Origin of the sequence: uncultured Pseudokineococcus sp. (assembly GCF_947495735.1) — a bacterium.
Taxonomy (GTDB): Bacteria; Actinomycetota; Actinomycetes; order Actinomycetales; family Quadrisphaeraceae; genus Pseudokineococcus.
On the sequence record NZ_CANMAA010000021.1, the window covers coordinates 1 to 47855 of the forward strand.

The following is a 47855-nucleotide window of genomic DNA, read 5'->3' on the forward strand; positions in this document are numbered from 1 at the left end:
TCCTGAACGCCGCGAAGACGGCATAGTTCAACCCGCAGAGCAGCACGCGCACCTACACCACGCCACGGGACTCAATCAGGAGGGCGCCGCCGGAGCCGGAACTGCGCTGCCCCTCCTGGTGCGACCGAGGGGCAGCGCAGTTGTTGGCCGGCCGACTCAGGCGTAGCGGTAGGCGAGGGTGATCTTGGGGTCCGCCTGGAAGGCCCAGCCGTAGGCCTGCTGCCCGCCGACGGCGACCGGCGCGTCGCCGCCGGCCACCAGGTTGGGCGTGGGCTGGTTGGGCATCGGCTCGACGAGCACCTGCTCGACGGTGCCTGCGAAGTCGAGGGGCAGCACGACGGTCGCCCCGAGGCGGACGTTGCTGACGGGAGCGAGGCTGAGCTGGGGGGCGTACATGGTAAAGCGGTAGTGCCGGGGGTCGCCGTCGACGGGCAGCAGAAGCTGGCTGGCGTGGATCCGGATGGTCTGCTGCCCGGCCGGGACCCGAATGTCGGAGACCTTGTACCGCTGCGCGTGCTGTTCGAGCTGGCGCTTCTCGTTCGTGGTCGTGTCGAGGACCTCGCCGGCCTTGTCGAGGACGGGGCGGATGATCTCGGCGTCCTTCTTGATGATGCGCTTGAAGGGGCGGACGTCCTTGAAGTGGGCCTTACTGGCGGAGATGACGCGGGCGAAGGCGGAGGTCCCGGCCTCGAGGTCGCCCTGCAGGACGAGTCGGTAGTCCTGGTCGGCAGGGCTCTGCACGACCGCGGTGATGGTCATGTTGGCGACGTCGTAGGAGCTGGCGCCGAAGCCCTGCGTCGGGGCGATGGACTCGATGTCGATGTTGATGCTCTGGGACAGGACCGGCAGGTCCGTGGTGATGGGGGTCGTGGCGCTCACGCTGGCCTCGCTTCCTCGCCGGCCCCTCTCACGGGTGCCCGCGGGTCGTGGGACGACCATCTGGCAGATGATCTAATCCCGGAACGGTGGGTCGAGATCGAACCACCTGGAGCAGTGGACCACGCCGGTGGGTCGAGACGCAACCACTGGCTCGAAACTGCGACACTCGGTGCATCGGGACACAGCGAGCCCCGACACCGACACGCAGGAGCCCCGCCATGACCAGTTCAAAGATCAACGTTGCAGCACTCGTCGCGTCTTTGGACGCGCACAGGGAAGGGCACAGCCTGTCGTGGCGTCAGATGGCCAAGGACATCGGCGTGAGCCCGTCACTCCTGTCCCGGCTGAGGAACGGGTACCGCCCTGACGCTGACGGGTTCGCGACACTGGTGACATGGCTGGGGCAGCCGGCCGAGTCCTTCATCATCCAGGAGGGGGGCGCTACGGTTCAGGAGCCTGAGCTGGTCGCTCAACTGGCTCCGCTTCTCCGGGCGCGCTCGGACTTGACCGACGACGACGTCGCATACCTCGAGGACGTCATCCAGGCGACAATCCGAAGGGTTAAGTCGCAGAAGCAGCCATGATCAAGAAGCACCTTAAGGACCTAGCCATCGAGTTACGGGCCGAGCTCGGCACCGGTCCCTTCGACATCTTTAACCCGTACGCCCTGGCGAAGCTCTACGGCGTTCCTGTGGTCCACCTTAACGACCTCAACTGCTCTGCAGCGGCAAAGGAGTACTTCGCGGGAGCCGGCGTTAGTGCGCTGTCCGGTGCTCTCATTCCCCTACAAGACGGGTCAGCAATTATCCTCGAGAACGCCGCCCACGCTCCCGAGCGACGTCGCGCCACAATCAGCCACGAGCTGGCCCACCTGATCCTCGAGCACCGCTTCGACACCCGCCTAGTCGATCAGCGGGGCTGCCGCGTCGCCGACGGCGAACAGGAGCAGGAGGCAGCCGAGCTTGGTGCTGAGCTGCTGCTGCCAGCGGTCGCAGCCCTCGCCCGCGCCCGACGACAGGCCAGCGACGAAGACGTGGCCGCTGCTTTTGGGGTGAGCGTCGAGCTTGCCGCCTGGCGCTTGAATGGAACGGGCGCCCGAAAAAGGGCTGACCGAGAGCGCCGCCGCCGCTTAGAACACTGATGGAGCTTGAAAGGAGTCTAAGGGGGCTGCATCACCGGCGCTGAGGCGGCGTTCCATGCTTTCCCACAGGGGGTGGGTGTGGAAGCCGCCAGTGGTGTGGTGCAGGGCGCGGTCGGTCAGCCTCTCGAGGCGCAGTAGGCGTTCGACGGAAAAGGTTGTGAGGCCGGCGATGGCGGCGGCGTGGGTGGTGACAAGGTCGGGCAGGTGCTCGGTGTTGTCCACCTCGGGGATGCCGTAGATGCGGTTCAGGTAGTCCCAGATCAACTGGGCCGACGGGAGGCTGGTGCCGGCGTCGACGAAGGCGATGGCGGTCTGACGGGCGATCGTGGAGTGGTAGTCCCAGATGTCTTCGTGGTGGTGGTACTCCGGCGGGCCAGGGTCGGCGGGGCCGGGGCACCGGCGTCGCGGGCGGGGGATGTCGCTTCAAGGTGGTTGCCACCACAACGGGTGGTGGGTGCGCTGGTCGAGGGTGGCCCGGGCCAAGCGCATCGCGGCGACCGCGAAGATGTGGTCGCTGTCGGTGCCGATGCGGCGGCGGACGGCCCGGTGGGTGGGGTGGTCTTCCTCGTTGACGCGCAGCGGTGGCGGCGCCAGGCGTAGGTCGCCGCCGGTGTAGACCTCCCAGAAGACCCGGACCAGGTGCATGGTCGGCCCGGGGTAGGGGGCCGGGTAGGGCACCTCGCCGATGGCGGCCTCGACGAGGGTGGTGAGCAGGTCGACGTCGGTGGCGATCCACCGGCGGGCGGAGTAGTTGATCGGCGGTGGGGCGTCGGCGAGGTGGTCGGCGAGGTCCTCGAGCTGGCCGAGGAAGTCCGGCCACGCCCCGGCGCGTCGTAGCCGGGCGACCATCGCCGGTGGGTAGCCGGCGAACCATCGCGGCAGGCCGAGGTCGACGGCGATCAGCTGCCACGGGCGGGGGTTGCCGAGGCGGGCCAGCAGCATCGCCGCGCACGCCCGGCCCTTGTAGTCGGTGGGCGCCACGTGCGGTGCCAGCGTCCCTCGCCACAGCTGCTGGGGGATCCACGCCAGTGGCACCTGCCCAGCAAGCGCCAGGTCGGGGTGGAGCGGGCGGCGGTCCCCGGCGGGGTAGCGGGGCCGCCCGCGGCCGGTGCGGAAGGTCAGCTGTGCTGTCGGGGTCAGGTGCTCGGCGACCGACAGCAACCGGAGGGTCCCCAGCAGCGGGTGGCGGGCACGCCCGCGGGTGGCCCCGGCGATGGGGGTGTGTCCGCCGGCCGGGTTCAGCACCCCGTAGGAGTCGGCCACTGCCACAGCACGGACTCGGTCCGGTGCGGCCAGGACCTGCGCGGCGACGGCCAGCCCCTCGAGGACCACGTGGGGGTCTGCGGTGACCTCGAAGACCGCGGACTTGCCCTGGGCGAGCTCGTCCAGCAGGTCCAGCAGCGCGGTGAGGTGGTCGGCGTGGGTGCTCACCAGCCCGGCCACCTCGACCGGGCCGTCGCGATCCTCCGCGGCCGCCAGGGCGAGATCGCGCACCAGGCGTGCGGTGGCCATCTGCTCCGCGGTCGCCGGGCGCGCCGTCGCGGTGCGCAGGTCACCGGGGCACCAGACCCGCCGGGTCCGCCGCGGCTGCTCGCCCGGCGCAACCTCGGTGCACGACCACGACGGGCGCGAGCGGCCGGCCCACGCCGAGGTCGACCACGGCGCCACCCCGCAGTCAGGGCAGTGCTGCTCCAGCAGCACCAGGTGCTCGGGGCAGACCAGGTGCAGCGGGGACCGCCACCGCTCGGGCCAGACGCCACCGTTGTCGGCCAGGCAGGCCGGGCAGTACCGGGTGCCCTTGGTGGCCACGGTGCGCGGCGCGTCACCGCGGTAGTGCTGCCGGTACCCGGCCAAGCCCTGCTCGAGGGCGTGCGCGAGGACGTCACCGGCGGCGCCCAACGGCAGCCCGTCCAGACCGAGACGCTCGAGCACCGTCGCGCGGTGGCGGTCGACGTGGACCCCGGCGCGGGCAGCGCCGGTCAGGACCGTCCGTGCGCCCATCGCCGCCAGCAGCTGCTGCGGGCTGAGGTCGTAGCGGTACCCGACCCGGGCCAGCCAGCTCGTCGCCTGCTCACCGGGCACAGCCGGCACCGCGATCGGCCACCGCCCGATGCCGGGGGTGCCGTCCCGCCACGGCCGGGCGGGCGCGGCGACCCGCAGCCGCGGACCACGCGCGGCCCGACGCCTCGCCTGCACGTCCGCGGGGATCTGCCACGGCATCAGCCCACCCGGCGTCTCCTCCTGCTCGTGCCTCACGCCGGCTGCCGTCGCCCTCGTCGGCGTCTCAACGTCCTCACCGGCCGGCGGCTGGTTGGAGTCGTTGACCGGCGGCGGCGTAGCTGTTCTGGGCGGCGTTGTCGGTCACGACGTGGGACAGGACGGCCTCGTCGATCCTTTCGGCGCCGGTGGTGATCGCGAGGTAGCAGGCCCGGTCGAGCAGGTTGGTCAGGGAGGCGATGTGGCCCTGGGTGCGGGCGAAGAGCAGGTCGGCGTGGTCGGTGAGCATCCCCGGGCGGGCCTCGGCCAGCTTCAGGTGGCCTTCCAGGGCGGCGAGCAGGTCCACCCATGCCCGTGCTCCCGCCGCCGTGGTGGTGCTGAAGGGGACGACGGGGCAGCGGGTCGCCCGCCGTGAGGTCTGGGCGTAGACGACGTCGGAGCCGTGCAGGCCTTCGTCGAAGAACTTCTTCGCGGCCAGCCCGACCCCGGTGTAGACGAACGTCACGGGCATCTCGTTGGCCAGCCACTTCAGGTGGTTGGAGACCTCGGTGCCGGCGCGGTGGGCGAAGTCGACGAAGTGCAGGTCGTCGATCACCACCAGCCGGGTCTGGCAGGAGACCACGCAGTCCACCGCCAGCGACGCCAACCGCGTCGACGTCGTCCGTTGCGCGGCGGGGTGGCCGTAGAACTCCAGCAGCTTGCTGTTGAGGGTCTTCAGCGTCATGTTCGCCGTCAGCGCGACGAACGCCACCGGCAGCCGTTGGTGGCCCTCGGGGGTCGTCGGGCCGTGCCGGCGGTACTGGGCCCGGTGGAAGTCCTTCGCGAAGCGCGTCGCGATCGTCGTCTTGCCCAGGCCGGGGGCGGCGTCGATGACCACCGACCCCCGCAGCCGGTCCCCGTCCCGGCGCCCCGAGGCCAGCACCTGGCCCATCAGCGAGAACGCCGAGGCCATCTGCGCGGTCCGGATCGTCGGCAGGTTCGCGTTCCACACCATCCGCGCCTCGTCGTAGTCCTCCCGCGCGCCGGCGCCCAGGCCCTCCATCTGGGTCCGGGTGAGGGTGGCGAAGTCCTCCCGCGGGCCGGCGGCGACGAAGGCGTCCCACCCGGCCTTGCGGGCCAGCTGGTAGGGCTGCACGTCGTGGCGGGCCAGCCACGTCGCCCAGGGGTTGGCCGCCCCCTCTTCATCGGCGTGGGGACCGGTGGTGCTGGTGTCGTCGTCGAGGGTGGTCACTCGTCGAACACCTCCAGGCCGTCGGCGTCGGGGTGCTCGGCGTAGTACTGGGCGAAGACGTCGACGTCGTCGACGACCTCCAGCCGCCGGGCCCGCTCGGAGCGGCGGGCCATCAGGTCCACCACCCCCGGCAGGCTCGCCACCTCCCGAGCCGCCTCCCGGGCCGCGGCCGCGGACGCAGCCGCTGTGGTCGCCGCGTCGCTCGTGCCCGCCGCCGGCGGAGCCGTGGGCGTGGTGTCGGCGGCGGCGCGCTGGGCGCTGAGCCGGCGGGCCAGGGCCCGGTCCCGGCGGGCGGTGACCTCGCCGGCCGACCACTGCCCCAGCAGGTCGTGCACAGCCTGCTGGGGGTCGACGTGCCGGTGGGTGCGGACGCTGACCTGGCGGGCGTAGTCGGCCGCGGCCTGGGAGAACGGGGCGTCCAGGCCGTGGGCGTGCTCCCACACCAGGCGGTGCCACTCGCCGGTGTCGGGGTCGCGGAAGTGCACGTGCCGGACGTCGGACACGTCGACGTGGAAGGGCCACTTGCCCGCGTGCACCCCACCGAAGGGGGAACGGTGCCCGCGGTGCAGGTTCAGGCCCGGCCCGTTGTACCGCTGCCCGTGGATCTCCACGCCGTAGTGCTGGATGGTGCGCCACACCACCGCCAGGAAGTCGTACGCCAGCCCAGGCCGGGCGGGCAGCCGCAGCGTCCCGGCCCGGGCCAGGCCCACCGCGAACATCTCCGCCGGGGAGAACGACGCCTGCGGCAGCTGCGGGACGCACAGGCCCGCGTGGGCGGTGTGGTGGTACACCGAGCCGACCCACTGGCGGATCACCGCCTCGAGCTCGGTGACGTAGAAGAACGCCTGCCCCTCGACGTCCTTGCCCCGGTTGGCGACGTCGGGGCCCTTGTAGGCGGGCAGGTGCTGCAGCAGCCCCTGGCGCAGGGTCCGGAAGAACCGCTCCACCGTCGGCTTGTCGGTGGGCTTGCGGGGGATCGCCGGCTGAACCGTGATCCCCAGCCGGGCGCAGACCCCCAGCACGTGGGAGGACATGTACGCCTTGCCGTGGTCGATGACGATCGCCTCGGGCATGCACGCCGGCAGCCCGCCCACCCGCGCCTGGGACACCCCGTCCGGTGTCTCGGTGCCGACCAGCACGTTCGCCGGCACTCCGTGGAAGGGCCACACACCCTCCCGGGGAGCACCGCGACCACCGTCGGAGTCGTCCTCTCCCTCGTCGTCGGTGGGCGGGTCCAGCGGCAGCCCGGCCAGCGCCGCCGGCGGCTCCCCGGCGCGGACCGGCTCCTGCGGGGTGACGCACTGGAACAGCACGTTGGCGACGTCCTGGGAGGTCGTCGAGATCGGCGACAGCCGCAGCCCCAGCACGCACCGGGTGTAGAGGTCGAGGGCGACGGTCAGCTCCACCGGCACCCACCGCAGCGTCACCGGCTCCATCGCGAAGACGTCCAACGGTGTCGAGTCCAGCACCACGTACTCACCCGGCCGCGTCGCCACCAGCCGCCCGTAAACCCCCTGCGGGCGCGCGGCGACCGACCGGCGACCCTTCGCGCTGCCGAACGCGTGCCGACCTTTCGACAGCTGGCGGAGCCGGACGTAGGCCGCGGCGCGGGACGGCAGCGGGACGACGTCGGCGCCGTGGGTCGCCGCCAGGTCGCGGGCTACTCGGGCGATGACCACGCTCATCGTGGGGGTCGAGGCGTCGACCAGGTCAGCCAGCACCCGTAGGCATGCCGCGTCCCAGCGCTTGTCGATGCGGCTGCCGTACCGGTTGAGCAGCCTGCTGTCGGCCAGCCCGGCGACACCGGCATCCCGGTAGCCGGCGACCCAGCGGTGCAAGGTCCGCACGGACACGCCGAGCTCGGTCGCCTTCGCCGCGAAGCGGCCTCCCGCGGGCTCGTCCTCGCCACCGGTGGTCGTCAGCAGCTGCCGCACGTGCCGGGCGCGCTCTTCCAGGGCTGCCATCTGCGCGGGCTTGAGGCTGCCGAGTAGGAGCGACACGAGCTCCTCGTCGTCCGCGGGCTCGGTGTCGTCGCTGACCACGCTTGCTTGCGCAGAGACCGCGGCCGTCGCCACGGCGCGCAGCTGCTTCCCGCGCGAGAGCGTCACCGTGGCCGCGGTCACCTCCTGCACCGTCCAGACCGCGCCCTCGAACCACAGCTGGGTCCCCGGGGCCAGGTCGACGGTGCCGCCGCTCATGACGCGTCCTGCGCCCAGGCGATGACCGTCGCGTCTGACAACGGCACCTCGAGGTCGGCGACCCAGGCGCCCGACCACAGCAGCCACCGGGTCACCGGCGCCGCCAAGCTCGCGGGCACCTGTGGCGTGGTGGCGGCGATCACCTCGCCGAGCGTCATCCCGGTCGCCGCGACCCGCTGCACCACGTCCAGTGCGTCCGGGTCCACCAGCTCCAGCCGCCGGGTGCCACCGAGCCAGCGAAGGTTGTCCATCAGCACCGCCGACGCGCCCGACCAGACCTCGTAGCGCCAGCCCTTCGCCGCGCACAGCCGGCCGGTCCAGGCGAAGACCTCCGCGACTCTCGGAACCTCGACGAAGGCGGCGGGCTTGACGTCCACGAGGGCGAAGGAGCCGTCGGCGTGCTGCAGCAGCAGGTCCGGGGCGTGCCGGCGCCGGACCGGCCCGTCGTCCCCGGACAGCCACACCGGCTGGCTGGCGATCCACGCCACCGTCGGGTCGTGGTCGGCCAGCCACAGCCGGTCCAGCTCGAGGCGGCTCTCGTAGCCCACGTGGTCGCCGGTCGTGGCCGACCAGAAGGACCCTGGGTAGTGCCGCTGGCCTGCGTGCGAGGAGATCCGCCGCACCGGCAGGCCCCGCACCGCCTCGGCTCCGTCGAGGGCGCCCCAGGTCGTGACGACGTCCTCACCGACGGCGCTGACGTACCGCACCTCGGTCCCCGACGAGCCGGCGATGGCCACGACTACGAGCGTCCTCGCGGGTGACACGGAATCTGGATAGTGACACGCAGGTGACACGAAAGCTGGACGCTGACATGTAGTCCTGGATCCCACAACGGGGGCCCGCCCACGGCCCGCCAGGAAGCGGGAACACCTCACCCGCTCCTCCAGTTGAGTGAGGCAGGCTCAACTACAGCGGCCCCGGTTTGACACCCGCCGGCGCCCGACGCAGAGTTGAGCGCACTCGGCTCAAGACCTGAGCGAACACGGCACCACGCAGGAGGAGCACCCCCATGGCACGAGCTGTCGGCATCGACCTCGGCACCACCAACTCCGTCGTCTCGGTCCTCGAGGGCGGTGAGCCCACCGTCATCGCGAACGCCGAGGGCGGCCGCACCACCCCGTCGGTCGTCGCGTTCGCCAAGTCCGGCGAGCCCCTGGTCGGCGAGATCGCCAAGCGCCAGGCCGTCACGAACGTCGACCGCACGATCGCCTCGGTCAAGCGCCACATGGGCACCGACTGGTCGCAGGAGATCGACGGCAAGAAGTACACGGCGCAGGAGATCTCCGCCCGCGTGCTGCAGAAGCTCAAGCGCGACGCCGAGTCCTACCTGGGCGAGAGCGTCAGCGACGCCGTCATCACCGTCCCGGCGTACTTCAACGACGCCGAGCGCCAGGCCACCAAGGAGGCCGGCGAGATCGCGGGCCTGAAGGTGGCGCGCATCATCAACGAGCCCACCGCCGCCGCGCTGGCCTACGGCCTCGACCGCGGCAAGGAGGACGAGCTGATCCTCGTCTTCGACCTCGGTGGCGGCACGTTCGACGTCTCCCTCCTCGAGGTGGGCAAGGACGCCGAGGACGGCTTCTCCACCATCCAGGTCCGCGCGACCAGCGGTGACAACCGCCTGGGCGGCGACGACTGGGACGCGCGCGTCGTCCAGCACCTCGTCACCACGGTGAAGAACAGCTCCGGCGTGGACCTGTCCAAGGACAAGATCGCCATGCAGCGCCTGCGCGAGGCCTCCGAGCAGGCCAAGAAGGAGCTCTCGAGCGCGACGAGCACCAGCATCTCGCTGCAGTACCTGTCGATGACGGAGAACGGCCCCGTCCACCTCGACGAGAAGCTCACCCGCGCGCAGTTCGAGCAGCTCACCAAGGACCTGCTCGACCGCACCAAGGAGCCCTTCAACCGGGTCATCGCGGACGCCGACGTCAAGGTCGCCGACATCGACCACATCGTCCTCGTGGGCGGCTCCACCCGGATGCCGGCCGTCGCGGACGTCGTCCGCAGCCTCACCGGCGGCAAGGAGCCCAACAAGGGCGTGAACCCGGACGAGGTCGTCGCCGTCGGCGCCGCCCTGCAGGCCGGCGTCCTCGGTGGCGAGCGCAAGGACGTCCTCCTCATCGACGTCACGCCGCTGTCCCTGGGCATCGAGACCAAGGGCGGGATCATGACCAAGCTCATCGAGCGCAACACGGCCATCCCGACCAAGCGCTCCGAGGTCTTCACGACGGCCGACGACAACCAGCCGAGCGTGCAGATCCAGGTCTTCCAGGGCGAGCGCGAGCTGGCGCAGCACAACAAGCCGCTGGGCAACTTCGAGCTGACCGGCATCGCGCCGGCGCCGCGGGGCATCCCGCAGATCGAGGTCACCTTCGACATCGACGCGAACGGCATCGTGCACGTGTCCGCCAAGGACCGCGGCACGGGCAAGGAGCAGTCGATGCAGATCACCGGCGGCAGCGCGCTGTCCAAGGACGAGATCGACCGCATGGTCCGCGACGCCGAGGCGCACGCGGAGGAGGACAAGCAGCGCCGTGAGGAGGCCGAGGTCCGCAACGGGGCCGAGCAGCTCCTCTACTCCACCGAGAAGTTCCTCGCCGACAACGACGACAAGCTCCCCGAGGACGGCAAGTCCGAGGTCAAGGGCAAGGTCGAGGCGCTGCGCACCGCGCTCGCCGGCGACGACGTCCAGGCCGTCAAGTCCGCCCAGGAGGAGCTCTCCACGGCGAGCCAGACCCTCGGCGCCGCGATGTACGCCCAGCAGCAGGAGCAGGGCGCGCCGGCCGACGACGCCACGTCCGAGGGCGCTGCTGACGGCGGCGCCCAGGGCTCGGCCGACGACGACGTCGTCGACGCCGAGATCGTGGACGACGAGGATGACCGCACGGACGGCACCCGGTGACGGCCGGCGCGAGCGGACCGGAGCAGGGCGGCCAGCGGGACCCCCGCGAGGGCGACCCCGTGGTGCGCGACCGACGTCGCATCGACCCGGAGACCGGCCAGGTGCGCGAGCAGCCGGCCGGGTCGTCGCCGGCGGGCGGGACTGCGGACGCCGACCAGGCGCCCCACGAGCCGGACGCCACGGCGGGCGACCCCGACGCGAGCGCCTCGGACTTGACGGCCGAGGACGTGCTCGCCGGTGCCGCCGGCGGGGACGCGGCCGTGCAGCAGCTGGCCGACCAGCGGCTGGAGGACCTCCAGCGCCTGCAGGCGGAGTACGTCAACTACCGCAAGCGCGTCGACCGCGACCGCGACGTCTCCGCCGCCTCGGCGAAGTCCTCGGTCTTCGAGGCGCTGCTGCCGGTGCTCGACGACGTCGTGCTGGCCCGCACCCACGGCGGGCTCAGCGACGGCCCGGCGGCCTCCATCGCCGACAAGCTCGAGTCGACGCTGGAGCGCCTGGGACTCGAGCGCTACGGCGAGGCGGGGGAGGTCTTCGACCCGGCCGTGCACGAGGCGCTCATGCACGGCGCCGGCGAGGGCTACGAGGTCACCACGGTGACCCAGGTGCTCCAGCCCGGGTACCGGGCCGGCGGGCGCGTCCTGCGGGCGGCGCGCGTCGCCGTCGCGGGCCCCCAGTAGGGGCCTCCAGCACCAGCGATCTGCGGGGCAGTCCCGCACCGGCGCCCCGCCCGGCCACCCGGCCGGGCGGGGCGCCGCGCATCGTCCGGCGCGCCGAGAGCGCGGCGGACGAGCCAGCACCACGACCAGCACCGGCCCGGCGGCCCGCCCGCCCCGGTCGCCACCCCGGCAGGGAAGGAGCCGCGTTGTCCGGCCAGGACTGGATCGAGAAGGACTTCTACGCCGAGCTCGGCGTGCCCAAGGACGCCAGCGCGGCGGACGTCAAGAAGGCCTACCGCAAGCTCGCCCGCACGCTGCACCCGGACGCCAACCCCGGTGACGCGGCGGCGGAGCGGCGCTTCAAGGAGATCGGCGAGGCCTACTCGGTGCTCTCGGACCCCGAGAAGCGCGAGCAGTACGACGCCGTGCGCGCCATGGCGGGCGGGGCGCGCTTCAGCGCCGGCGGCAGGGGCGCGGGCCCGGGCGCCGGGAGCGGGGGCTTCGAGGACCTCTTCGGCGGGATGTTCGGCCAGGGGGGCGGCCAGCGCGCTCGCTACGGCGCGGGCCCGCAGGGCGGCGGCGGCGCCGCGCCGCCCGGGTTCGAGGACCTGCTCGACGGCATCTTCAACCAGGGCGGTCCGGGGGCGAGCTACGGCGGGGGGCCGTCGCGCCCGCGCCAGGGCTCGGACCTCCAGGCGTCGACGACGCTGGACTTCACCACGGCGGCCGAGGGCTCGACGACGACGCTGCGCGCCGGCGACGGCACGACCGTCACGGCCCGCATCCCGGCCGGTGTGCGCGACGGCCAGAAGATCCGCCTGCGCGGCAAGGGAGCGTCCGGGGGGAGGGGGGTGCCGCCGGGCGACCTCGTCATCACCGTCACGGTCCGCCCCCACCCGGTCTTCACCCGCGACGGGGAGGACCTGCGCGTCACCCTGCCGGTGACCTTCGCCGAGGCCGCCCTCGGCGCGGACGTCGAGGCGCCCACCCTCGACGGCGGCACCGTCCGCCTGCGCGTGCCGCCGGGCACGCCGTCGGGCCGGGTGCTGCGCGCCCGCGGCCGCGGGGTCACGACGGCCAAGCGCACCGGCGACCTGCTGGTCACGCTCAGCGTCGTCGTCCCGCAGCGGCTCGGCGACGAGGCCCGCGCCGCGGTCGAGGCGTTCGCCGCGGCCACCGCCGACACCGACGCCCGGGCCGACCTGCTGCAGAAGGTGCGCGGCGCGAGCGGGCGCGGCCCCCAGAGCGGGGCCGGAGCGCCGCGATGAGCCGGGCGTCCGGCCCCTCGACCCCTCGCGGGGGGTCGGAGGTCGACGTCGACGCCGCGGTGCTTCCCATCTCGGTCGCCGCGGAGCTCGCGGGGATGCACCCGCAGACGCTGCGGCAGTACGACCGCCTCGGCGTCGTGGAGGCGCGCCGCTCCACCGGGCGGGGGAGGCGCTACAGCCTGCGCGACGTCGCCACGCTGCGGGAGGTCCAGCGCCTGTCCCAGGAGGACGGCGTCAACCTCGCCGGCATCAAGCGGATCCTGGAGCTGGAGCGCAGGGTCCTGCGCCTGTCCGAGGAGGTCGAGCGGCTGCGGAGCCTCGTCGGCGCCCAGCGCCGCGTCTTCACCGCCGACCGCGCCGGCGACGTCGTCGCCGGGACGATGGGGCGCCGGGTCAGCCGCGCCACCACCGGCGCGCTCGTCCTGTGGGACCCGCGCCGGCGGTGAGCGGGCGGGCCGCTCAGCCCTTGACGGCCCCCGAGGCGAGCCCGGCGACGTAGTAGCGCTGCAGCGCCATGTACAGGACGACGCAGGGGATCATCGCGATCACGGCGCCGGCGGAGAGGAGGCCGTAGTCGACCTGGCCGTACGCGCCCTGCTGGAGGTTCAGCAGGGCGACGGGCAGCGTGTACAGCTCGGCCCGGGTGAGGAACGTCAGCGCCCCGAGGAACTCCGTCCACGAGACGAGGAAGGCGTAGAGGGCCGTGGTGGCGATGCCGGGAGCCACGAGGGGCCGCAGCACCGAGAAGAAGGTGCGCGAGGTGCCGGCGCCGTCGACGAACGCCGCGTCCTCCAGCTCCGCCGGGACGCTGGCGAAGGCGTTGCGCATGACGAAGACGCCGAACGGCAGGTTGACCGTCGTGTAGAAGAGCACGAGCCCCAGCAGGCTGTCCGTCAGGCGCATCGCGTTGAGCTGCAGGAACAGCGGCGTGAGGATCGCCTGGAACGGCACCATCAGCGTCAGCAGGATGGCGCCGAAGGCGACGCCCGAGAGGCGGAAGCGGAAGCGGCCGAAGCCGTACCCCGCGGCGGTCGCCAGGACCGCCGTCAGCACGGCCGTGCTGACCGCGACGAGCAGGCTGTTGCCAACGGCCCGCATCAGCCCCAGGCCCTGGAGGCCGGCGAAGTTGGCCGCCGTGAGGTCGAAGAAGGTGCCCCACGTGGGGGCGGCGGTGATCACGGCGTTGGGCTGGAACGCCCGCAGCAGCGCCCACAGGAGCGGGGCCAGGAAGACGGCGACGGCGAGCACGGCGGCCAGGCCGTAGAGCAGCACCTTGGTGCGGCTCTCGGACCGGCCGTCGGGGTTCGACCGCCCCGAGCGCGCTCCCGCCGGCCTGCCCTCCCCGGTCCTGCCCTCCCCGGTGCGCGGTGCGGTGGTCGTGGCCATGGTCGTCCCTCCGGTCGTGGTGCTGGTGCTCGTCTGCGGGGGCTCGTCGCCGGTCCCGGACGGGCCGGCGACGGGCGGAGGACGGGTCAGTCGCGCTCGCGCAGGAGCCAGAACTGCGCGGCGGTGACGAGGCCGACGACGAGCACGAGCGCGAGGGACAGCGCCGTCGCCGCTCCCACCTGCAGCTGCACGAAGGCCCGGTTGTAGATGTTGAGGACGACCGGCGTCGTGGAGGTGCCGGGGCCGCCCTGCGTGAGGATGAAGAACTGCGTGAAGGCGAGGAAGGAGCCGATCACCGACAGCACGAGGCTCATGGCGATCGGCCGGCGGATCATGGGGATGACGATGCGGCGCTCGCGCTGCCACCACGTGGCGCCGTCCATCTCCGCCGACTCGTGGACCTCGCGCGGCACGGACTGCATGCCGGAGACCAGCAGGATCATCGTCAGGCCGGAGACCCCCCAGACCACGAGCACGGTGATGAGGCCCGTCGCGAGGCCGGCGTCGACGAGCCACGCCGTCTGGCCGTCGGTGATGCCGAGGGCCCCCAGCAGGAGGTTGACGGCGCCGCTGCCGGGCTGGGCTTCCAGGACGAGCATGAAGCTCAGCGTCGACAGGCCGATGACGTAGGGCAGGAAGAAGAGCGTCCGCAGCGCGGTGGACCCCCGCCGGTTGGTCCGCACGACCACCGCCATGAGGTAGCCGACGACGAGGATCGGTCCGGTGACGATCGCCGTGTAGAGCAGCGTGTAGCCCACGGCCTGCAGGAAGGCCGTGTCCTGCGCGATGGCCGTGAAGTTCTGCAGGCCGATGAGCTCGTAGTCGCCGATGAGCGGCCAGTTGGTGAAGGAGATCCCGACGGCCAGCACGAGCGGCAGCAGCACGAAGACCGAGACCATGGCCACAGCCGGCAGGACGAGGAGGACGCCGGTGCGCTCGCGGTGGGTCAGGCTGCCGTGGGACGCCGAGCGCCGCGGTGCACGGCCGCCGGCAGCGGCTCCCGCGGCGGCGGAGGCGCCGGCGCCCGCGGCCTGGGCGGGGGCGCTCATCGCTGGGCCTGCTCGAGGATGCGGTCGAACTCGGCCTGCGCCTGCTCCAGGGCCGGGTCCACCCCGCGGCCGAAGACGGCCTCCCGGAACATCGCCAGGTAGGGGCTGTCGGCCTGGTTGAACAGCAGGTTGTACGACAGCGTCCGCGGCGCGTACCCCTCGCTGATCTGCTCCAGCGGGAGCACCGCCAGGGGGTAGCTCTCCCGGTAGCGCTCGGTCGCCGCATCGGCGCGGATCGGGAGGAAGCCGTGGTCGGGCATCCGCTCCTGCTGCTCCACGGCCAGCGCGAAGCGGACGAGCTCCCACGCCGCCGACGGGTTGCGCGCCCCCCGCGGGATGCAGAGGTTGTCGCCGCCGGCGAAGAAGGCGCCGCCGCCGCCCGGGCCGGGGAGCAGGCGCACGTCCGTGCGCTCCCGGTGGGCCTCGTCGCCCTCTAGCGCCCCGGAGATGAAGTTGCACGGGAGCAGCCCCACCGACCCGGCGCGGAAGTCGGCCCCCCACGCCGCGCCGCTGTCGGAGAAGTTGGCGGGCGGCATCGAGCCGGCCTCCCACATCGACCGGTAGGCCTCCAGCGTGCCGCGCAGCGCGTCGTTGCCCACCAGGTCCCCGGTCTGCGAGCCGACCTCGCCCTCGAGGATCCGCCCGCCCGCGGCCCACGTGTGGGGCTGCACGGTGAAGCCGAGGATGCCGGGGTTGTTGCCGGCGGTCGACCACCCGTGGACGTCCGGACCGAGGTCGCTCACGGCGGCGGCGGCCTCGGCCGCGGCCTCGAGGCTCTCCAGCGACGCGAGGTCGACGCCCGCCCGGTCCAGCAGCTCCGTGTTGCCCCAGAGCAGGGAGACGTCGGCCAGGAACGGGACGCCGTAGACGCGGTCGTCGACGGTGGCCAGGCCCAGGTGCGCCGGGCTCAGCTGGTCGCGGCCCTCGAGCTGCTCGACGAGCGGCGTCAGGTCGGTGAAGACGTCCCGGTAGATGAAGAGCATGGCGTTGATGTCGTCGATGTCGACGACGTCGGGCACCTCGCGGCCGCGGATCGCGGTCGCCAGCTTGGTGACGTACTGCCCGTCGAGCACGGGCGTCAGCTCGACGCGGATGCGGTCCTGGCTGGCGTGGAAGGCGTCCACCACACCGCTCATGCCCTCGACCGTCGCCCCGCGCGTCCACACGCGGACGACGCCGCTCGCGTCCTCGCCGAAGCCCGCGGCGGTGACGTCCGCCTCGGGCAGCTGGCCCGCGCACCCCGCCAGAGCCCCCGCCGTGCCGACACCTGCGAGCGCGAGCAGCTCGCGCCTCGTCAGCCGCATGTCCCCTCCTCGTCCGTGCGGCGCCGTCGCCGCGGTGGTCCGGGACCGGCCCCCTCGGGGCCGGTCGACGTGCGTCGGGCCGGGTGGTCCGGCCGCGCCGCGCTCAGGCGGTCGGGACCCACACCCGCACGGGGCCGGGCCCGCGGTTCGCCCACGTCGCGTAGGGCACGGCGACGAGCTCCAGCTCGTCGTCCCGCCCCGGCGCCGGGGCGTCGGCGGGCAGCCAGGTGCTCGCCCCGCTCTCCGGCCCGCGCACCCGGCCGCGGGCGCGCACCCGCACGGCGCCGTCGAGGGCCTCGTCCGTCCCGGCGTCCTCGAGCGCACCCGTCGGGTCGAGGACGACGTCGTCGAGGGCCACGCCCTCGGGCAGGTCGTGCTCCTCCACCGCGTAGACCAGCGGGCCGCGCTCGAGCGCCAGGCACCCGCGGGCGTCGTCCACCCGGGCGTGCGGCCGCGTGAGCCGCGGCGCCACGGGGAGCACGAGCTCCACGACGTCGCCGGGCGTGAAGGTGCCGCGCGCGACGGCGTACGCGCCGGCCGGGACCGACTCCTCCGTCGCCTCGTCCGAGGCGCCGCGGCGCAGGACGGCGCCCTCCGCCCAGCCCGGCACCCGCAGCGAGAGGGCCACGGGGCTCTCGGGCGCCTGCTCGACGCGCACGACGACGCTGCCGTGCCACGGGTAGGCGGTCTCGACGACGAGCGAGAGCCGCCCGCCGGGCACGTCCGCCTCCACGCGACCGGGCGCGTACTGGTGCAGCTGGAGGCCCTCGTCGTCGGTGGTGGCGAGGTAGGCGTCCAGGCTCGACAGGGTGCGCATGACGTTGGGCGGGCAGCAGGCGCACCCGAACCAGGTCTGGCGACCGGCGGCGACGCTGCGCTCGTGGTCGGGGTGCGCGCCGCCGCGCACCTGCAGGGCGTTGACGTAGAAGTACTGGTCCCCGGAGAGGGAGACGCCGGCGGCGAAGCCGTTGTAGAGCATGCGCTCCAGCGCGTCGGCGTAGAGCGCGTCACCGGTGGCGAGCAGCATCCGCCAGGCCCACTGGACGCCGCCGATGGCGGCGCACGTCTCGGCGTAGGCGCGGTCCGACGGCAGCTCGTACGGGTCGCCGAACGCCTCGCCGTCCCACCGGGAGCCGAGGCCCCCGGTGAGGTAGGTCTTCGTGGCCAGCATGTGCGCGAACTGGGTGCGCAGCGCCTCGAGGAGCTCGGCGTCGCCCGTCTCGGCGGCGACGTCCGCCGCGCCGGCCGCGAGGTAGACGGCGCGCACGGCGTGCCCCTCGACGGTCGTGGCCTCCCGCACGCGGACGCGGTCGGAGAAGTAGGTCGGGCCGTGGCCGTGGGCGGCGACCAGCCCCTGGCCGCGCGCCTCCACGAACCAGCCCGCGAGGTCGAGGTAGCGGCGGTCGCCGGTCTCGCGGAACAGCTCCGCGAGACCCATCTCGACGACCGGGTGCCCGTCGACGTCGCGGATCTGCCCCGGTCCGTCGCCGAAGGTCTCCACCAGGTGGTCGGCCAGGCGCACCGCGACGTCGAGGAGGCCGCGCTCGCCGGTCGCGCGGGAGACGGCGACGGCCGCCTGCATCAGGTGGCCCGCGCAGTAGTGCTCGTGGCTCCACGGGAGGTGGGAGTAGCGCTCGCGGGAGCCGGCGTCGCCGTCCGGGCCCGGCTCGACCGCGCTGCCGCGCTCCTGCACCACCGAGTCCAGGTAGCCGTCCTCGGCCTGGGCCGCGGCCACGACGGCGGTGACCTCGCGGATGTCCTGCAGCAGCTGCGCCGACGGCTCGCGCCCGTGCTCCCACGCGGCCGCCTCGAGCCACTTGTAGACGTCGGAGTCCATGAAGACCGGCCCCCGGACGACGCCCTCGCGGGTGCCGGCGGCGATGCGGAGGTTGTCGAGGTTGCCCCACTCCTCGAGGTGCTGGCGCCCCTCGGGGATCGCCCGCTCGCGGTTGGCCCGCTGCCGCGCCGCCCACCAGCCGCCCTCGAGCCGCGCCGCGCCGGGGGCCACGGGCGCGAGGCGCGTGCTGCCGGGCGTCGGCGCCGCCGGTCCGGCCGTGGTCGCACCGGCGGGGGCGGTGGTGCCGGGGGTCTGGGCTGCGGTGGTGCTCACGGGGCTCCGCTCGTGGTCGGGGCGTCCTGCGGAACGGCAGGAACACGTTTTCTGAAACGTACCGGTGCGCGACGGCGCAGGACAAGGCCTCGGCGCCAGCGGTTTGACTAGGCTGCGCCGGGTGCGGCGACGCGTCCGCGGCACGTCGGGCGCGCTGCGTGCCGTCGCGGGAGGCCGTCGAGGAGGTCCGGGTGGAGCCAGCCGGTCCTGCCGCGTCGGCCGGGCGCACGCGCCCCGTCCGCATCGTCGACGTCGCGGCGCTGGCCGGCGTCGCGCCGGGGACGGCGTCGAAGGCCCTCAGCGGGAGCGGGCAGCTGCGCGCGGAGACGCGCGAGCGGGTCCGCCGCGCCGCCGACCAGCTGGGCTTCGTCCCGGACGGCGTGGGCAGGGCGCTGTCGTCGGGGCGCAGCTTCACCGTCGGCCTGCTGACCACGGACAGCATCGGCCGCTTCACCCTGCCGGTCGTGCTCGGCGTCGAGGACGCCCTGGGGGCCGGGGACGTGGCCGTCCTGCTCTGCGACACGCGCGACGACCCGCTGCGGGAGCGACACCACCTGCGGTCGCTCGCCTCGCGCCGCGTGGACGGCATCGTGGTGACGGGGCGGCGCACCGACCCGCGGACGCCGGTCTCCGCCGACGTGCCCGTCGTCTACGCCTTCCAGCCCTCGCGCCGCGAGGAGGACACCTCCGTCGTCGTCGACGAGCGCGGCGGCGCGGTGGCCGCGCTGGCGCACCTGCTGGCCCTGGGCCGCACGCGCGTCGCCCACATCACCGGGTCGTCCCGGCACGCCGCGGCGCGCTCGCGCGCCGAGGCCGTCGTGGACGCGGCCGCCTCGGCCGGGAGACCGCTGGTCGTCGACCCCCTGCACGGGGCGTGGAGCGAGGAGTGGGGTCGGCGCGCCGTCGACCTGCTCGTGCGCCAGGTCCCCGACGTCGACGCCGTGAGCTGCGGCAGCGACCAGATCGCCCGCGGGGTCGTCGACCGGCTGCGCGAGCTGGGCCGCACCGTGCCCGACGACGTCGCCGTCACGGGCTTCGACGACTGGGACGTCATGGCGCTGGCCAGCCGCCCTCCCCTGACCACCGTGGGGCTGCAGATGCACGAGGTGGGGCGGACCGCGGCGCGCCTGCTGCTGGAGGCGGTCGACGGCCGGCCGCAGCCGGGGACCGTCGTGCTGCCCACCCACCTCGTCGTCCGGGGCTCCACCGTCGCGTGAGCGCCCCCCGGCGTCAGGCCGGCGGGTCGACCGTCACGGTGCAGCCCACCTCGCGCACCCCGCCGGGCGCCACGGAGACGGTGCACGGCTTGTCGGCCACCTCGCCCTGCCAGCCCTCGGGCGAGGGCAGCCCGGCCCACGGCTCCAGGCAGACGAAGTCGGCGCCCGTCGGCTTGGACCAGACCCCCAGGTGCGGGAAGCCCTCGAGGTCCAGGCGCAGCACCGGCGTCCCAGGGGCGGAGAAGCGCAGCGACCGGCTGGCCAGCTGCTCGAGGACGACGGCGTCGTCGGCGAACAGCTCCTCCGCCAGGGGCAGCACGCGGTCCTGGACCGGGCTGGGCTGGGGCTCGGGGGTCAGCAGGGTCGCGCGCACGCGCCGCACGGGGGCGTCCTCGTCCTCGGCGAAGACGACGCGGTGGTCGGTCTTGGCCGCGCCGTCGACGAGCGGCCAGCGGAAGGCGGGGTGCCAGCCGAGGGAGAAGGGCATCGGCCGCTCACCGGTCGTGCTCACCGTCCACCGGACGGACAGCGAGGCACCGCTCACCTCGTAGGCGACGACCAGCGAGAACGGGAAGGGCCAGCGACGGCGCGTCTCCTCGGAGTCCTGCAGGCGCAGGACGGCGCGCGACGGCGAGGCCTCGAGCAGCTCGAAGTCGAGGTCGCGGGCGAAGCCGTGCTGGCCCATCGGGTAGCGCTGCCCGTCGACGACGACCTCGTCGTCGACGACCCGGCCCACGACCGGGAAGAGCACCGGGGCGTGGCGGCGCCACTCCTCGCCCGCCTGCCACAGCAGCTCGTGCTCCTCGGCCCGGTCGCCACCGGCTCCCTCGCCGTCGCCCCCCGCCGGGCGCCAGCGCAGCGAGGTCGGCTCGGCGCCGTGCCGGGCGACGACGACGGTCAGACGGTCGCTCTCGATGCTCACCTGGTCCATGGCGACATCCTGGCCGCGCCGGCCCCGCCGCGCCCGGTCCGGACGCGGTGGGGCGCCCGGGCGTGGACCTCTGCGGTGCCCGGTCGGACCCGCTGCCGGGCCACCACCCGCCGTCCACCTGCACGTCGCCGCGCGGTCGCCCGCACTTCGTAGCCTTCATGCCGCGACACGCCGGTCCGGGGCGGCACCGAGACGACGAAGTGCGGGTCAGGGCGCGGAGGGTGCAGGGCGCAGAGAGCGTGAGCAGGACGCGCTGCGGCAGGGGGCCGACGAGGTGCGCTGAGGAGTGCGGGACGGAGACGGACGTGACACACGCGGCTGCTGGGGGTCCGGGGCTGCAGCGCCGGCTCGGCACGGGCGACGCGGTCGTCGTCGGGATGTCGTCGATGCTCGGCGCCGGGATCTTCGCGGCGTTCGCGCCCGCGGCCGCCGCCGCGGGCGCCGGTCTGCTCGTGGCCCTCGCCGTGGCCGCGGTCGTCGCCGCGTGCAACGCGACGTCGTCCGCCCAGCTGGCGGTGCAGCACCCGTCCTCGGGCGGCACGTACCTGTTCGGGCGCCGCCAGCTCGGGGAGTGGTGGGGCTACGTCGCCGGCTGGGGGTTCGTCGTCGGGAAGACGGCGAGCTGCGCCGCGATGGCGCTGACGGCGGCCGCCTACGCCGTGCCGGGGCCGTGGCAGCGGCCGGTCGCGGCGCTGGCGGTGGTCGCGCTGGCCGCCCTCGCCTACCGCGGCATGACCCGCACCGCCCGCGCCGCCCGGGTGCTGCTCGTCGTCGTCCTGCTCGCGCTGGCGCTCGTCGTCGCGTCGGCGGTCGCGGGGCCCTCGGCGGGCACCGCCCCCGCGGACCTGCTGGCCCTCGGCGACGGCGGGGGGCGCGGCGTGCTGCAGGCGGCCGGGCTGCTGTTCTTCGCCTTCGCCGGGTACGCGCGCGTGACGACGTTGGCGGAGGAGGTGCGCGCGCCGGAGCGCACGATCCCGCGGGCGGTCCTGCTGTCCCTGGCCGCCGTCCTCGCCGTCTACGCCGTCGTGGGCGTCGCGGCGCTGTCCGTCCTCGGGGCCGGCCCGCTGGCGACGGCGACCGCTCCCCTCGAGGAGGTCGTGGCCGCCGGCCCGTGGCCCGCGGGCGGCGCCGTCGTGCGCGTGGGCGCCGTGGCCGCGTGCTGCGGGGCGCTCCTGGCGCTGCTGGCCGGCGTCAGCCGCACGGCGCTGGCGATGGCGCGCCAGGGCGACCTGCCCCGCTGGTTCGCCGCGGTGCACCCGCGCCACGAGGTGCCGCACCGCGCGGAGGTGGCCGTCGCGGCCGTCGTCGCCGTCGCCGTGCTGGTGGGCGACCTGCGCGAGGTCATCGGCTTCTCCTCGTTCGGGGTCCTCGCCTACTACCTCGTGGCGAACCTGTCCGCGCTGACCCAGACGCGCGAGCACCGGTTCGCCCCGCGAGCGGTGAGCGTGCTGGGCGCCGCGGGCTGCGTCGTCCTCGCCCTGTCGCTGCCCCTCGCCTCCGTCGTCGGCGGAGCGGCGGTGCTGGCCGTCGGGGTGGTGCTCCGGCTCCTGCTGCGACGCAGCGCGCAGACCGCCTGAGGCCGGCGGGTCCCGGACGACCACCGCGCAGGGCGACTCCGGTACCGGCCGCTCGCCTGGTGCGGTGGTGGCCACCGCGAGGCGAGATGGAGGTCCGGGTCACGGACGGGGCGGCCCGGTGCCCCGAACCCCCATCTCGACCGCCGTGACGCCGGACCCCGGACCCCTGACGCGAGGAGCGCCCCGCGAGCAGGTGCTCGCGGGGCGCTCCGGCGGTGCTGAGGGTCTCGGACCGGCTGGTCCGCCCCGGGGGTCAGTGGTCCTTGGACTCGCCCGGGTGGATGAGCGACTGCGGGTTCTCGACCTCCTGGAGGCGACCGCTCTTGAGGTCGTCGAGGAAGCCGCGCACCTCGGACTTCACCACCGGCATCAGCAGGTAGAGGCCGATGATGTTGACGAACGCGCAGGCGAAGAGCATGGCGTCGGCGAAGTTGAGCACCGCGGTGAGGGTGACCAGCGTCCCCAGCACCGTGAAGAACAGGTAGCCGACCTTGAAGATGTTCTCCGAGAGCCGGCTGCGGCCGAAGAGCGTCGTCCACGCCTTGAGGCTGTAGTAGCTCCAGGTGACCAGCGTCGAGTACGCGAAGAGGATCACCGCGAAGGCCAGCAGGTACGGGTACCAGGTGGCGACCTCGGCGAAGGCGTCCGAGGTGAGCACCACGCCGTCCGCGGTGGTCGCGCCGGTCTCGGCGACCTCCTGGCGAGCGGCCACGTAGGAGGCGGGGTTGGCGATGATGATCGTCAGCGCCGTCATCGTGCAGATGACGACCGTGTCGATGAAGGGCTCGAGCATCGCCACGAAGCCCTCGGTGACGGGCCGCTCGGTCCGGACGGCGGAGTGGGCGATGGGGGCCGAGCCGATGCCGGCCTCGTTGGAGAAGGCCGCGCGCTGGAAGCCGATCACCAGGGCGCCGAGCACGCCGCCGGAGACGCCCTCGGGGGAGAACGCGCCGCCGAAGATCGACCCGATCGCCTCGGGGATCTGGCCGACGTTGATGGCGAGGACGAGCAGGCACGACAGCACGTAGAAGATCGCCATCGCCGGGACGAGGCGGCTGGTCACGGCGCCGATGGACTTGATGCCGCCGAGGATCACGACGCCGACGAGCGCGGCCAGGGCCAGGCCGAACAGCAGGGTGGCGAAGGTGCTGCCGAAGAGGCCGTCCGCGCCACCGGTCACGTTGCGGACCTGGGCGAAGGTCTGGTTGGCCTGGAACATGTTGCCGCCGCCCATGCCGAACAGCAGGATCGCGGCGGCGAAGAACCCGACGAGGAACTTGGAGAGCAGGCGCGCCGGGACGCTGTCGCCGAAGCGGCCGAAGGCGACGCGCAGGTAGCGGAACGGCCCGCCGGTGACGCTGCCGTCCTCGTGGATCTCCCGGTACTTCACGCCCAGGGTGCACTCGACGAACTTGGTGCACATCGAGATGAGGCCGGCGACGACCATCCAGAAGGTGGCGCCGGGCCCACCCAGGGAGACGGCCACGCCGACGCCGGCGATGTTGCCGAGCCCGACCGTGCCGGAGACCGCCGACGTCAGCGCCTGGAAGTGGGTGACCTCGCCGGGCTCGTCGCCGCGGGTGAACTTGCCGCGGACGATCTTCAGCGCGAGCGGGATGTGGCGGATCTGCGGGGCGCCGAAGTAGACGGTGAAGATGATCCCGGCGGCGATGAGCCAGATGACGACGATCGGCACGGACAGCCCGAAGGCCGTCAGCGGGTAGAAGATGATCGCGCTGATGGCGTCGCTGACGGGCGTGAAGCCCGTGTTGACGAAGTCCTCGATACCGGTCACGGGCGGACCTCCGAGCTCAGGGACGTGCTGGCGCACGTGGTCGGGGCCGACCGGCGGGACGCCGGCGGGCGGTGCTGCGGGCGGACGACGTCCGGTCTGGTCATCGGAGCAGGTTGACGGCACCCTCCCGGGTGCGCAAGGACCCTCGCCGTGAGAACGGCGTGATGTCGCCGGACCGTGACAGCCGGACGGCCCCCGCCGCGCCGTCGGAGAGCCGCGTCAGCGCAGCTCCTCGACCTCGCCGCGAGGGCCGAGCTCCCGGATCAGGCCGGCTCGCCGCGCTGGGCGCGCTCGACGATGCCGGCGGCCATGTCGCGCAGCTTGGTGTTGCTCTGCTGGCTGCTGCGGGAGAGGTGGGCGAAGGCCGCCTCGTCGTCCACCTGGAGGCGGGCCATCAGGACGCCCTTGGCCTGCTCGATGACCGCGCGCGACCGCATCGCCTCCTGGAGCTGGTCGGCGAGGCGGGTCGTCGAGCCGTAGAGGGCGGCGTTGGCCAGGGCCACGGCGGCGTAGGAGGCGAACGCCCGGGCGAGGGCGAGGGTCTCCTCGTCGATGTCGCCGGTGAGGCTGTACATGTTGAGCGCGCCGACGACGCGCTGCGGCACAGGCATCCCGACGGAGGCGACGGCGCGGACGCCCTGGCGGCGGGCGATCGCGGAGAACTCGGGGTAGACCCCGTCCTCGCCGCTGAGGTCGACGCGCACGGTCCCCCCGGACGTGGCGGCGTCCAGGCACGGGCCGAACCCCGCCTCGTACTGGCGCTCGTCGAGCATCGCCGAGACGGAGGAGGTGAAGGCTGCGGACCGGGCCCTGCCGTCCTCCACGAGGGTGACCGACAGGCCGTCGACGCCGGGCAGCGTCTCGGCGGCGAGGTCGGCGACCCGCTGCAGGTACTGGCCCACGGGCTGGTCGAGCATCAGGCGCCCCAGCTCGACGAAGGCCCGCTGGGCGTCGGGGTGCATCTCGGGCGCGGGGTCCTGGCCGTCGCTGGACGTGGTGGGGTCGGTGGTCGTCATGTCGGAGCTCTCCGCCGTAGCCGCCGCGCCGTCTCGGCGGCGGTGCATCTGCCGCACGAGCGCCCAGGCGGGCGTTGCGCGGACCAGTGGGAGCTGCTCGTCTCAACCCGGGCCACTCGGTCGCGCGCTGCGGAAGGCGTCGACCGGTGGTCCACCAGCACCGTCGAGTCTAGGTGCGTCCGTCGACGCGCGTCGCCTCGACGACCTCGGCGGGGCCGGCGCCCCCGCGCGCCGTCGATCGCTGGCTAGCATCCGGGCGGTGCGGCGGCTCCCCGGCGAGGACGCCGACCCGCGAACCGGGACGGCGGGTCCGGGGCTACCCCGGGCGCTGCAGGACGAGCACACGACCCCACCGCAGGCACCGCGCCGCGCTCCGCGCGGCCGGGTGCCCGCACGACGGGACAGGTCGCCGGGGGCCGCCGCACTCCCGCCGCGGTCCGTCGCAGCTCCCGCGACGGGTGCGGGCGGCTCGTGAGGACGGACGCGCCCGACCCCGTCGCCCAGGCGCTCGCCGACGCCCTCCTCGCCGAGGGCGACTGGACGAGCGAGAGCCTGGTGACCGCGGCCGCGCGGGTGCTCGGGAGCCGGCGGCGCTGGCTGCCGGCCCTCGCCGCGCACGTCCTGGCCGAGTGCCCCCGGCCGCCGCGGGACGCCCCGCGCCACCTGGCGGGTGTCGCCGGGGCCGCACCGCCCTTCGTCCGGGCGCGCGAGCGCGCCCAGCGGCGCGGCCACCCCCTCCGCGCGCGCCGCCACCCCGTGGTCCCGACCCGGGCCGGCGGCTCGCGCTGGCCCACGGCGCGCCTGGACGACGTCGGCGACGTCGCCCGGCTGCTCGACCTCGACGTCGGGCACCTCGACTGGATGGCCGACGTCCGCTCCCTCCAGCGGCGCGCCCGCCCCGGCCGGCTGCACCTGCACGGGTACCGGTGGCTCGAGCGCCCCGGTCGCGCCCCGCGGCTGCTGGAGGTGCCGACGCCGCGGCTCCGGCGGGTGCAGCGCGTCGTGCTCGACGAGGTGCTCGCCGGCGTCCCCGCGCACCCGGCCGCCCACGGCTTCGTCCCCGGCCGCGGCGTGCTGAGCGGGGCCCGCCCGCACGTCGGCGCGGACGTCGTGGTCAGCGCCGACCTGTCGTCCTTCTTCGCCGCGGTCACCGCCGGCCGCGTCTACCGGGTGCTGCGTGCGCTCGGGCACCCGGAGGCGGTGGCCCACGTGCTGACGGGCCTGTGCACGCACCGCGCGCCCGTGCGGGTCCTCGCCGCGATGCCGCCCGGGGGGAGCGACGTCGCGCGCTCCGCCCTGCGCCGGGCGCTCGCGAGCCCCCACCTGCCGCAGGGCGCGCCGACGTCGCCGCACCTGGCCAACCTGGCCGCGCACCGCCTGGACGTGCGGCTGGACTCCTACGCCCGCGCGTGCGGCGCCGCGTACACGCGCTACGCCGACGACCTCGCCCTGTCCGGCGGGCCCGACGTCGCGCGGCGCGCGGGGGCGCTGCTCGACGGCGTCCGGCGCGTGGTGCACGACGAGGGGTACCGGCTCAACGAGGCCAAGACGCGCGTGCAGCCGCGCTCCCGGCGCCAGCAGGTGACCGGCGTCGTCGTCAACGACCGCCCCGGCGTCGGGCGCCGGGAGGTCGACGCCCTGCGCGCGCTGCTGCACAACTGCGTCGTGCGAGGGCCCGCGTCCCAGGACCGCGAGGGTCGGGGGCAGGGCCTGCGCGCCCACCTCGAGGGGCGGGTGTCCTGGGTCGAGCACGTCTCGCCCGGGCGCGGCGCTGCGCTGCGGGCCGAGCTCGACCGCATCACCTGGTGAACGCCGCCCGGCGAGGAGGGCGCCGGCGTCTCGTGCGTCGTCCGTCCGGCCCAGCTGCCGCGACCCGGCCGGGCCGCAGGTCACGGGCCTGCAACGATCAGGAGGAGGCCTTGCCCCCGGGACCGCGGGCGGCTTATGTCCGTGTTGCGCGCGTCGTGCAGGCGTCCTCGAGGGCTCGACCGCCCAGGCGGTGGCGACGTGCGCGGGCGCGCGGGCGCGTGCTCACCGCAGCGCGCGACGCCCACCCAGCACGTGCACGTGCACGTGCGGTCGATCTCCAGGGGAGCCATGACCAGGACCACGTCGCTCGTCGCCGGGCTGGCCCCCTTCGCCCTGGCCGTGTCCAGCAGCCTGGTGTTCGCCGCGCAGCACCCCGCAGCAGCGGCCTCGCCGACGCCGGCGGCTCCGTCGACGTCGCAGAGCCAGCCGTTCGAGCTCGCGGAGAGCCCCACGACGGCGGAGGGCTCGTTCGACCACTCCGCGGGCCAGGTGGAGGTGGAGGCCGCGGCTGTCACGACCACGGAGGACAGCGCCACCGTCACGGTCAACGGCAAGGACTTCACGGTCACCCGTGACGACGTCGCGCAGACGGTCACCCGAGACGGGCACGGGAACGTCCTCCAGCAGGAGGACCTGGTCGCGCTCGAGGCGCTGGCCAGGGACCTCAACCACGAGCATGTGGAGCCCTCCGCCACGACGAGGGCCGGCCGGGACCACGTCGACCTGCTGGTCCGGTACGTCGCCCTGCTCGCCTCCGCGCCCGTCGGCCAGGAGATCGGTGCACGGGTGATCGACGAGCCGCGGATGGTGCTCGTGACCGACGCGGCGGTGAGGTCGGACGAGTCCGCCGCGGAGGCCGTGGCGGCCGAGGAGTGCGCCCAGCGGGCGGCCGACGCGGCCGATGGAGTGGACCGGGCTGACCGGGCCGACGCCGCCGCTGCGCCCTGCCAGCGGGCGGACGAGGACGGGATCCTCTACATGTCGTGCTCCCGGAGCCGGCGCAGCCTCTACTACGACGCCCAGGACCGGTGCTGGAGCCGCGACTACGTCGTCAGCGGCCCCGGGTCGGCCGGATCTCTGGGCGAGTGCGGCCCCGGGAGCGCCGGCATCGACACCTACACCTACGACTGCGGTGAGCACGACCGCTGCGGCCGCGTCCACGGCGGCTCCTTCAACCCCTGGGACCGCAACTGCGGCGACGAGTTCTTCGAGGCCGAGGACGACTTCCTCTACGCGCCCATCAACCGCTGCTGAGCGGCAGCGGCGTCCTCGGCGGCTCGGCCCTCGAGGACCTGCGACGACGTGCGACCGGTCCCGTCCGACGTCCGCGACCCGCCGCCGGTCCACGACGGGGACGGCAGCGAGGACCGCGCGGTGTCGCACCTCGCGGCACGGCACCCGAGACCCGAGGCTCGAGACCCGAGGCTTGAGACCCGAGACCCGAGACCCGAGGGGCTCGTCATGGCGCTGCGGACGACCGCTCTGGCCCTCGAGGTGGTCGCGACGGTCGTGGTCGTGGCGCTGGTGGTGCTCTTCGGCGCGACCGTCGCCCGGGAGAACGGGCTCGTCGTGGTGGCGCTGCTGGGCGTCCCCTGGTCGCCGCGCTGGCCGCTCTCGTGGCGACGGCGGGGGACGGGCTCCCGCGAGCGGGGACGGTGACCGCGGTCGCCGGGGTGCTGTCGCTGGTGCGGGCGGTCGTGACCGTCGTGGGGCGCGGCCTGCACCTGCTCCTGCCCGCCCTGGTGCTCCTCGCGTCGGCCGTCATCCTCGGCGTCGCCGCCGTCGAGGACTCCGGGGGTCGCCGGGCCGCTCGGCACGCCGCGTAGGCCGAGCGGACCCTCTCCGCGCGCGCGGGGGCGGATGCCGGTCGGCGGCGACGCGCGGTCGTGGCGGCACCGCCCCCTCCGTCGACGGAGGAATGGCGCCGCGCCGACCAGGGTTGAGCGACGTAGACTCAAGTCTCGACGGACGGCCGGCTGGCCGAGCCGTCACCCCGTCAGACCCGCCGGGCCCCCGGCGCGCACCAGGAGGTGGACGTTGGACGCCGAGTTCACGACGAGGACCCGCGAGGCGGTCACCGCCGCGGTCCAGGCCGCAGCCGCGGCCGGCAACCCGCAGGTGGAGCCCGCCCACCTGCTCGTCGCCCTCACCGAGGACGCCGGCGGCGTCGCCGCCGGCCTGCTCGAGGCGGTCGGCGCGCAGCCGGCCCGCGTCGGCGAGCAGGCCCGCGGTCTGCTCGCCGCGCTGCCCCGCACCGCGGGCGAGACCGTGGTGCAGCCGCAGCTCTCGCGCGGCGCCCTCGCCGCCGTCCCCGTGGCGCAGCAGGAGATGCGCGCGCTCGGGGACTCCTACGTCTCGACCGAGCACCTGCTCCTCGCCCTGGCCGCCGACACCGGCGCGACGGGGGATCTGCTGCGCTCGAGCGGCGCGACGCGCGAGGCGCTGCTGGACGCGCTGCCGCGCGTGCGGGGGGCGGCGAAGGTCACCTCGCCCGACCCCGAGGGCACCTACAAGGCCCTCGAGCAGTACGGCGCCGACCTCACCCAGGCGGCCCGCGACGGGCGCCTCGACCCGGTGATCGGCCGGGACGCGGAGATCCGGCGCGTCGTCCAGGTGCTGTCGCGGCGCACGAAGAACAACCCCGTCCTCATCGGCGAGCCCGGCGTCGGCAAGACGGCCGTCGTCGAGGGGCTGGCCCAGCGCATCGTCGACGGCGACGTGCCCGAGTCGCTGCGCGGCAAGCGCCTGATCTCCCTCGACCTGGCGGCGATGGTCGCGGGGGCCAAGTACCGCGGGGAGTTCGAGGAGCGCCTCAAGGCGGTCCTCGCCGAGATCCAGGGCTCCGACGGCCAGGTCGTCACCTTCATCGACGAGCTGCACACGGTCGTGGGCGCCGGCGGCGGCTCCGAGGGGGCGATGGACGCCGGCAACATGCTCAAGCCGATGCTCGCCCGCGGCGAGCTGCGCCTCGTCGGGGCGACGACGCTCGACGAGTACCGCGAGCGGATCGAGAAGGACCCGGCGCTGGAGCGCCGCTTCCAGCAGGTCTTCGTCGGCGAGCCGGACGTGGCGGACACCGTGACGATCCTGCGCGGGCTCAAGGAGCGCTACGAGGCGCACCACAAGGTCACCATCACCGACGGCGCCCTCGTCGCCGCGGCCCAGCTCTCCGACCGCTACATCACCGGTCGCCAGCTGCCCGACAAGGCGATCGACCTCGTCGACGAGGCCGCCTCGCGCCTGCGGATGGAGCTGGACTCCTCCCCGGTCGAGGTCGACGAGCTCAGCCGCGCCGTCGACCGCCTCGTGATGGAGGAGATGGCGCTGTCCCGGGCCGCGGAGGACGACCCCGCGGCCGCCGAGCGCCTGGAGCGGCTGCGCGCCGACCTCGCCGACCGCCGCGAGAGGCTGGCCGGCCTGTCCGCGCGGTGGGAGCGGGAGAAGAGCGGCGTGAACCGGGTCGGCGACCTGCGCGCCCGGCTCGACGCGCTGCGCTCGGACGCCGACCGCGCCGTGCGGGAGACGGACTGGGAGACGGCCTCGCGGCTGCGCTTCCACGACGTCCCCGCGGTCGAGCGCGAGCTCGCGGAGGCGGAGGCCAGCGAGGCGGACGACGGCGGCGAGGAGCCGATGGTCGCCCAGCGCGTCGGCGCCGGGGACATCGCCGACGTGGTGGCCGCGTGGACGGGCATCCCCGCGGGGCGCCTCCTGGAGGGCGAGCAGGACAAGCTGCTGCGGATGGAGGACGTGCTGGGCGCGCGCCTCGTCGGCCAGCGGCGCGCGGTGGAGGCCGTCTCCGACGCCGTGCGGCGCAGCCGCGCCGGCGTCAGCGACCCCGACCGGCCCACGGGCTCCTTCCTCTTCCTCGGGCCGACCGGCGTCGGGAAGACCGAGCTCGCCAAGTCGCTCGCGGACTTCCTCTTCGACGACGAGCGCGCCATGGTCCGCATCGACATGAGCGAGTACGGCGAGAAGCACTCGGTGGCCCGGCTCGTGGGCGCCCCTCCCGGGTACGTCGGGTACGACCAGGGCGGGCAGCTGACCGAGGCCGTGCGCCGCCGCCCGTACGGCGTCGTCCTGCTGGACGAGGTGGAGAAGGCCCACCCCGACGTCTTCGACGTGCTCCTGCAGGTGCTCGACGACGGCCGTCTCACCGACGGCCAGGGGCGGACGGTCGACTTCCGCTCGACGATCCTCGTGCTCACGAGCAACCTCGGCAGCCAGCACCTCGCCGACCCCTCGCGCTCGCGCGAGGACCAGCACGCGGCCGTGATGACGGAGGTCCGCCGGGCGTTCAAGCCGGAGTTCCTCAACCGGCTCGACGAGGTCGTCGTCTTCGACCCGCTGGGCACCGAGGAGCTCAGCCGGATCGTCGGGCTCGCCGTCGAGCGGCTGGCCGCGCGCCTGGCCGACCGCCGGCTCGGCCTCGAGGTCACGACGGCCGCCCGCGACTGGCTGGCGCTCGAGGCCTACGACCCCGCGTACGGGGCCCGGCCGCTGCGCCGGCTCGTGCAGCGGGAGATCGGCGACCGCCTCGCCCGCGCCCTGCTCGCGGGTGAGGTCGGGGACGGCGACGTCGTGGTCGTGGACGTCGACGGGCCGGAGCCCGCCGACGCCCACGAGCCGCTGGCGCTGACCGCCGCGCCGCTCGGTGCCGGGGCGGGCGACCACGAAGGGGCCGGCGACCAGGCCGCTGACCGCAGCGCTGGCGACGGGCGGGCGGCTGACGGGGTCTCCGGCGGCGGGCGGACGGCGCCCGACCGACCGGGGGATCAGCCGCTGGGCGAGGCCGGCTCGGGTCGCCGCGACCGCTCGGGGCTCGTGCTGCGACGCCGCGAGCGGGTCACCGACCGCTGAGCCGCAGCCGCTCGAGCGACCTGCGCGGGCGGCCCTCTGGGCCGCGCGCGTCCACACAAGTGTGGACATCGCAGAGGGCTTCGAGGGTGGTTGCTCGAAGCAGGGGAGTCCTACGCTCTGTCGGACGGTGCTCCGGTGGGGCGCTGAGCAGTCGTCGACGGCCGTGGCCCGCGGGGGGGTCCACGGCCGTCGGTGCGTCTGCCCCCGGTCGGCCCGCCCGCGGGGACGCCCCGGTCAGCTGCGGGCGGAGACGACCGCCCGCGAGCCACGGCGCACGAGGCTGCGCGGGGCGTGGCGGATGAGGTGCACGAGAGCCGCGTAGCGCGCCGTGGGCACCGAGATGACGCGACCGCGCGCCACGTCGTCGAGGGCGGTGCTCACCAGCTCCTCGACGTCGACCCAGCCGAGCTCGGGCAGCTTCGACATGTGCAGGTCGGCGCGCTCGTGGAACTCCGTGCGCACGAAGCCGGGGCACAGCGCCGTCACGGTGACGCCGCTGCCCGCGAGCTCGCCCGCCAGGCTCTCCGAGTAGGCCGTCACCCACGCCTTGACGGCGGAGTACCCGCCCATCGTGACGAAGCCGGCGACGCTCGAGACGTTGAGGACGGCGCCCCGCCCGCGGGCGCGCATGCCCCGCCCCGCCGCGCCGCCGAGCACCAGCACGGCCTTGGCCATGACGTCGAGGGCGCGCTCCTGCTCGGAGGTGTCCGGGTCCAGCAGTCGCGACGCCAGGCCGAAGCCGGCGTTGTTGACCAGCAGGTCGACCGGGCGACCGGCGTCCTCGAGGCGGTCGGCGACCCGCTGGACGTCCACGCGGTCGGCGAGGTCGGCGCGCAGCACCTCGACCTGGACGCCGCTGCCGCGCAGGTCCGCGGCGACCTCCTCCAGGCGGGCGGCGTCGCGCGCGACGAGCACCAGGTCGTGGCCGCGGCGGGCCAGCTGCCTCGCGAAGGCCGCCCCGATGCCGGAGGTGCCGCCCGTGACCAGTGCCGTCGCCATGCCCCGCACCGTACCCAGCCCTCGTGCGCCGGGCCCTCGTGAGCCCGGCCCTCGTGCGCCGACCGCCCGGCGCCACGGCCGGTCGGCTCCGCAGCCGCCCGCCGCGCCCCGCGGACGGCGCGGCGCCCGCCCCGGACGTCCCGGGTAGCGTCGCCGTCCGTGCGCATCGCCACCTGGAACGTCAACTCCGTCCGCGCCCGCGTCGACCGCCTCGTGGCATGGCTGGAGCGCAGCGACGTCGACGTCGTGGCGCTGCAGGAGACCAAGTGCAAGGACGAGCAGTTCCCCGAGGAGCGGCTGCGCGAGGCCGGCTACGAGGTGGCCCACCACGGCCTGAACCAGTGGAACGGCGTCGCGGTGCTCTCGCGGGTGGGGCTGGAGGACGTGCGCGTCGGCTTCCCGGGCCAGCCCGGCTGGGGGGAGGGCTCCGAGGCCGAGGCCCGCGCGCTCGGGGCGCGGTGCGGCGGCGTCGACGTGTGGAGCCTGTACGTCCCGAACGGGCGCGCGCTCGAGGACCCGCACTACGCCTACAAGCTGGACTGGCTGGCCAGGCTGCGCGACGCCGGCGCGGCGTGGCTGGCGGAGGACGCCGACGCGCAGGTCGCCCTCTGCGGCGACTGGAACGTGGCCCCGACCGACGAGGACGTCTGGGACCCCGCCGTCTTCGCGACGAGCACGCACACCTCCGAGCCGGAGCGGGCGGCGTTCCGGGCCGTGGTCGACGCCGGGTACGCCGACGTGGTGCGCCCGCACGCCCCTGGGCCGGGCACCTACACCTACTGGGACTACACGCAGCTGCGCTTCCCCCGCCGCGAGGGCATGCGCATCGACTTCGCCCTGTGCTCCCCGGCGCTGGCGGCGCGGGTGACCGGCGCCGAGATCGACCGGCAGGAGCGCAAGGGCAAGGGCGCCAGCGACCACGCGCCCGTGGTCGTCGAGCTGGGCTGACCACCTCCTCGGCGCCCCCGGCCGCGGGGTGCTCACGGGGCGACGAGCGCGCCGGCGACGGGGTCGGCGGCGCCCGCACCCCGCCGCGAGCCGGTGCGCAGCAGCTCCCCGCGCCACGCGAGGTGGTCGACCTCCCGCGGGGACGCCTGCGCGAGGTCGGCGGCCAGGTCGAGCAGGCGGGCGGCGACCCACACGTCGGGCGCGCTCCCGGCGCGCGGCGGGGCGCTGCGCCCCGCCGCGGCCGCGGCCGCGCGCGGGCCGCGGTGCCAGCGGGACGCGAAGCGGCGGACGTCGTCGTCGGGCACCACGCGCTGCGCGCCCGCCAGGACGAGCAGCCGGTGCCAGGAGCGGCCGGACGCCTGCCCCGGGACGGCGCGCCACGCCGCCCGGACGGCGTCCCAGCGGTCGCGGGCGGCCCGCAGCGCCGGGTCGCGGCTGAGGTCCTGCTCCGCGGTGGGCCAGGCGTCGGGGTCCTGCGCCGCCGGGTCGGGCTCCGCCCGCGCCGCGTCCAGGAGCTCCACCAGCTCTTCGCAGGAGCGGATGCCGTGGTCGAGGAGCACCTGCGCCCCCTCCCGGGCGGCCGTCGCCTTGAGCGGCGCGTCGAGCGCCGGACGGGCGCGGTGCCGGGTGGCACGGGCCCGCGCCCAGGCCTCGTCGCCTCCGGCGTCCCGGACGGCCGCGACGAGCACGTCGGCCCCGGCCCCCGGGGGGTGGCTCTCCCGGAAGCGGCGGACGACGCGGTCCGTGGTGGCCGCGTCGACCCGCGGGGTCCAGACCGCCTCGAGGACGGCCAGCGCGAGGGACGGGTGCGGCGCGGGCGGGTGGAGGTCCTCGCCGGCGGCCTCGAGGCGGCGCGCGGTGGCGACGAGCGCGGGGACCAGCCACGAGGCCGTCCGCCGGGCGAGGAGGTCGGGCGCCCCGGCCGGCACGACCGGGCGGAAGCGCTCGTCCTGCTCGGGCGGCACGTCCTGCTCGGGCGGCGCGTGGGCCGCGGCGGCTGCGCCGTCGCGGTCGCCGTCGGCCCCTGGTGCGGTCTGCGTCGGGTCCATGCCCCGACCGTGGTGCGCGGGGCCGCGCCGCGCGAGGAGGTCCGCCGCGGCTGTGGACGGCCTCGCTAGCGTGACCGCCTGTGGACCAGACCCGGACAGCCCCCTCCCTCGTCGACGACGCCGGCGACGACCGCGAGCGGCTGCTCGCCCTCGTCCGCGAGAGCGCCGTCGTCCACGGGCGCGTCACGCTCTCCAGCGGCGCGGAGGCCGACTACTACGTCGACCTGCGGCGCATCACGCTCCACCACGAGGCGGCGCCCCTGGTCGGGCGCGCCATGCTGGAGCTGCTCGACGGCCGCGGGCTGGCGCCGGACGCCGTCGGCGGCCTGACGATGGGCGCCGACCCCGTCGCGGGAGCCATGCTCCACGCCGCCGCCGCCCGGGGCCGCCGGCTGGACGCCTTCGTCGTGCGCAAGCAGGGCAAGGCGCACGGCCTGCAGCGCCAGATCGAGGGCCCGGGGGTCGAGGGCCGCGACGTCGTCGCCGTCGAGGACACGATGACGACCGGCGGGTCGGTGATGACCGCGGTGGAGGCGCTGCGCGCTCACGGCGCGAAGGTCCTCGCCGTCGCCGTGCTCGTCGACCGCGACACCGGTGCCCGCGAGCGCATCGAGGCCGAGGGCCTGGACTACCTCGCCGTCTTCACCAAGGACGACCTCGGCCTCGGCGGCTCCGGCGAGGCCGACCGCCCCTCCGCGTAGGTCCGCCGGGGGGACTACGCGGCGCGGACGGGCGCCGCGGAGGCGCCCTGGGGCGCGGAGCCCGCTGCGGCGCGGCCGTCGACGGCCGCCGCGGCCGCCAGGTGGCGACGCTGGTGGTCGGCCACGGCCCAGGCGAAGAGGATGGCGCCCACCATCTCCAGGAGCTCCTCGACGCTGGAGATCCCGGCGTAGAGGGCGCTCTGCTCGCCCGCGGTGTCCCAGGCCCACCCTCCGGCGAACTCCATGCCCACGGCGCCGCCGACGAAGACGGTGCCCGCGAGGACGAACCGGAGGGCGGTGCGACGGGGAAGGGCGAGGAGGAACGGGATCATGAGCACGAGGAACACGAGCATCACCGGGATGGCCAAGGCGACCCACCCGAAGCGCAGACCTGTGTCGATCCCGGCTGCTTCGAGGACTGAGCTGCCTGTCTCGTGGAGGCGGCTCCCCTCGTCCATGGACATGTAGGCGAAGACGACAGCCAGAGCGGCCCAGTGCCAGCGCCAGCGGCTGCCCTCGAGACGCGTCGTCCGCGCGACGTCGACGAGGAGGAGCGCGCAGAGGAGGAGCAGGCTGACCGAGAACCACGCCGGGATGGTGGTCTCCGCGTCCACGGCCAGCGCGGCCATCAGGCGCTCGTACCCCACGAAGGGGTCGGTGCCGGCTGAGGCGAGTCCGACGAGCGTCGCCGAGAAGCTCGCGAGCACGAGCAGGACCGCGATCGGCAGCAGCAGCCAGAGCAGGGCGCGGGGATGGACGGTCAGGCGCATGAGGGACTCCCGGTGCCGGTGGGGCGTCGGGCCCGTGCCCAGCGGGTGGACGGCAGATGAACTGCCTGTGACGGTACTCGCCCCCGGCCGCCGACGACGGGTCGGACGCCGTCACTCCACGTGCTCGGTCGGGTGACGCGCCCTCGACCGCGTGCGGAACCGGCGCCCCGGGTGACGCGCGGTAGCCGGGGCGAGCGCCTCAGACCAGGTCGACGACGTCGGCGATCGACTCGCAGACGCGCGTCGGGCGGTAGGGGTAGGAGTCCACGTCCTCGCGGCGCGTGGACCCGGTGAGCACGAGGGTCGTCGCGAGCCCGGCCTCGATGCCCGCGACGACGTCGGTGTCCATGCGGTCGCCGACCATCGCGGTGGTCTCCGAGTGGGCCTGGATCCGGTTCATGGCGCTGCGGAACATCATCGGGTTGGGCTTGCCGACGACGTAGGGCTCGCGCCGCGTGGCCCGCGTGATGAGCGCCGCGACCGCCCCGGTCGCGGGCAGGGGCCCCTCGGCCGAGGGGCCCGTGGGGTCGGGGTTGGTGGCGATGAAGCGCGCGCCGCCGTCGATGAGCCGGATGGCGGTGGTGATCGCCTCGAAGGAGTACGTGCGCGTGTCGCCCAGGACGACGTAGTCGGGGGAGGAGGTCGTCATCGTGTACCCGGCCTCGTGGATCGCGGTGGTGAGCCCCGCCTCGCCGATCACGTAGGCCGAGCCGCCCGGCATCTGCTGGGACAGGAACTCCGCGGTCGCCAGCGCCGAGGTCCACAGGGACTCCTCGGGCACCTGCAGGCCCGAGGCCGCCAGGCGGGCCCGCAGGTCGCGGGGGGTGAACATCGAGTTGTTCGTCAGCACGAGGAAGCGCCGCTCGCGGTCGACGAGGCGCTGGAGGAAGTCCGCGGCGCCGGGCAGCGCGTGGCCCTCGTGCACCAGGACGCCGTCCATGTCGGTCAGCCAGCACTCGATCTCCGCGGGCCCCGCGCCGTCGCTGCTCATGGGGCCATGCTCCCGCTGCGGGACGCAGGGCACCAGGGCTGGGGCGCCCGGAGGCGACGGGTCGCCGGCGCGCGCGCCCGGCCCGGGGCCCCTACCGTCTCTGGCGCCGCGGACCACGGCGGCGCCCGACCCTCCCCTGACCCTGGAAAGGTCCTCATGGCCACCCTGCTCTGGATCCTCGGCGTCGTCCTCATCATCGCCGGCGTCGTCTCCCTCGTCCGCCGCCAGATCCTCTGGGGAGTCGTCCTCATCGTGGTCGGCCTGCTCGTCGGCCCCGGCCTCAGCCTCTTCGGCATCGGCGCCTGACCGGCGACCGCCCCAGCACCCGCGGCCGGGCACCGGTGGGCGCGACGCCGCCCGCCGGTGCCGGCGCGGACGACGAGCGCGTCGTCGGCGTCGGGCCCTGGCCCGGGGGGCCGGCGGCGTGGCCCTCCGACGAGCGCTACGACCCCGAGCTGCTCGCCCACGGCGACCGGCGCAACGTCGTCGACCGCTACCGGTACTGGAGCGTCGAGGCGGTGCGCGCCGACCTGGACCGCAGCCGCGCCGGCGTGCACGTCGCCGTGGAGAACTGGCGGCACGACCTGAACGTCGGCTCGGTGGTCCGCACCGCGAACGCCGTCAACGCCGCCGGCGTGCACGTGGTCGGCCACCGCCGGTGGAACCGCCGCGGCGCCATGGTCACCGACCGCTACCTGCACGTGCACCACCACGCCGACGCCGCCGCGCTCGCGGCCTGGGCGGCGAGCGAGGCCCTGCCCGTCCTGGGGGTCGACAACACGCCCGGTGCGGTGCCGCTGGAGACCGCCGACCTCCCCGAGCGGGTCGTGCTCCTGCTGGGCCAGGAGGGCACGGGCCTGACGGACGGGGCCCTCGCCGTCTGCGAGGCCGTCCTCGCCATCCACCAGGCCGGGTCCACGCGGTCGGTCAACGCGGGCGCCGCCGCGGCGATCGCGCTGCACGCGTGGGTGCGGCGCCACGTCTTCGGGCAGGTCCCGGGCGGGTGAGGCGCTCCCCGGGCGTGGAAGGATCGCGGCGAGCACGAGGGCCCGGGGAGCGGGCCGACCGACGACGGGTCCGGCGACGGGCCCGAGCACGCACCACGACGCCGCACCACGCCCGAGGAGGCCCCAGATGCCCATCGCGACCCCCGAGGTCTACGCGCAGATGCTCACGAGCGCGAAGGAGCGCTCCTTCGCGTACCCGGCCATCAACGTCACGAGCAGCCAGTCGCTCAACGCCGCCATCAAGGGCTTCGCCGAGGCGGGCAGCGACGGCATCGTCCAGGTGAGCACCGGCGGCGCCGAGTACCTCTCCGGCCAGGGCGTCAAGGACATGGTCACCGGCGCGACCGCGCTCGCGGAGTTCGCCCACGTCGTCGCGGCGAAGTACGACGTGAACATCGCGCTGCACACCGACCACTGCCCGAAGGACAAGCTCGACTCCTTCGTGCGACCGCTGCTCGCCCTCAGCAAGGAGCGCGTGGACAGGGGCCAGGAGCCGCTGTTCCAGTCGCACATGTGGGACGGCTCGGCCGTGCTGCTCGACGAGAACCTGCGCATCGGCGCCGAGCTCCTCGAGAAGGCCGCCGCTGCCAAGATCGTCCTCGAGGTCGAGATCGGCGTCGTCGGCGGCGAGGAGGACGGTGTCGCCAACGACATCAACGAGCACCTGTACACGACGACGGACGACGCGCTCGCCACCGCGGAGGCGCTCGGCCTGGGGGAGCGGGGCGTCTACATGGCCGCCCTGACCTTCGGGAACGTGCACGGCGTGTACAAGCCCGGCAACGTCAAGCTGCGCCCCGAGATCCTCCGGCAGGCGCAGGAGGCGGTCGCGCAGGAGCACCAGACCGGCGGCGACGGGAAGCCCTTCCTCCTCGTCTTCCACGGCGGCTCCGGCTCTCTGCCCGAGGAGATCAGCGCGGCGGTCGACCACGGCGTCGTCAAGATGAACATCGACACCGACACCCAGTACGCGTTCACCCGCCCGGTGGCCGACCACATGCTGAAGAACTACGACGGCGTGCTGAAGGTCGACGGCGAGGTCGGCAACAAGAAGACCTACGACCCGCGCGTGTGGGGCAAGGCGGCCGAGGCCGGCCTGACCGCCCGCGTCGTCGAGGCCTGCGAGGGCCTGCGCAGCGCCGGGACCTCGCTGTCCTGACGCCCGCCCGCGACGCACGAGGGCCCCGACCGCCGCGGCGGTCGGGGCCCTCGTGCGTCTGCCCCGCCGCGGGGGCGCGCCTGGCGCGGGGACGTCGCCCCCCGCGCCGGGGCGTGGGAGCTCATCGCGGTCGTCGCGGGCGCCCTGGTGGGGCTGACGGCGGACGACCACGTCACGCGGGGCGTGGGGACCGACCTCGGGACCGCGTCCGGGGTGGCCCGCCGATCGGGGCCGATCGGGCCCGACCGGGACCGGGAGCGGCAGTCGAGCCCGGGCGCCCTCCTGCTCGTGGGGCTGCCCGCCTCCGCGCCCGGCGCGGTCGTGCTCAGCCTCCGAGGGCGCCCCGCGGAGGGCGGCGGGTCAGGCGGCGGCGGGGCCGTCGGTGTCGTCGTCGGGGGACTCCTCGGGGACCGAGTCGTCCACGCCGGGGTCGGAGTCGACGACGTCGAGGAGGTCGTTGATCGAGGTGACCTCGATGAGGAAGCGCACCACGTCGGGCGGGCGGATGAGCACCAGCCGCGTGGTGGAGCGCGAGGCGAGTCGGGCCAGGAAGGCCACGCCCGTGGAGTCCATGAAGGTGACGTGGTGGGCGTCGACCTCCACCGGGCGACCGGCGTCCTCGGCCTCCGCGGCGGCCTCGACGAGGTCGGGGCTGACCAGCGCGTCGATCTCGCCCGTGAGGACGATCCGGGTCTTGGTCCGGCCCATGATGACGTGGACGGACCCGGCGTCGGCGTCCTCGCCGCCCGCCGTCGTCACGCCCGCTCGGGGCGGTGCCCCGGTGTTACCGTCACCCGACATCGAGACCCTCCGACCTGCTCTCCCGGTGCTGCCGCAGGCCATGCCGCGGAACGACGGTCACGCTAGACGATCGGAGCCGCGCGTGGTCAACCCGGTGCTCGGGGGCGGCCGGTCGGCCGGTCCGGGGGGAGGCGGCGACCCGTCCGCCACGGCCCTCGCCGCGGTCGCGGCGCTGGCCACCGACGTCCCCGTGGTCGTCAGCGACCCGCGCCAGGACGGCGACCCGCTCGTGTGGGTCAACCGGGCCTTCACCCGCGTCACGGGCTACCCGCCCGAGGAGGCGCTCGGTCGCAACTGCCGCTTCCTGCAGGACGCGGCGACCGATCCGGAGGCGCTGGAGCGGCTGCGCCGCGGGATGGCCTCCGGCGAGCCGGTCACCGTCGTGCTCCGCAACGTGCGCCGGGACGGCACGCCCTTCTGGAACGAGGTCTCGGTCTCCCCGGTCCACGACGAGCACGGGCGGCTGGTGCACCGCGTCGGCGTCCAGGTGGACGTGACGGCGCGCGTGGAGGCCGAGCGCTCCGCCGCCGCGGCGCGGGCGCGGCTCGTCCTGCTGGCCGACGTCGCCGAGGCCGTCGCGGAGCTCGACACCCGGCGGGCGCTCGCGCGCCTCACCCGGGTGCTCGACCGGCTCGTCCCGTGGTCGGCGGTGGTCCTGCAGCAGGGCGGGCTGCGCCTGGCGGCCGCCTCGGGCGTCGACGCGCTGCCCCCGGTGGCGCCGCTGCCCCCGCCCGACGCGCGCCGGCGCGACGACCCGCTGGCCGCGCAGGCGCTGGGCGAGGCCACGGCGCCCGTGCGGCTGCGGCTGGACGACCCCGCGGAGCCCGCCGCCGACCCGGCGGCGCCGGGCGCCCAGCCCCCGGTGGGGCGGTGGCTCGCGGCGGCGCTCGACCAGGTCGCCGTCGGCGCCGGGCCCGGCCGACCGGCGCTCGCGGTGCCCGTCCCCGGCCGCGAGGGGGTGCTCGGCCTGCTCGTCGTCGGGGACCGCGGCGCGCAGGACGCCGGGGAGGGCGGCGGGCTGGCCGAGGACGACGTCGACCTCCTCGTCGAGGCGGCCCGCCGGCTGGGGCTCTCGCTGGACAGCGCGCGGCTGCACGAGCAGCAGCACCTGCTCGCCGAGGCGCTGCAGCGGAGCATGCTGCCGGAGCAGCCCGCGGTCCCGAACCTGGACGTCTGGTCCTACTACGCGCCGAGTAGCGACCACGCGCAGGTGGGCGGGGACTGGTTCGACGTCATGACGCCCGGCCCCGACGCCGTGGGCCTGGTCGTGGGGGACGTCGTGGGCCACGACATCGAGGCGGCCGCCGCCATGGGCCAGCTCCGCTCGGTCGTGCGCGCCTACGCGCACGAGCAGGAGGAGCCCGGCACCGTCCTCATGCGGGTGGACCAGCTGGTCACGGGGATGCGCATCCGGCGCTCGGCGAGCCTGCTGTACGCCCGGCTCGAGGACCTCGGGGACGGCTCGTGGGAGGTCTCCTGGTCGCGCGCGGGGCACCTGCCTCCCGTGCTCGTGCAGGCCGGGCGCGCCCGCGCGCTCGAGGGCGGGGAGGGCGTCCTGGTCGGCGTGGGCGACCGCCCGCGCACGACCGCCGTCGTCGAGGCGGGGCCGGGCGACGTCCTCGTCCTGTGCACCGACGGGCTCGTCGAGCGCCGCGCGCGCTCGCTGCGCGACGGGGTGGACGCGCTGGTGGCCGCCTGCGAGGCGAGCTGGGGGACCGACGCCGCGGGCACCGGCGAGCACCTGCTGGAGGCCCTCGGGGACGCCCCGGAGGACGACCTCGCGGTCGTCGTCGTCCGCGTCCCCGGGCGCGCGGCGGTGCGGCCGGGCCCGCGCCGCCGGCGCTGGCAGCTGCCGGGCGACCCCGGCTCGGTCGCCCGCGCCCGCCGCAAGGTGGGGCAGGTGGGCCGGCTCTGGGGCCTGGCGAGCACGGCCCAGGCCGAGCTGGTCGCCTCCGAGCTGGTCGCCAACGCCGTCCTCCACGGGTGGGGCCCGGTCGGCCTGCGCCTGGCGCACGACGAGCGGGGGCTGCTCCTGGAGGTCGACGACTCCAACCCCTCGCCGCCGGGGGTCGTCACCGAGCGGCGCGAGGGCCCCGGGGGCTTCGGGCTGCACGTCGTCGCGCGGCTGTCGGACTGGGGATGGCGCCACTCCGGCGCCGGCAAGACCGTCTGGGCCCGGCTGCCCGACGCCCCCTGACGCCGCCGCCGCTGCGCGGCGCTCGCCCCGCCGCCGACCGCGTCGGCGGGACGGGCGGTCTCAGCGCAGGGAGGCGGCCCAGGGGCTTGGGGCCTGGTCCGGCTCGCAGCGGTGGCCGTCGACGAGGCGGAACATGTCCAGGGCCCCGCAGACCTCGAGGACGTAGAGGGTGCGGTCGTCCCCGCCGCGCAGGGACGTGACGCCGCCGCGCCGCGAGGTCGCGTCGGCCAGCGAGATGAGGAACGCGGCGCCCGTCGAGTCGAGGAACGTGGCCCGGCACAGGTCGACGACCAGCAGCTGGCGCCGCAGGCCGCTGACGCGGGCGACGATCTCCGGGAACTCGTGGCGCGCGGAGAGGTCGAGGTCGCCGGAGACGACGAGGACGACGGCCGTGGCGGTGGTCGAGAGCTCGATCACCGCGGGTCTCCGCCGCCGCCGACGGCCTGCGTGCTGGCCGGGGCGCCGGCGGTCGCGATCACGGCGGAACGGTACCCACGCGCCGGAGGCCCACGCCCGCCGAGCGGTCGGGGCGGACCCGATCGGGGGAGCGGCCCGCCCGCGCGGTCCGCCACACTGGCGGCCATGAGCGCACCCACGCCCCCCTCGCGCGACGGCCGCGACCTCCTCGGCGGCCCGCCGGCGACGCTGCTGCCCGGCGACCTCGAGGAGCCCGCGGCCCGCGCCCTCGACCAGGGCCAGCACGCCTCCGAGGTGGCGGCGAGGACTCCGGCGGCCAGCCTCCCGTGGGCCGTCCTGGCCGAGGACGCGCTCGCCGACGGCGAGGTCGTGCAGGCCTACGCCTACGCCCGCACCGGCTACCACCGGGGGCTGGACGCGCTGCGCCGGGCGGGCTGGCGCGGCGCGGGCCCCGTCCCGTACTCGCACGTGCCCAACCGCGGCTTCCTGCGCGCCCTCGCCGCCCTGGCGCGGGCCACGGCCGCGGTCGGGGAGACCGACGAGGCCGACCGCTGCGCCGGCTTCCTCGCCGACTGCGACGCCCAGGCCCCCGTCGAGCTCCTGCCCCAGCGCTGACGTCCGGGCCCCAGGACGTCCGAGGCCGACGTCCCGGCGCCAGGACGTGCGTGCGCTGACGTCCCGGTGCTGATGTCCTGGTGCGGGCGTCCCGTCCCGGACGGCCGGGGGCGCCCGCGCGCCGCGCGGTAGCCTCGCGCCCCGGTCGGCTCCGACGGAGCCGCCCCGCTCGTCCCTCCCCGTCTGGAAGCAGGTGCGTCCCCATGCCCGCCATCGTGCTCGTCGGAGCCCAGTGGGGTGACGAGGGGAAGGGCAAGGCCACCGACCAGCTCGGCGAGCGCCTCGACTACGTCGTCAAGTTCAACGGCGGCAACAACGCCGGCCACACGGTCGTCGTCGGCGACGAGAAGTACGCGCTGCACCTGCTGCCCAGCGGCATCCTCACCCCGGGCGTCACGCCCGTCATCGGCAACGGCGTGGTCGTGGACCTCGCGGTGCTCTTCGAGGAGATCGACGCCCTCGAGGCGCGCGGGGTGGACACCGGCAAGCTCCTGGTGAGCTCCAGCGCCCACCTGATCCCGCCGTACAACCGGATCCTGGACCGGGTGACGGAGCGCTTCCTCGGCTCGCGGAAGATCGGCACCACGGGGCGGGGCATCGGCCCGACCTACGCCGACAAGATGTCGCGCGTCGGCCTGCGGGTGCAGGACGTCTTCGACGCCAGCATCCTGCGCCAGAAGGTCGAGGCGGCCCTGGACCTGAAGAACCACCTGCTCGTGAAGGTCTACAACCGCCGCGCCGTCGAGGTCGACGAGGTCGTGGACGAGCTGCTCGAGCACGCCGAGCGCCTGCGCCCGATGGTCGCCGACACCGGGCTGCTGCTCCACCAGGCCCTGGACGCGGGGAAGACCGTCCTCCTGGAGGCCGGCCAGGCCACGATGCTCGACGTCGACCACGGCACCTACCCGTTCGTGACGTCGTCGAACGCCACGGCCGGCGGTGCGTGCACGGGCTCCGGCATCCCGCCCACGCGGGTCTCGCGCGTGGTCGCCGTGGTGAAGGCGTACACGACCCGGGTCGGCGAGGGCCCCTTCCCCACCGAGCTGCTCGGCGCCGAGGGGGAGGCGCTGCGCCAGGCCGGCGCGGAGTTCGGGACGACGACGGGCCGTCCGCGCCGCTGCGGCTGGTACGACGCCCCGGTGGCCCGCTACGCCGCGCGGGTCAACGGCGTCACGGACTTCGTCCTCACCAAGCTCGACGTCCTCGGCGGCCTCGAGCGCATCCCGGTCTGCACGGGCTACGAGGTGGACGGGCGCACCCTCGACGAGCTCCCCGCCACGCAGACCGACCTGCACCACGCCCGCCCGGTGCTCACCGAGCTCGAGGGCTGGTCGGAGGACATCTCCGGCGCGCGCGAGTGGGACGACCTCCCGCCCGCCGCCCAGCGCTACGTCGAGGCGCTGGAGGAGATGTCCGGCGCGCGCATCTCGGTCGTCGGCGTCGGTCCGGGCCGGGAGCAGTCGGTCGTCCGGCACGACCTCCTCGGCTGAGCGCCCCTCCCGGCCGCGGCCCCCGCGGCCGGGAGCAGCCCCCTCCTCGGGGGGTGCCCTCGGGCGCCGGCACCGGCCACCTGGGGGCCGACCGCGCCGTCCGCGCGCGCCAGGCCCCACACTGGTGCTGCGCGCGGGGAGACCCTCGCGCCGGCCCGCGCCCGCGGGCCGCCAGCCGCGAGGAGAGGAGACCATGAGCGCCGCACCATCCGACGCTCGGGACAGTACGACCGGGAAGGGCTCCAGACGCGCGACCGTCGCGCGACGGGCACCTTCCCCGCGGGCCGCGGCCCGCCGCTCCGACCTCCCGTCGACGCACACCGCCCCTGACCGGACCCGCACCGGGGGGCTCGCGTGATCGTCGACGTCCTCCTCCTGGTGCTCGCCGCCGGCCTCGTCCTCGCGTGCGGCGCCTTCGTGGCCGCCGAGTTCGCCTTCGTCACCGTGAACCGCAGCGCCGTCGAGCAGGCCTCGCGCGCCGGTGAGCCCGGCGCCGGCGGGGTGCTGCGCTCGCTGCGCACCCTGTCCACGCAGCTGTCGGGCGCCCAGCTCGGCATCACCGTGACCAACCTCGCCATCGGCTTCCTGTCGCAGCCGGCGATCGCCGACATCGTCGACGGGCCCCTGGAGTCCCTCGGCCTCGGCGAGTCCGCCGCGAGCGGCGTCGCCACCGTCCTGGCCCTGGTCATCGCGACGGTCCTCACCATGATCTTCGGCGAGCTCGTCCCGAAGAACCTGGCCATCGCCCAGCCGATGCGCACGGCGCGCGTCGTCAACGGCTTCATGCGCGGCTTCACCCGCGCCACGGGGCCGGTGATCCGCCTGTGCAACGGGGCGGCCAACCGCATCCTGCGGGTGCTGGGCTTCGAGCCGCAGGAGGAGCTCGCGTCCGCGCGCTCGCCCGAGGAGCTCGCCGGGCTGGTGCGCCACTCCGCCGACCAGGGCACCCTCCGCGCGGACACGGCGGACCTGCTCCAGCGCTCGCTCGCCTTCGGCGACCGCCGGGCGCGCGACGTCATGACGCCGCGGGGCCTGATGGACACCAGCGACCTCGACGACACGGTGGCCGACGTCCTGCACGCGGCCGCGGAGAGCGGCCACTCCCGCTTCCCCGTCCTGGACGACGAGCACGACGAGGCCATCGGCATCGTCCACGTCCGCCACGCCCTCGGCGTCCCGTTCGCGCAGCGGGCGACGACGACCGTGCGGGACGTGATGGCCGAGGCCGTGCACGTGCCCGACACCGTGCCGTTGGACGCGCTGCTGGACCGGCTGCGCGAGGGCGGCCTCCAGATGGCCGTCGTCGTCGACGAGTTCGGCGACGTCGCGGGGCTGGTCACGCTCGAGGACCTCGTCGAGGAGCTGATCGGGGAGGTCCGCGACGAGCACGACACCGACGAGGAGCCCGTCCCGCCGGACGCGGACGGGCGCTGGCAGCTCGCCGGCAGCCTGCGCCCCGACGAGGCCACCGAGCTGCTCGGCGCCGTCGTGCCCGAGCACGAGGACTACGACACCCTCGGCGGCCTGGTGACGCTGAACCTCGAGCGGCTGCCCGTGCTGGGCGACCGGGTCGTCGTCCGCGCCGACGAGGCGCCGGGACGCCCGCCCAAGGACATCGCCCTGGAGGTCACCGCGCTGGACGGGCACCGCATCGAGCAGGTGGTCGTCGAGCTCCTGGTGCCCGAGGGCGCCGAGGAGGACGACGACGCCCGCGAGGGCGGCGAGGGCCAGCCCGCTGCGGGGGCGCCGGTGGGCGCCTCGCGGCCGGGCGCTGACGACGAGGGGCGGGAGGCGCGATGAGCGACTGGCTGGGACTCGCGCTGACCGCGCTGCTGCTGGCGCTCAACGCCTTCTTCGTCGGCGCGGAGTTCGCGCTGATCTCGGCGCGGCGCACGATGATCGAGCCGCGGGCCGCCGAGGGGTCGCGGGCCGCCCGCACGACCCTGCACGCCATGGAGCACGTGTCGCTGATGATGGCGGGCGCCCAGCTCGGCATCACCATCTGCTCGCTGCTGCTCGGCGCGCTGTCCGAGCCCGCGATCGCGCACCTCATCGAGGTGCCGTTCGAGGCGGCGGGCCTGCCCGAGGCGCTGCTGCACCCGGTCGCGTTCGCCATCGCCCTGACGATCGTCACGCTGCTGCACGTGGTGCTGGGCGAGATGGTTCCCAAGAACATCGCGCTCGCCGGGCCGGACCGCGCCGCCCTCGTCCTGGCGCCGCCGCTCGTCCTGGTGGTGCGGGTGCTGCACCCGCTCATCTGGCTGCTCAACCGCACCGCGAACCTCATCCTGCGGGCCTTCGGCGTGACGCCGAAGGACGAGGTGACGAGCGTGTTCACCCGCGACGAGGTGGCGGGCCTGGTCACGGAGTCGCGCGAGGGCGGCCTGATCGACGAGCGGGAGGGCGCGCTCCTGCTGGAGGCCCTCGAGTTCGACGAGCACGACGTGTCCTCGGTGATGATCCCCCTCGACCGGGTCACGTCCCTGCCCGTGGGCGTGACCCCGGCGCAGGCGGAGGAGACGGCCGTCCGCGGCTTCTCCCGCTTCCCGCTGCGCGGGGGCGACGGCGCGCTGCACGGCTACGTGCACGTCAAGGACCTGCTCGAGACGGACGCCGACCGGCGCGAGCAGCCGATCGACCCCGCTCGGGTGCGCCCGCTGCCCGAGGTCCCCGCCGACGCCGCGCTCCGCTCGGTGCTCGGGACGATGCAGATCGACGGCGCGCACCTCGCCGCCGTGCGGGACGCCGCGGGCGCCGTCGTGGGCATCGTCACCCTGGAGGACGTGCTCTCCGAGCTCGTCGGCCAGATCCGGGACGACTCCCGCCGGGCGGCCGTCGCCGGCCAGCGCTGAGGAGCGCCCCCCCAGGCGCACTGCGTCGGCACTTCGTCGCTGAGGGGCGGCTTCGGGCGCACTGCGTCGGCACTCTGCCGCTGGGGGGCGCCCCGGCGCCCCCGTCTCGCCGGGCGGGGGGGGCCCCCGGGCCCCCCCCCCCGCGGGGGGGCGGGCGGGGGGGCCCCCCCCCCCCGGCCGGGGGCCCGGGGGGGGGGGGGGGGGGGGGGGGGGGGGGGGGGGGGGGGGGGGGGGGGGGGGGTGGGGGGGGGGGCCGGGGTCGTGGCGGTGCCCGCGCTGCCGAGGCGCACGATGACCGGGCTGCCGTCCACCC

The 47855-nt window shown here is 75.2% G+C and carries 42 protein-coding genes; 23 read left to right on the forward strand and 19 right to left on the reverse strand.

Features of this window, described 5'->3' with window-relative positions:
• Positions 1-156 precede the first annotated feature (156 nt).
• A complete protein-coding gene (locus Q0848_RS17845) occupies positions 157-879 on the reverse strand; it encodes a hypothetical protein (RefSeq protein ID WP_299040020.1) in 723 nt (240 codons plus the stop codon).
• A gap of 218 nt (positions 880-1097) precedes the next feature.
• Between Q0848_RS17845 and Q0848_RS17850 the strand changes: the two genes are divergently transcribed.
• Complete coding sequence (locus Q0848_RS17850; protein WP_299040022.1) at positions 1098-1463, forward strand: helix-turn-helix domain-containing protein; 366 nt, start codon at positions 1098-1100, stop codon at positions 1461-1463.
• The gene (locus Q0848_RS17855) at positions 1460-2020 is read left to right on the forward strand and encodes an ImmA/IrrE family metallo-endopeptidase (protein ID WP_299040024.1); all 561 of its coding nucleotides are present in this window, start codon (positions 1460-1462) and stop codon (positions 2018-2020) included. Before Q0848_RS17850 ends, Q0848_RS17855 begins: the two co-directional genes overlap by 4 nt.
• Here Q0848_RS17855 and Q0848_RS17860 read toward each other — a convergent pair.
• From Q0848_RS17860 to Q0848_RS17880, 5 genes are all read right to left on the reverse strand, one after another.
• Positions 2009-2284, reverse strand: coding sequence for a hypothetical protein (locus Q0848_RS17860; RefSeq protein ID WP_299040027.1), 276 nt, complete (start codon positions 2282-2284; stop codon positions 2009-2011). The genes Q0848_RS17855 and Q0848_RS17860 overlap by 12 nt on opposite strands.
• Before the next feature lie 159 nt (positions 2285-2443).
• Positions 2444-4276 carry a TniQ family protein gene (locus Q0848_RS17865; protein WP_299040029.1) on the reverse strand — a complete coding sequence of 611 codons (1833 nt, stop codon included), beginning with the start codon at positions 4274-4276 and terminating at the stop codon, positions 2444-2446.
• A 37-nt stretch (positions 4277-4313) separates the two neighbouring features.
• On the reverse strand, positions 4314-5468 hold the full coding sequence (locus Q0848_RS17870) for a TniB family NTP-binding protein (protein WP_299040031.1): 1155 nt from the start codon (positions 5466-5468) through the stop codon (positions 4314-4316).
• On the reverse strand, positions 5465-7666 hold the full coding sequence (locus Q0848_RS17875) for a hypothetical protein (RefSeq protein ID WP_299040033.1): 2202 nt from the start codon (positions 7664-7666) through the stop codon (positions 5465-5467). The genes Q0848_RS17870 and Q0848_RS17875 overlap by 4 nt, the downstream gene beginning before the upstream one ends.
• Positions 7663-8403 carry a TnsA-like heteromeric transposase endonuclease subunit gene (locus tag Q0848_RS17880; protein ID WP_299040035.1) on the reverse strand — a complete coding sequence of 247 codons (741 nt, stop codon included), beginning with the start codon at positions 8401-8403 and terminating at the stop codon, positions 7663-7665. Before Q0848_RS17880 ends, Q0848_RS17875 begins: the two co-directional genes overlap by 4 nt.
• Before the next feature lie 272 nt (positions 8404-8675).
• Here Q0848_RS17880 and dnaK point away from each other — a divergent pair, with 272 nt between their 5' ends.
• The 4 genes from dnaK (at position 8676) to Q0848_RS17905 (ending at position 12941) form a co-directional block, all read left to right on the forward strand.
• Positions 8676-10568 carry a molecular chaperone DnaK gene (gene dnaK / locus Q0848_RS17885; protein WP_299040036.1) on the forward strand — a complete coding sequence of 631 codons (1893 nt, stop codon included), beginning with the start codon at positions 8676-8678 and terminating at the stop codon, positions 10566-10568.
• The gene (grpE, locus tag Q0848_RS17890) at positions 10565-11248 is read left to right on the forward strand and encodes a nucleotide exchange factor GrpE (RefSeq protein ID WP_299040037.1); all 684 of its coding nucleotides are present in this window, start codon (positions 10565-10567) and stop codon (positions 11246-11248) included. The genes dnaK and grpE overlap by 4 nt, the downstream gene beginning before the upstream one ends.
• A 185-nt stretch (positions 11249-11433) precedes the next feature.
• Positions 11434-12495, forward strand: coding sequence for a DnaJ C-terminal domain-containing protein (locus tag Q0848_RS17900; protein ID WP_366146672.1), 1062 nt, complete (start codon positions 11434-11436; stop codon positions 12493-12495).
• Entirely contained in the window at positions 12492-12941 is a 450-nt protein-coding gene (locus Q0848_RS17905) for a heat shock protein transcriptional repressor HspR (RefSeq protein WP_299040038.1), read from the forward strand. Before Q0848_RS17900 ends, Q0848_RS17905 begins: the two co-directional genes overlap by 4 nt.
• Positions 12942-12954: 13 nt before the next feature.
• On the opposite strand, the gene Q0848_RS17910 is transcribed toward Q0848_RS17905, so the two are convergent.
• The 4 genes from Q0848_RS17910 to Q0848_RS17925 form a co-directional block, all read right to left on the reverse strand.
• Positions 12955-13881, reverse strand: coding sequence for a carbohydrate ABC transporter permease (locus tag Q0848_RS17910; protein WP_299040040.1), 927 nt, complete (start codon positions 13879-13881; stop codon positions 12955-12957).
• Between the two features lie 86 nt (positions 13882-13967).
• Positions 13968-14930, reverse strand: a complete 963-nt coding sequence (locus Q0848_RS17915; RefSeq protein ID WP_299040041.1) for a carbohydrate ABC transporter permease — start codon at positions 14928-14930, stop codon at positions 13968-13970.
• A complete protein-coding gene (locus tag Q0848_RS17920) occupies positions 14927-16234 on the reverse strand; it encodes an extracellular solute-binding protein (RefSeq protein ID WP_299040044.1) in 1308 nt (435 codons plus the stop codon). The genes Q0848_RS17915 and Q0848_RS17920 overlap by 4 nt, the downstream gene beginning before the upstream one ends.
• A 103-nt stretch (positions 16235-16337) precedes the next feature.
• On the reverse strand, positions 16338-18344 hold the full coding sequence (locus tag Q0848_RS17925) for a glycoside hydrolase family 127 protein (protein ID WP_299040046.1): 2007 nt from the start codon (positions 18342-18344) through the stop codon (positions 16338-16340).
• A gap of 191 nt (positions 18345-18535) precedes the next feature.
• On the opposite strand from Q0848_RS17925, the gene Q0848_RS17930 reads away from it, so the two are divergent.
• On the forward strand, positions 18536-19561 hold the full coding sequence (locus tag Q0848_RS17930) for a LacI family DNA-binding transcriptional regulator (RefSeq protein ID WP_299040048.1): 1026 nt from the start codon (positions 18536-18538) through the stop codon (positions 19559-19561).
• Positions 19562-19574: 13 nt separating this feature from the next.
• On the opposite strand, the gene Q0848_RS17935 is transcribed toward Q0848_RS17930, so the two are convergent.
• The gene (locus Q0848_RS17935) at positions 19575-20492 is read right to left on the reverse strand and encodes an aldose 1-epimerase family protein (RefSeq protein ID WP_299040050.1); all 918 of its coding nucleotides are present in this window, start codon (positions 20490-20492) and stop codon (positions 19575-19577) included.
• Between the two features lie 305 nt (positions 20493-20797).
• Between Q0848_RS17935 and Q0848_RS17940 the strand changes: the two genes are divergently transcribed.
• Positions 20798-22069 (forward strand): APC family permease, encoded by a 1272-nt coding sequence (locus Q0848_RS17940; RefSeq protein WP_299040052.1) that lies wholly within the window; start codon positions 20798-20800, stop codon positions 22067-22069.
• 253 nt (positions 22070-22322) lie between these two features.
• On the opposite strand, the gene Q0848_RS17945 is transcribed toward Q0848_RS17940, so the two are convergent.
• Positions 22323-23864, reverse strand: coding sequence for a sodium:alanine symporter family protein (locus Q0848_RS17945; RefSeq protein WP_299040053.1), 1542 nt, complete (start codon positions 23862-23864; stop codon positions 22323-22325).
• Positions 23865-24127: 263 nt separating this feature from the next.
• Entirely contained in the window at positions 24128-24880 is a 753-nt protein-coding gene (locus Q0848_RS17950) for a GAF and ANTAR domain-containing protein (RefSeq protein ID WP_299040055.1), read from the reverse strand.
• A gap of 471 nt (positions 24881-25351) precedes the next feature.
• Here Q0848_RS17950 and Q0848_RS17955 point away from each other — a divergent pair, with 471 nt between their 5' ends.
• The 5 genes from Q0848_RS17955 (at position 25352) to clpB (ending at position 31546) form a co-directional block, all read left to right on the forward strand.
• A complete protein-coding gene (locus Q0848_RS17955) occupies positions 25352-26689 on the forward strand; it encodes a reverse transcriptase family protein (RefSeq protein WP_299040056.1) in 1338 nt (445 codons plus the stop codon).
• Between the two features lie 288 nt (positions 26690-26977).
• A complete protein-coding gene (locus Q0848_RS17960; protein WP_299040058.1) occupies positions 26978-27943 on the forward strand; it encodes a hypothetical protein in 966 nt (321 codons plus the stop codon).
• Positions 27944-28150: 207 nt separating this feature from the next.
• Positions 28151-28348, forward strand: coding sequence for a hypothetical protein (locus tag Q0848_RS17965; RefSeq protein WP_299040060.1), 198 nt, complete (start codon positions 28151-28153; stop codon positions 28346-28348).
• Positions 28345-28515: a hypothetical protein gene (locus Q0848_RS17970; RefSeq protein WP_299040062.1), complete on the forward strand. Its 171-nt coding sequence runs from the start codon at positions 28345-28347 to the stop codon at positions 28513-28515. The genes Q0848_RS17965 and Q0848_RS17970 overlap by 4 nt, the downstream gene beginning before the upstream one ends.
• 211 nt (positions 28516-28726) lie before the next feature.
• On the forward strand, positions 28727-31546 hold the full coding sequence (gene clpB / locus Q0848_RS17975) for an ATP-dependent chaperone ClpB (RefSeq protein ID WP_299040064.1): 2820 nt from the start codon (positions 28727-28729) through the stop codon (positions 31544-31546).
• A 234-nt stretch (positions 31547-31780) separates the two neighbouring features.
• Here the strand turns inward: clpB and Q0848_RS17980 are convergent, their stop codons facing one another.
• The gene (locus tag Q0848_RS17980; RefSeq protein WP_299040066.1) at positions 31781-32545 is read right to left on the reverse strand and encodes an SDR family oxidoreductase; all 765 of its coding nucleotides are present in this window, start codon (positions 32543-32545) and stop codon (positions 31781-31783) included.
• Between the two features lie 159 nt (positions 32546-32704).
• On the opposite strand from Q0848_RS17980, the gene Q0848_RS17985 reads away from it, so the two are divergent.
• Positions 32705-33493, forward strand: a complete 789-nt coding sequence (locus tag Q0848_RS17985) for an exodeoxyribonuclease III (RefSeq protein ID WP_299040067.1) — start codon at positions 32705-32707, stop codon at positions 33491-33493.
• A gap of 32 nt (positions 33494-33525) precedes the next feature.
• Here the strand turns inward: Q0848_RS17985 and Q0848_RS17990 are convergent, their stop codons facing one another.
• Positions 33526-34542 (reverse strand): hypothetical protein, encoded by a 1017-nt coding sequence (locus Q0848_RS17990; protein ID WP_299040069.1) that lies wholly within the window; start codon positions 34540-34542, stop codon positions 33526-33528.
• Between the two features lie 80 nt (positions 34543-34622).
• Between Q0848_RS17990 and pyrE the strand changes: the two genes are divergently transcribed.
• Complete coding sequence (gene pyrE, locus Q0848_RS17995) at positions 34623-35243, forward strand: orotate phosphoribosyltransferase (protein WP_299040071.1); 621 nt, start codon at positions 34623-34625, stop codon at positions 35241-35243.
• 14 nt (positions 35244-35257) lie between these two features.
• Here the strand turns inward: pyrE and Q0848_RS18000 are convergent, their stop codons facing one another.
• The gene (locus Q0848_RS18000; protein ID WP_299040072.1) at positions 35258-36013 is read right to left on the reverse strand and encodes a hypothetical protein; all 756 of its coding nucleotides are present in this window, start codon (positions 36011-36013) and stop codon (positions 35258-35260) included.
• Between the two features lie 199 nt (positions 36014-36212).
• Positions 36213-37004 (reverse strand): HAD-IIA family hydrolase, encoded by a 792-nt coding sequence (locus tag Q0848_RS18005; RefSeq protein WP_299040074.1) that lies wholly within the window; start codon positions 37002-37004, stop codon positions 36213-36215.
• Positions 37005-37160: 156 nt separating this feature from the next.
• Between Q0848_RS18005 and Q0848_RS18010 the strand changes: the two genes are divergently transcribed.
• The 3 genes from Q0848_RS18010 (at position 37161) to fbaA (ending at position 39170) form a co-directional block, all read left to right on the forward strand.
• A complete protein-coding gene (locus Q0848_RS18010) occupies positions 37161-37310 on the forward strand; it encodes a GPGG-motif small membrane protein (protein WP_299040076.1) in 150 nt (49 codons plus the stop codon).
• A 35-nt stretch (positions 37311-37345) separates the two neighbouring features.
• Positions 37346-38011, forward strand: coding sequence for a TrmH family RNA methyltransferase (locus tag Q0848_RS18015; RefSeq protein ID WP_299040078.1), 666 nt, complete (start codon positions 37346-37348; stop codon positions 38009-38011).
• Positions 38012-38138: 127 nt separating this feature from the next.
• The gene (gene fbaA / locus Q0848_RS18020) at positions 38139-39170 is read left to right on the forward strand and encodes a class II fructose-bisphosphate aldolase (protein WP_299040081.1); all 1032 of its coding nucleotides are present in this window, start codon (positions 38139-38141) and stop codon (positions 39168-39170) included.
• A gap of 360 nt (positions 39171-39530) precedes the next feature.
• Here the strand turns inward: fbaA and Q0848_RS18025 are convergent, their stop codons facing one another.
• Positions 39531-39971 (reverse strand): STAS domain-containing protein, encoded by a 441-nt coding sequence (locus Q0848_RS18025; RefSeq protein WP_299040083.1) that lies wholly within the window; start codon positions 39969-39971, stop codon positions 39531-39533.
• A gap of 82 nt (positions 39972-40053) precedes the next feature.
• On the opposite strand from Q0848_RS18025, the gene Q0848_RS18030 reads away from it, so the two are divergent.
• On the forward strand, positions 40054-42168 hold the full coding sequence (locus Q0848_RS18030) for a SpoIIE family protein phosphatase (RefSeq protein ID WP_299040085.1): 2115 nt from the start codon (positions 40054-40056) through the stop codon (positions 42166-42168).
• Between the two features lie 60 nt (positions 42169-42228).
• Here Q0848_RS18030 and Q0848_RS18035 read toward each other — a convergent pair whose 3' ends face one another.
• Positions 42229-42585 carry an STAS domain-containing protein gene (locus Q0848_RS18035; RefSeq protein WP_299040087.1) on the reverse strand — a complete coding sequence of 119 codons (357 nt, stop codon included), beginning with the start codon at positions 42583-42585 and terminating at the stop codon, positions 42229-42231.
• Between the two features lie 165 nt (positions 42586-42750).
• Here Q0848_RS18035 and Q0848_RS18040 point away from each other — a divergent pair, with 165 nt between their 5' ends.
• The 4 genes from Q0848_RS18040 to Q0848_RS18055 all read left to right on the forward strand — a co-directional run bounded on the left by Q0848_RS18040 (position 42751) and on the right by Q0848_RS18055 (position 47542).
• On the forward strand, positions 42751-43200 hold the full coding sequence (locus Q0848_RS18040) for a DUF3151 domain-containing protein (protein ID WP_299040089.1): 450 nt from the start codon (positions 42751-42753) through the stop codon (positions 43198-43200).
• A gap of 203 nt (positions 43201-43403) precedes the next feature.
• Complete coding sequence (locus Q0848_RS18045) at positions 43404-44690, forward strand: adenylosuccinate synthase (protein WP_299040090.1); 1287 nt, start codon at positions 43404-43406, stop codon at positions 44688-44690.
• Positions 44691-45044: 354 nt separating this feature from the next.
• Positions 45045-46490: a hemolysin family protein gene (locus tag Q0848_RS18050; protein ID WP_299040092.1), complete on the forward strand. Its 1446-nt coding sequence runs from the start codon at positions 45045-45047 to the stop codon at positions 46488-46490.
• Positions 46487-47542 (forward strand): hemolysin family protein, encoded by a 1056-nt coding sequence (locus Q0848_RS18055; protein WP_299040093.1) that lies wholly within the window; start codon positions 46487-46489, stop codon positions 47540-47542. The genes Q0848_RS18050 and Q0848_RS18055 overlap by 4 nt, the downstream gene beginning before the upstream one ends.
• Positions 47543-47855: the final 313 nt, after the last annotated feature.

Bases quoted from the DNA above. Each gene is read 5' to 3' on its own strand.
- Q0848_RS17980 (WP_299040066.1), bottom strand. From the start codon at position 32,545: ATGGCGACGGCACTGGTCACGGGCGGCACCTCCGGCATCGGGGCGGCC.
- Q0848_RS17905 (WP_299040038.1), top strand. From the start codon at position 12,492: ATGAGCCGGGCGTCCGGCCCCTCGACCCCTCGCGGGGGGTCGGAGGTC.
- Q0848_RS17935 (WP_299040050.1), bottom strand. From the start codon at position 20,492: ATGGACCAGGTGAGCATCGAGAGCGACCGTCTGACCGTCGTCGTCGCC.
- Q0848_RS18055 (WP_299040093.1), top strand. From the start codon at position 46,487: ATGAGCGACTGGCTGGGACTCGCGCTGACCGCGCTGCTGCTGGCGCTC.
- Q0848_RS18005 (WP_299040074.1), bottom strand. From the start codon at position 37,004: ATGAGCAGCGACGGCGCGGGGCCCGCGGAGATCGAGTGCTGGCTGACC.
- Q0848_RS18045 (WP_299040090.1), top strand. From the start codon at position 43,404: ATGCCCGCCATCGTGCTCGTCGGAGCCCAGTGGGGTGACGAGGGGAAG.
- Q0848_RS17965 (WP_299040060.1), top strand. From the start codon at position 28,151: ATGGCGCTGCGGACGACCGCTCTGGCCCTCGAGGTGGTCGCGACGGTC.
- Q0848_RS17920 (WP_299040044.1), bottom strand. From the start codon at position 16,234: ATGCGGCTGACGAGGCGCGAGCTGCTCGCGCTCGCAGGTGTCGGCACG.
- Q0848_RS17960 (WP_299040058.1), top strand. From the start codon at position 26,978: ATGACCAGGACCACGTCGCTCGTCGCCGGGCTGGCCCCCTTCGCCCTG.
- Q0848_RS17850 (WP_299040022.1), top strand. From the start codon at position 1,098: ATGACCAGTTCAAAGATCAACGTTGCAGCACTCGTCGCGTCTTTGGAC.
- Q0848_RS18000 (WP_299040072.1), bottom strand. From the start codon at position 36,013: ATGCGCCTGACCGTCCATCCCCGCGCCCTGCTCTGGCTGCTGCTGCCG.
- Q0848_RS17950 (WP_299040055.1), bottom strand. From the start codon at position 24,880: ATGACGACCACCGACCCCACCACGTCCAGCGACGGCCAGGACCCCGCG.
- Q0848_RS18025 (WP_299040083.1), bottom strand. From the start codon at position 39,971: ATGTCGGGTGACGGTAACACCGGGGCACCGCCCCGAGCGGGCGTGACG.
- Q0848_RS17855 (WP_299040024.1), top strand. From the start codon at position 1,460: ATGATCAAGAAGCACCTTAAGGACCTAGCCATCGAGTTACGGGCCGAG.
- fbaA (WP_299040081.1), top strand. From the start codon at position 38,139: ATGCCCATCGCGACCCCCGAGGTCTACGCGCAGATGCTCACGAGCGCG.
- Q0848_RS17990 (WP_299040069.1), bottom strand. From the start codon at position 34,542: ATGGACCCGACGCAGACCGCACCAGGGGCCGACGGCGACCGCGACGGC.
- Q0848_RS17875 (WP_299040033.1), bottom strand. From the start codon at position 7,666: ATGAGCGGCGGCACCGTCGACCTGGCCCCGGGGACCCAGCTGTGGTTC.
- Q0848_RS18040 (WP_299040089.1), top strand. From the start codon at position 42,751: ATGAGCGCACCCACGCCCCCCTCGCGCGACGGCCGCGACCTCCTCGGC.
- Q0848_RS18010 (WP_299040076.1), top strand. From the start codon at position 37,161: ATGGCCACCCTGCTCTGGATCCTCGGCGTCGTCCTCATCATCGCCGGC.
- Q0848_RS17910 (WP_299040040.1), bottom strand. From the start codon at position 13,881: ATGGCCACGACCACCGCACCGCGCACCGGGGAGGGCAGGACCGGGGAG.
- Q0848_RS17915 (WP_299040041.1), bottom strand. From the start codon at position 14,930: ATGAGCGCCCCCGCCCAGGCCGCGGGCGCCGGCGCCTCCGCCGCCGCG.
- dnaK (WP_299040036.1), top strand. From the start codon at position 8,676: ATGGCACGAGCTGTCGGCATCGACCTCGGCACCACCAACTCCGTCGTC.